Annotated in this window: 61 protein-coding genes and 5 pseudogenes (2 of these 66 cut by a window edge); 25 read left to right on the top strand and 41 right to left on the bottom strand. The window is 59.4% G+C overall.

The annotated features are described in order from the left end of the window. The 16 genes from VQ067_RS32375 to VQ067_RS32450 all read right to left on the bottom strand — a co-directional run. Positions 1-1111, bottom strand: the beginning of a protein-coding gene (locus tag VQ067_RS32375; RefSeq protein ID WP_340080994.1) for a VirB4 family type IV secretion system protein. 1838 nt of this gene lie to the left of the window's left edge; only the first 1111 of its 2949 coding nucleotides appear in the window; its start codon is at positions 1109-1111; the stop codon falls past the left edge of the window. After that, positions 1111-1584, bottom strand: a complete 474-nt coding sequence (locus VQ067_RS32380) for a hypothetical protein (RefSeq protein ID WP_010792900.1) — start codon at positions 1582-1584, stop codon at positions 1111-1113. Before VQ067_RS32380 ends, VQ067_RS32375 begins: the two co-directional genes overlap by 1 nt. Continuing rightward, the gene (locus tag VQ067_RS32385; RefSeq protein WP_010792901.1) at positions 1572-1895 is read right to left on the bottom strand and encodes a TraV family lipoprotein; all 324 of its coding nucleotides are present in this window, start codon (positions 1893-1895) and stop codon (positions 1572-1574) included. Before VQ067_RS32385 ends, VQ067_RS32380 begins: the two co-directional genes overlap by 13 nt. Positions 1896-1904: 9 nt before the next feature. Then, on the bottom strand, positions 1905-3428 hold the full coding sequence (locus VQ067_RS32390; protein WP_010792902.1) for a hypothetical protein: 1524 nt from the start codon (positions 3426-3428) through the stop codon (positions 1905-1907). Next, the gene (locus tag VQ067_RS32395; protein WP_010792903.1) at positions 3425-4219 is read right to left on the bottom strand and encodes a hypothetical protein; all 795 of its coding nucleotides are present in this window, start codon (positions 4217-4219) and stop codon (positions 3425-3427) included. The genes VQ067_RS32390 and VQ067_RS32395 overlap by 4 nt, the downstream gene beginning before the upstream one ends. Before the next feature lie 2 nt (positions 4220-4221). Next, a complete protein-coding gene (locus VQ067_RS32400; protein WP_010792904.1) occupies positions 4222-4848 on the bottom strand; it encodes a hypothetical protein in 627 nt (208 codons plus the stop codon). Position 4849: 1 nt separating this feature from the next. Continuing rightward, a complete protein-coding gene (locus tag VQ067_RS32405) occupies positions 4850-5227 on the bottom strand; it encodes a hypothetical protein (RefSeq protein ID WP_010792905.1) in 378 nt (125 codons plus the stop codon). A gap of 2 nt (positions 5228-5229) precedes the next feature. Continuing rightward, the gene (locus VQ067_RS32410; RefSeq protein WP_010792906.1) at positions 5230-5625 is read right to left on the bottom strand and encodes a hypothetical protein; all 396 of its coding nucleotides are present in this window, start codon (positions 5623-5625) and stop codon (positions 5230-5232) included. A gap of 3 nt (positions 5626-5628) precedes the next feature. Next, entirely contained in the window at positions 5629-5979 is a 351-nt protein-coding gene (locus VQ067_RS32415; RefSeq protein WP_010792907.1) for a hypothetical protein, read from the bottom strand. A gap of 104 nt (positions 5980-6083) precedes the next feature. Then, positions 6084-6425 carry a hypothetical protein gene (locus tag VQ067_RS32420; RefSeq protein WP_010792908.1) on the bottom strand — a complete coding sequence of 114 codons (342 nt, stop codon included), beginning with the start codon at positions 6423-6425 and terminating at the stop codon, positions 6084-6086. A gap of 36 nt (positions 6426-6461) precedes the next feature. Next, on the bottom strand, positions 6462-8273 hold the full coding sequence (locus tag VQ067_RS32425; protein ID WP_010792909.1) for a type IV secretory system conjugative DNA transfer family protein: 1812 nt from the start codon (positions 8271-8273) through the stop codon (positions 6462-6464). Next, positions 8248-10458, bottom strand: a complete 2211-nt coding sequence (locus tag VQ067_RS32430) for a helix-hairpin-helix domain-containing protein (RefSeq protein ID WP_230690411.1) — start codon at positions 10456-10458, stop codon at positions 8248-8250. Before VQ067_RS32430 ends, VQ067_RS32425 begins: the two co-directional genes overlap by 26 nt. 2 nt (positions 10459-10460) lie before the next feature. Next, positions 10461-10946, bottom strand: a complete 486-nt coding sequence (locus tag VQ067_RS32435) for a hypothetical protein (protein ID WP_010792911.1) — start codon at positions 10944-10946, stop codon at positions 10461-10463. A 106-nt stretch (positions 10947-11052) separates the two neighbouring features. Beyond that, entirely contained in the window at positions 11053-11343 is a 291-nt protein-coding gene (locus VQ067_RS32440; protein WP_255251287.1) for an HU family DNA-binding protein, read from the bottom strand. Between the two features lie 132 nt (positions 11344-11475). Next, complete coding sequence (locus tag VQ067_RS32445) at positions 11476-11796, bottom strand: hypothetical protein (protein WP_010792913.1); 321 nt, start codon at positions 11794-11796, stop codon at positions 11476-11478. A 49-nt stretch (positions 11797-11845) separates the two neighbouring features. After that, positions 11846-12193: a hypothetical protein gene (locus tag VQ067_RS32450; protein ID WP_010792914.1), complete on the bottom strand. Its 348-nt coding sequence runs from the start codon at positions 12191-12193 to the stop codon at positions 11846-11848. Positions 12194-12345: 152 nt separating this feature from the next. Here VQ067_RS32450 and VQ067_RS32455 point away from each other — a divergent pair, with 152 nt between their 5' ends. The 3 genes from VQ067_RS32455 to VQ067_RS32465 all read left to right on the top strand — a co-directional run bounded on the left by VQ067_RS32455 (position 12346) and on the right by VQ067_RS32465 (position 14559). Next, positions 12346-12768: a TraR/DksA family transcriptional regulator gene (locus VQ067_RS32455; protein ID WP_010792915.1), complete on the top strand. Its 423-nt coding sequence runs from the start codon at positions 12346-12348 to the stop codon at positions 12766-12768. A gap of 118 nt (positions 12769-12886) precedes the next feature. Beyond that, positions 12887-13465 carry a hypothetical protein gene (locus VQ067_RS32460; protein ID WP_058178736.1) on the top strand — a complete coding sequence of 193 codons (579 nt, stop codon included), beginning with the start codon at positions 12887-12889 and terminating at the stop codon, positions 13463-13465. Between the two features lie 17 nt (positions 13466-13482). Then, the gene (locus VQ067_RS32465; protein ID WP_023111078.1) at positions 13483-14559 is read left to right on the top strand and encodes a hypothetical protein; all 1077 of its coding nucleotides are present in this window, start codon (positions 13483-13485) and stop codon (positions 14557-14559) included. Positions 14560-14578: 19 nt separating this feature from the next. On the opposite strand, the gene VQ067_RS32470 is transcribed toward VQ067_RS32465, so the two are convergent. Both VQ067_RS32470 and VQ067_RS32475 read right to left on the bottom strand, forming a co-directional pair. Then, positions 14579-15178, bottom strand: a complete 600-nt coding sequence (locus tag VQ067_RS32470) for a hypothetical protein (protein WP_230690409.1) — start codon at positions 15176-15178, stop codon at positions 14579-14581. Positions 15179-15455: 277 nt separating this feature from the next. Further along, positions 15456-15890 carry a hypothetical protein gene (locus VQ067_RS32475; RefSeq protein ID WP_033999821.1) on the bottom strand — a complete coding sequence of 145 codons (435 nt, stop codon included), beginning with the start codon at positions 15888-15890 and terminating at the stop codon, positions 15456-15458. Between the two features lie 250 nt (positions 15891-16140). On the opposite strand from VQ067_RS32475, the gene VQ067_RS32480 reads away from it, so the two are divergent. The 4 genes and pseudogenes from VQ067_RS32480 to VQ067_RS32495 form a co-directional block, all read left to right on the top strand. Then, complete coding sequence (locus VQ067_RS32480; protein ID WP_019486141.1) at positions 16141-17331, top strand: hypothetical protein; 1191 nt, start codon at positions 16141-16143, stop codon at positions 17329-17331. A 30-nt stretch (positions 17332-17361) separates the two neighbouring features. After that, the gene (locus VQ067_RS32485) at positions 17362-18435 is read left to right on the top strand and encodes a hypothetical protein (protein WP_023111079.1); all 1074 of its coding nucleotides are present in this window, start codon (positions 17362-17364) and stop codon (positions 18433-18435) included. A 1138-nt stretch (positions 18436-19573) separates the two neighbouring features. Beyond that, on the top strand, positions 19574-20470 hold the full coding sequence (locus VQ067_RS32490; protein ID WP_019436919.1) for a hypothetical protein: 897 nt from the start codon (positions 19574-19576) through the stop codon (positions 20468-20470). Positions 20471-20526: 56 nt separating this feature from the next. Next, positions 20527-20698: pseudogene (locus tag VQ067_RS32495) on the top strand (VapC toxin family PIN domain ribonuclease); the annotation flags it as partial. A 248-nt stretch (positions 20699-20946) separates the two neighbouring features. Here the strand turns inward: VQ067_RS32495 and VQ067_RS32500 are convergent. Continuing rightward, positions 20947-21180 carry a hypothetical protein gene (locus VQ067_RS32500; protein ID WP_064585184.1) on the bottom strand — a complete coding sequence of 78 codons (234 nt, stop codon included), beginning with the start codon at positions 21178-21180 and terminating at the stop codon, positions 20947-20949. Between the two features lie 562 nt (positions 21181-21742). Between VQ067_RS32500 and VQ067_RS32505 the strand changes: the two genes are divergently transcribed. Beyond that, positions 21743-22114, top strand: coding sequence for a hypothetical protein (locus tag VQ067_RS32505; RefSeq protein WP_128622530.1), 372 nt, complete (start codon positions 21743-21745; stop codon positions 22112-22114). Positions 22115-22232: 118 nt separating this feature from the next. On the opposite strand, the gene VQ067_RS32510 is transcribed toward VQ067_RS32505, so the two are convergent. From VQ067_RS32510 to VQ067_RS32525, 4 genes are all read right to left on the bottom strand, one after another. Further along, positions 22233-22745 (bottom strand): hypothetical protein, encoded by a 513-nt coding sequence (locus VQ067_RS32510; protein WP_019437235.1) that lies wholly within the window; start codon positions 22743-22745, stop codon positions 22233-22235. Between the two features lie 115 nt (positions 22746-22860). Then, positions 22861-23724: a 3'-5' exonuclease gene (locus VQ067_RS32515; RefSeq protein WP_058199472.1), complete on the bottom strand. Its 864-nt coding sequence runs from the start codon at positions 23722-23724 to the stop codon at positions 22861-22863. Positions 23725-23747: 23 nt separating this feature from the next. After that, positions 23748-24146 (bottom strand): hypothetical protein, encoded by a 399-nt coding sequence (locus tag VQ067_RS32520; protein WP_100219701.1) that lies wholly within the window; start codon positions 24144-24146, stop codon positions 23748-23750. A 741-nt stretch (positions 24147-24887) separates the two neighbouring features. Then, positions 24888-25817, bottom strand: coding sequence for a recombinase family protein (locus tag VQ067_RS32525; protein WP_003150544.1), 930 nt, complete (start codon positions 25815-25817; stop codon positions 24888-24890). A 201-nt stretch (positions 25818-26018) separates the two neighbouring features. Between VQ067_RS32525 and VQ067_RS32530 the strand changes: the two genes are divergently transcribed. From VQ067_RS32530 to VQ067_RS32540, 3 genes are read left to right on the top strand one after another with little or no spacing between them, the layout of a single operon-like run. Further along, a complete protein-coding gene (locus tag VQ067_RS32530) occupies positions 26019-26258 on the top strand; it encodes a ribbon-helix-helix domain-containing protein (protein WP_003089107.1) in 240 nt (79 codons plus the stop codon). Beyond that, a complete protein-coding gene (locus VQ067_RS32535; RefSeq protein ID WP_003150546.1) occupies positions 26258-26668 on the top strand; it encodes a putative toxin-antitoxin system toxin component, PIN family in 411 nt (136 codons plus the stop codon). The genes VQ067_RS32530 and VQ067_RS32535 overlap by 1 nt, the downstream gene beginning before the upstream one ends. Before the next feature lie 3 nt (positions 26669-26671). Continuing rightward, a complete protein-coding gene (locus tag VQ067_RS32540) occupies positions 26672-29665 on the top strand; it encodes a Tn3 family transposase (RefSeq protein WP_003299771.1) in 2994 nt (997 codons plus the stop codon). 12 nt (positions 29666-29677) lie between these two features. Here the strand turns inward: VQ067_RS32540 and VQ067_RS32545 are convergent, their stop codons facing one another. From VQ067_RS32545 to VQ067_RS32555, 3 genes are read right to left on the bottom strand one after another with little or no spacing between them, the layout of a single operon-like run. Then, the gene (locus VQ067_RS32545; protein WP_003089113.1) at positions 29678-29890 is read right to left on the bottom strand and encodes a GDCCVxC domain-containing (seleno)protein; all 213 of its coding nucleotides are present in this window, start codon (positions 29888-29890) and stop codon (positions 29678-29680) included. Positions 29891-29897: 7 nt separating this feature from the next. After that, a complete protein-coding gene (merP, locus tag VQ067_RS32550; protein ID WP_045889478.1) occupies positions 29898-30173 on the bottom strand; it encodes a mercury resistance system periplasmic binding protein MerP in 276 nt (91 codons plus the stop codon). Between the two features lie 12 nt (positions 30174-30185). Further along, the gene (locus VQ067_RS32555; protein ID WP_003089115.1) at positions 30186-30536 is read right to left on the bottom strand and encodes a mercuric transporter MerT family protein; all 351 of its coding nucleotides are present in this window, start codon (positions 30534-30536) and stop codon (positions 30186-30188) included. A 74-nt stretch (positions 30537-30610) separates the two neighbouring features. Here VQ067_RS32555 and merR point away from each other — a divergent pair, with 74 nt between their 5' ends. Together merR and VQ067_RS32565 are read left to right on the top strand one after the other, a co-directional pair. Then, the gene (merR, locus tag VQ067_RS32560; protein WP_340081017.1) at positions 30611-31018 is read left to right on the top strand and encodes an Hg(II)-responsive transcriptional regulator; all 408 of its coding nucleotides are present in this window, start codon (positions 30611-30613) and stop codon (positions 31016-31018) included. 25 nt (positions 31019-31043) lie between these two features. After that, a protein-coding gene (locus VQ067_RS32565) for an IS3 family transposase (RefSeq protein ID WP_105446839.1) occupies positions 31044-32200 on the top strand; the annotation gives its coding sequence in 2 pieces (ribosomal slippage) (positions 31044-31302 and positions 31302-32200; 1158 coding nt in all). 27 nt (positions 32201-32227) lie between these two features. Here the strand turns inward: VQ067_RS32565 and VQ067_RS32570 are convergent. After that, entirely contained in the window at positions 32228-32782 is a 555-nt protein-coding gene (locus VQ067_RS32570) for a sigma-70 family RNA polymerase sigma factor (protein ID WP_054890520.1), read from the bottom strand. Between the two features lie 215 nt (positions 32783-32997). Between VQ067_RS32570 and VQ067_RS32575 the strand changes: the two genes are divergently transcribed. Genes VQ067_RS32575 through VQ067_RS32590 form a run of 4 tightly spaced genes read left to right on the top strand, consistent with a single transcriptional unit; the run spans position 32998 to position 35359 of the window. Then, complete coding sequence (locus VQ067_RS32575) at positions 32998-33270, top strand: BufA1 family periplasmic bufferin-type metallophore (RefSeq protein WP_021703082.1); 273 nt, start codon at positions 32998-33000, stop codon at positions 33268-33270. An 18-nt stretch (positions 33271-33288) separates the two neighbouring features. After that, entirely contained in the window at positions 33289-34122 is an 834-nt protein-coding gene (gene bufB, locus VQ067_RS32580) for an MNIO family bufferin maturase (protein ID WP_021703077.1), read from the top strand. Next, positions 34119-34874: an HvfC/BufC N-terminal domain-containing protein gene (locus tag VQ067_RS32585; protein ID WP_021703076.1), complete on the top strand. Its 756-nt coding sequence runs from the start codon at positions 34119-34121 to the stop codon at positions 34872-34874. The genes bufB and VQ067_RS32585 overlap by 4 nt, the downstream gene beginning before the upstream one ends. An 11-nt stretch (positions 34875-34885) precedes the next feature. Then, positions 34886-35359: a DoxX family protein gene (locus VQ067_RS32590; protein ID WP_021703075.1), complete on the top strand. Its 474-nt coding sequence runs from the start codon at positions 34886-34888 to the stop codon at positions 35357-35359. Positions 35360-35501: 142 nt separating this feature from the next. On the opposite strand, the gene VQ067_RS32595 is transcribed toward VQ067_RS32590, so the two are convergent. Further along, on the bottom strand, positions 35502-36209 hold the full coding sequence (locus VQ067_RS32595) for a glutathione binding-like protein (protein WP_021703074.1): 708 nt from the start codon (positions 36207-36209) through the stop codon (positions 35502-35504). Next, the gene (locus VQ067_RS32600; protein ID WP_236081186.1) at positions 36206-36787 is read right to left on the bottom strand and encodes a TetR/AcrR family transcriptional regulator; all 582 of its coding nucleotides are present in this window, start codon (positions 36785-36787) and stop codon (positions 36206-36208) included. The genes VQ067_RS32595 and VQ067_RS32600 overlap by 4 nt, the downstream gene beginning before the upstream one ends. 134 nt (positions 36788-36921) lie before the next feature. Between VQ067_RS32600 and VQ067_RS32605 the strand changes: the two genes are divergently transcribed. Together VQ067_RS32605 and VQ067_RS32610 are read left to right on the top strand one after the other, a co-directional pair. After that, entirely contained in the window at positions 36922-37620 is a 699-nt protein-coding gene (locus VQ067_RS32605) for a glutathione S-transferase family protein (RefSeq protein ID WP_021703072.1), read from the top strand. 65 nt (positions 37621-37685) lie between these two features. Beyond that, on the top strand, positions 37686-38360 hold the full coding sequence (locus VQ067_RS32610; protein WP_021703071.1) for a haloacid dehalogenase type II: 675 nt from the start codon (positions 37686-37688) through the stop codon (positions 38358-38360). 213 nt (positions 38361-38573) lie between these two features. Here the strand turns inward: VQ067_RS32610 and VQ067_RS32615 are convergent, their stop codons facing one another. Further along, entirely contained in the window at positions 38574-38810 is a 237-nt protein-coding gene (locus VQ067_RS32615; protein WP_021703070.1) for a DUF2798 domain-containing protein, read from the bottom strand. A gap of 962 nt (positions 38811-39772) precedes the next feature. Between VQ067_RS32615 and VQ067_RS32620 the strand changes: the two genes are divergently transcribed. Continuing rightward, entirely contained in the window at positions 39773-40159 is a 387-nt protein-coding gene (locus VQ067_RS32620) for an antitoxin Xre/MbcA/ParS toxin-binding domain-containing protein (RefSeq protein WP_034000041.1), read from the top strand. A gap of 38 nt (positions 40160-40197) precedes the next feature. On the opposite strand, the pseudogene VQ067_RS32625 reads toward VQ067_RS32620, so the two are convergent. Next, positions 40198-40557: pseudogene (locus VQ067_RS32625) on the bottom strand (cointegrate resolution protein T); the annotation flags it as partial. Positions 40558-40856: 299 nt separating this feature from the next. Further along, complete coding sequence (locus VQ067_RS32630; protein ID WP_340081022.1) at positions 40857-41828, bottom strand: hypothetical protein; 972 nt, start codon at positions 41826-41828, stop codon at positions 40857-40859. A 78-nt stretch (positions 41829-41906) separates the two neighbouring features. Here VQ067_RS32630 and VQ067_RS32635 point away from each other — a divergent pair. The 3 genes from VQ067_RS32635 to istB all read left to right on the top strand — a co-directional run bounded on the left by VQ067_RS32635 (position 41907) and on the right by istB (position 45954). After that, positions 41907-43063 (top strand): IS3 family transposase gene (locus tag VQ067_RS32635; protein WP_105446839.1). Its coding sequence is split into 2 segments (ribosomal slippage): positions 41907-42165 and positions 42165-43063, totalling 1158 coding nucleotides; the frame shifts between segments, so codons are not numbered across the junction. 595 nt (positions 43064-43658) lie between these two features. Beyond that, a complete protein-coding gene (istA, locus tag VQ067_RS32640) occupies positions 43659-45158 on the top strand; it encodes an IS21-like element ISPst3 family transposase (RefSeq protein ID WP_024012635.1) in 1500 nt (499 codons plus the stop codon). Beyond that, entirely contained in the window at positions 45151-45954 is an 804-nt protein-coding gene (gene istB, locus VQ067_RS32645; protein ID WP_010454871.1) for an IS21-like element ISPst3 family helper ATPase IstB, read from the top strand. The genes istA and istB overlap by 8 nt, the downstream gene beginning before the upstream one ends. Positions 45955-46149: 195 nt before the next feature. On the opposite strand, the pseudogene VQ067_RS32650 reads toward istB, so the two are convergent. After that, positions 46150-46560: pseudogene (locus VQ067_RS32650) on the bottom strand (N-acetyl-gamma-glutamyl-phosphate reductase); the annotation flags it as partial. A 114-nt stretch (positions 46561-46674) separates the two neighbouring features. On the opposite strand from VQ067_RS32650, the gene VQ067_RS32655 reads away from it, so the two are divergent. Next, positions 46675-47559 (top strand): LysR family transcriptional regulator, encoded by an 885-nt coding sequence (locus VQ067_RS32655; RefSeq protein ID WP_003465017.1) that lies wholly within the window; start codon positions 46675-46677, stop codon positions 47557-47559. Positions 47560-47742: 183 nt separating this feature from the next. Here the strand turns inward: VQ067_RS32655 and VQ067_RS32660 are convergent, their stop codons facing one another. The 4 genes and pseudogenes from VQ067_RS32660 to VQ067_RS32675 all read right to left on the bottom strand — a co-directional run bounded on the left by VQ067_RS32660 (position 47743) and on the right by VQ067_RS32675 (position 49526). Next, positions 47743-48006 (bottom strand): uracil-DNA glycosylase family protein, encoded by a 264-nt coding sequence (locus VQ067_RS32660; protein ID WP_003830781.1) that lies wholly within the window; start codon positions 48004-48006, stop codon positions 47743-47745. 61 nt (positions 48007-48067) lie between these two features. After that, positions 48068-48388: pseudogene (locus VQ067_RS33565) on the bottom strand (uracil-DNA glycosylase family protein); the annotation flags it as partial. A gap of 28 nt (positions 48389-48416) precedes the next feature. After that, a pseudogene (locus tag VQ067_RS32670) lies at positions 48417-48965 on the bottom strand (cytochrome P460 family protein). Positions 48966-48992: 27 nt separating this feature from the next. Continuing rightward, entirely contained in the window at positions 48993-49526 is a 534-nt protein-coding gene (locus VQ067_RS32675) for a carboxymuconolactone decarboxylase family protein (protein WP_020309197.1), read from the bottom strand. Between the two features lie 117 nt (positions 49527-49643). On the opposite strand from VQ067_RS32675, the gene VQ067_RS32680 reads away from it, so the two are divergent. Continuing rightward, positions 49644-50486, top strand: coding sequence for a helix-turn-helix transcriptional regulator (locus VQ067_RS32680; RefSeq protein WP_049275859.1), 843 nt, complete (start codon positions 49644-49646; stop codon positions 50484-50486). Between the two features lie 753 nt (positions 50487-51239). Here the strand turns inward: VQ067_RS32680 and VQ067_RS32685 are convergent. The 4 genes in view from VQ067_RS32685 to merA are tightly spaced (at most 17 nt apart) and all read right to left on the bottom strand, a layout consistent with a single transcriptional unit that may run on beyond the window. Then, positions 51240-52229 (bottom strand): DUF3330 domain-containing protein, encoded by a 990-nt coding sequence (locus tag VQ067_RS32685; RefSeq protein ID WP_003132006.1) that lies wholly within the window; start codon positions 52227-52229, stop codon positions 51240-51242. After that, entirely contained in the window at positions 52226-52462 is a 237-nt protein-coding gene (gene merE, locus VQ067_RS32690; protein WP_003132004.1) for a broad-spectrum mercury transporter MerE, read from the bottom strand. The genes VQ067_RS32685 and merE overlap by 4 nt, the downstream gene beginning before the upstream one ends. Next, the gene (merD, locus tag VQ067_RS32695; RefSeq protein ID WP_000995360.1) at positions 52459-52824 is read right to left on the bottom strand and encodes a mercury resistance co-regulator MerD; all 366 of its coding nucleotides are present in this window, start codon (positions 52822-52824) and stop codon (positions 52459-52461) included. The genes merE and merD overlap by 4 nt, the downstream gene beginning before the upstream one ends. Before the next feature lie 17 nt (positions 52825-52841). Then, a protein-coding gene (gene merA / locus VQ067_RS32700; RefSeq protein WP_003156770.1) for a mercury(II) reductase crosses the window boundary here: on the bottom strand, positions 52842-52911 show its 3' end. 1616 nt of this gene lie beyond the right edge of the window; only the last 70 of its 1686 coding nucleotides appear in the window; its start codon lies beyond the right edge, outside the window — the gene reads right to left on this strand; its stop codon occupies positions 52842-52844.

Here is a 52911-nt window from a genome sequence, read left to right on the forward strand (position 1 = left end):
TGCCCGGGAAGCTCGAGGTTGGTTTACCTAGTACCGAGACTGGGCGGATGAAGTAGGGGACGCCAGAATCGTGAATCGTCCAGCCTTTCTCCTCGGTTTCGACAGAGGCGAACATCGGGGCATTGTTGAGAGTTTCCCGGTACGCGACTTGGCTCGGGTTCTTCAAGCAATCCAGGATGGGCAAGTCAGGCCGGTACTTGGGCGGGTCGACCTTGAAGCAGCGAACGGGGTTGAAAAGCTGGTACTGAAGGTTGATGAGGCCTTGGCCGTTAAGCGAGCCCGGCTGGAACCCGAACGTGGCCAGAGCCTGGCCGATCTCATGACAGAGTTGGCCAAAGCGTCTTGCGTGCTTCGTGTATTCCTTATGAGCCAGCTTGTTGGCGTCGATAAGCCCCATCGAAGCCAGTGCGTTCTTCGCTGTGTTGTCGATGAATTTGCCGAAGAGATAATCCGGACTCCAGAGCAAGACCAGGTAGAAGTCCGTTACAAAGGGATAGCGACCTTGGCTTACTTCGCGCTCAATCTGCTCGGTGACATTGGCCCGGACGTCATCCTCTCCCTCTTCCGCCCAGGGGTCACCGCCCATGAGAAGAGTCCGAACATTATTTCGAAGCTTCTCATCCTCGATCTCGGCCAGAGAGTCCTCACGCATGCGCTCAAGGACCTCGGTGGAGAGCTTTGTGAAGAAACCTTCAGGCGAGCTTGCCGCAACGATCTGTCGTTCGACGATCGAGTTCGCGATTTCGAGAGCGAACTCATCTTCTCCGCCTTCAATACCTGCACGGTAGATCCCAAGAACTTCGCGAATATCTCGATGGGTGTGACGAATGAATTGACCGGCCGATCCAGATGGATACTTGTTCAGTACATCACCAAGACCTTTACTGAGGGACCACAGGTCATCGTTGTTCAGGAGCGAGGCATCCATACCTCGTAGCTTCCAGATTTTGGCGAAGCGACCATCGATGGTGTGGAAATAGCTGCCATGCTTCTCGTACAGGAATGCATCGGAAAGCAACTGGATGGGCATGCCGCCCTGATACCCGCGGCGAGCCAGGCCAGCCAACTCAGTGTCGTAGAGATGCAGGTCGTCAATTTTTACCTTGGCCATCAACCCTGCCCCTTGAGTGTTGCTGTAACCACGCGCCCTTCCGGGTAAACGGTCACACGAGCGCCACTGACTCGGGTGAGGTATTCCGCAAGGTCGCGCAGCGAGTTGGGATGCGAGTTGAGCTTGATCACTTGGTCTTGGTTGACTTGCGGATCGAAGCGAGAGTCGTAGCCGGACGCTGCGGCCGAGAGTCGGACGATTTCACCAAGGGTGAGGTCTTGGTTCTTGAAGAGTTGTGCCCACGGGATTTCGTCTGCCTGAATCAGCTCGCGGTGATCGGTTGTGTTTTCCTTTTGGAAAATTTTCCGATAGAGAACGACGTCAGGTTGAAGAACAGTCAGGTCTTGGCCTGATCCCAGGATCATCTTTGTGTGGTGTTCGCGAATGGCATCCTTGTACATCTGGGGAACACCCTCAGCCAAAGCCGTGGATGCCGCTGCCAGGAGACAGAAGCCGATGGTCAGTTTGCCCAATCTGCTTCCTCCACGATGATGTAATCCCAGCGGCCGCCATGCTTCACGCCGGTTTTAGCGTCGGCGTATGGCACCACCCATACCGGCGCTACAACGTCCGGGTTTCGGATCGGAAAGTACGGTTCCGATGAGCCAAGCTCTGGCCGCGCGCGCAGGCCTTGGCGCAGGAGCGAGACCGTGTCTCTGCTGGCGCTGCCATGGACCGCATCGTAGATCTGGTCCATCGAAGCACTGTTTTTGAAAGGCTCCTCACTGGCACAACCGCTGAGAAGCAATGCGGTGGACAAGGCCAAGAATGGGCGGATGTTCATGGCTGGTTCCTAGATCAGGGTGTCGTACATGCCGGGGTCAATGTCGAACGCCTCAGCTGGTTTCAAAACACGGAAGGTTTGGTCTGTTACGAAGCGCAGCTTGATGCCCGGCTCGACGATGACGGTGTCTACCGCAGCGTTTGCTTCTCGCTCGAATCGCTCCGAGATCTTCTTGAACATCCCGGCGATGCCCTCGTTGACCGCCGCCTTCGTGGCGTTCCCGGTTAACTGGCTGGTGGTTGAGCTGGTTCCGTTTTCCATCGCGCTATTCGTAGTGAACTCGGCCTGGCTCAGGGTGGAGGCATATGCCGCTGCGGCTGCTGCAGCTGACTGGAGTGCGAGGGTGCGGCCTGAGGCCTTGTCCAGGCGGCCGTAGACGTCTTGCTCGTTGTCTCGCGTATCGACGATGTACCCGGTTGCAGGGACCGTCTGGGCACCACCGGTCTCGTCCCAGTAGGAGAGTTGCTCGATGCGAATGGTCGCGCGGCCCGTATTCGAGCTGGAGTTGCGGTTGCCAGAGCAGAGGCCCATCAGGTGGATAGTGCCGAGATCTCGTTCGGCGCCGTTGGGACCCTTGAAGATGCCGCGCACCGGAAGGACTACCGGTCGAGCGGGAATTTTCCCTTCTTCGGATGCCCCAGGAGCGTTGGCGCCGATCGGGCACGCAACCCCGTGAAGCGTGGTGACTTCCACAAAAGAGAAGGCGGGAACTTCATACGTTTCGCGCGGACTCTGGGTTGGCAGGGAGGCGTTGAGAGACTGGGCTGCCGGCATCGGGTCCGGGTTCGGCTGGCGGCCGTTCAGCTTTGCCAGGGTCGCGTCGGTCTCGTTGTAGGTATTCACGCCAGCGCGCTGAATGCCATTCGACTCAGGAGCTGACATGTTGGCAAACAGCTGTTGCTCGGTCTCAGCAGTTGAGCCCGCGCCGCCTCCGCTTTTTCCGTTGAATTGCTGACCGCCCGCGTCCCCGCCATTGAGCAGGAAATAGTTCGGACCGTAACGGTTGGAGTTCGATGGGTTTGCAGAAACTGCCGGCATTGGCGGCTCGAGTGAAAAGTCCTCGAGGTTTAGTCCTTCAGAAGATGAGGGTGGCAATGGCATGCTGGAGCCTTTGTCCAGCTTGTTGATACCACCGTAAACACCGTCAACCTGATCTTTTCGTAGTTGTGCAACTTCTTCACTGAGAGCTCGAATCTCAGTGTTCGATTTCTGCTCTGCTTTGCGTTGGTCCTCAAGCATCTTCGCCTTGAGAGCCTCGCGATCCTCCTCGCCTCGCTTGATTTTGTCCTCAAGGGTTTCGATCTTCTTGGCGAACTGAGTCAGTGCAGCATCTTTATCCTGGATGGTGATCGAGTTGACTTTGTCACTGCCAACCTCAACTGCCTTGGGTGCGTCAACCGAAGTCGCACCTGTGGTTTCGCTGTTGCCGCCCATGAAGTTCATGGCAACACCAAGCGCACCAACTGCAGCGACGATATATAGGCCGCGTTGCTTCGTTATTACGTTCTTCTTCTGATCGTTATCGGCGCTCACTGTACTTTCTCCGATACGATGAATAGCAACCCGCGATGTGACTCTCCGTAGACCTCGGTAATGTATTCGGGGGAGGGGCCTAGTATCCGAGAGGAAGGGAGCATGGAAACTTGTCTGGCAATTCCAAGGGACTCGCGTACGGCCTTGTTGCCATAGTCGATTTGATCAATGGCGACTTTTGTTGACGTGCGACCGTTGTTGATGACTTCGTAAGTAGTGCCGATGTACTTCGGACCCACAACTTGGGAGCGAAGTTTGAATTCCAGCGAGCCCTGCCGAAACACAACACGATCAGTCTCTGAAAGTCGGGAAAAATCCTGTTCGCGATATCCCGAAGGCAGTTTCCCATCGTAGAGATAGTTCATCAGACCTTTAATTCTTCCGCGGGAGTCTCGCGCCATGGCGGACCTATCAGCGATCGGCTGGCCCGAAATAGTGACTTGGCTGTCTGCGCAACCAGGCCGGGTTATAAGTTTGAGAATGTACGTTTGCTTGGACGGCGCATCGACATAAACAAGGCCCGTATACAGCGGATCTGTCGCTTGAAATGCGAGCTTGTTTTTGATAGGGGACGGGTAGAAGTCCATGCCCTGAGTTACCTCTACATAAATACCGTCGAGGTAGGGCTCGGGGAACAAAACCTCTGCACGCTGGGTGTCGTTTGAAATGTAAATGTCAACTGGCGAGTTGTTGTAAACAACAGTGCGCGGATTCCGGTTGCACTCGTCGCTCGCAAATATCGTGGTTGACATGGCTGCGCAAAGGCCGGCAGCTATCAGTCGCTTCTTCAACCCTAAATCTCCTGGATGTCGAAGTCATCAGCCACAACCGCCCACTCGTAGAACTTCGAAGGCTTGACTGGCTTGATTAGAATTTTCACATTGTACTTAGCCTTGTTGAAAACCCTATTCAAAGTGGCCCTGTGGCGTTCAGCAGTGAAGGACACCACATAACCCTGTGGGGTAACTTCGACTTGATATGGAGAAGATTTTGTGAATACCTGTGTGATCTGCTGCTCAACCGACTGGTTTGCAACGATCTTCAAACTATCTTCCTTCAGCGCGCGGAGACGTGGCGACATCATTCTCAATGCTTCTTCGGCATTGGTTCGAGCAGACAGAGGAGTGAAGTTGTAGTAGTTGTCAAGGAAGACAGCCACGAATGCAATGATGTGTCTCTGTGGAATCTGCCGCTCGCTGATAAAGATCCCCTCAGAGTTTGGGAATCCATACATGATTCGCTCGCTTTGCAATCTCCGGTTTGTTTCCTGCAGTTCCCTATTCATGCCAACCAGCACGGCGATAACGACTGCAAAAACCGCTGAGATGGCGATCAGCGTAATGATGGCTCTGCCCGCACGAAGATCACTTGCGCCGAGCAAATTGAAATACTTCAACGGTGCGCCGTATTGCTCACTCATGTCAGGGCTCGTATCGGTTGCAGTAAGACGGTGAGGGAATCAGCCCGATCTCGAGCCAGATCCGCGCAGTGAAGCGACCGAACTTCCCGACTGCCTTTTGAAGGGCAGGGAACTCGCTCGTCATTACGTAGAGGTCGCCTACGAAAGTTGAGGCCATCAGGGCTAGGAAGCCCTGAGGCTTATTTCTCGTGGAACGCTTGAAGAGCCACAGGCAGAAAAATGCAACGGCAAAGGCCCAAAGGTTTTCGCCTGTGGTTTTGCTGACGATCACCAAGGGAACGATGAAGAACAGAAGGTCCTCTTGGGTGAGGCCTCCGAAGTTCACCGGGCTCGTCGCGAAGGCATAAGTCGGTGCTTCAGTTGTGACTCTCAAGCGCATGGTTACTTGGTCCCCGAAGAACTGGAACCAGTACCACCGGCCATGTTGAAGCCGGCCAGGTTACCGGCCTTGACCACTACGGTTTCACCGAAGAGGGAAATCAGAACCACGAGCACGAATACCCACCAGCCGCGTGCGCCTGCGAAAAGCACCGACAGCAGCAGAAGTGCCAACCCGGCCCAGAGACCGTAACTGGCAATCAGACGCCACCAGTAGAGGAAGCTGTTGTTGGAGTTCTTCGCGATCGTCTCGTCCGGCGCGAAATCGCCGTCGAACGCAGCCATTGCGATATCGGGCATGGCGACGATGAAGATGGTCACCGCCAGTGCGAGAATCCCCAACGCAAAGCGTTTGAGGTCCTCCGTTTTCAGTTGCGGCGCGAGGCCAGTCATTTGCATGGGTCAATCTCCGACTCGAGTTGGGGTGAAAAACAGGCCATCGGGGGTAACGGTCTGGTAACGGAGCCGTTTTTGCTCCGGTTGCAGAACTACGTTGATGGTCTCTTCCACGGGCCGGACCTGTGCGAGCATCCTTACGAGATCCAGCCCTGGAAGTGGGGCGCTGGCTTCGGCCTTCTTGAGTTCGTCCTGAGCCATGCGAAGGTTTTGAGCAGCGAGAGACAGGTGCTCAATGGCACGCTGATACCGGGGATCGCGCTGATCGATTACGTACGGGTCGGATTCAGCAAATGCTGGCTGAACGGCAATGGCCGCCAGATATCCGATCCCTAAAGCCCATGCGTGAAAGTTCATAAAGGGCCCTCCTTTCCCAAATAGTGGAAAGTGAGTGCCCCTTTTTTGAGGGTCGGTAGTGACAGGCCGGCTTTGGGCCGGCCCGAGGGGAGGGGAGCAGAGAGTTAAGAGGTTTTTTTCTCGTCGAACAGCTGGCCAACCCAGCGCCTGGTTCGATGGAATTGTGCAAGCAGCACCTTGCCCAGGAATCCAAACAACTGCACGGTTACCAACGACAGCACGATCTGCACGTAGGTGAAAATCATGCGGACGAAGGCGTTAATCAGCAGAGAGGTCAGGCCGCGAGTAGGCTGGAAAGCAAGCCCGAGGCAGATGATCACGGCAGCGATGGCCAAGTAAGCGGGCCAACCGATTCGCTGCACATGGAACTGGGTAATATCGAGAAACCAGTCCCATACAACCCCGAAGTCCCAATCCCACTGCCGCAGTTTGTCTTGCCAATTCATGGTGTCTCCTCAATGCTCGAGTTTCGCATGCTAAATTCAGCCCTGAGTCAGCTTTTCCAGCATTGCCTTGTTCTTCTCGTGGAATCGTTGCCAGGCGTTGACGCCCGAGCGCGCTCGACGTGGCCTGCGGACCAGTCGCATGTCCTTGAAGTGGACGTTCGGGAAGCTGTTCCTCACCAACGGCATGCGGACACGATAGGTTCCCGACTTCGCGACAATGATCCCGTCGCCTTGGTCGAGCGACGCAAAGTCTTCGGGTTGCAGGATGTCCTCCCGCGTCGCCTTGTATCCGGTACTTGAGCTGGCGCCTTCCGAGTCGTTTGTGTAGAGACCTGATTGCTCGGATGCGTAACTCTGTCCCGTGCTGCTGCCAGAGGACTCTTGGACGAACCTTTTGATCATCGTCCCCGCAAGCTTGACGGCGAACTCCCGCGTCTGGGCATCCCGGATGTCGCAGTACAGGTGTGTCCAGCAGTTGCCCAGCACCATCTCGACGAAGGCAGGGGAAATGTTCTGGAGGAAGCCAACGCCCTGGAAAGCAATGATGATGGGCACATTCGCCGATCGCGCCAGCTGGAACAGGGATACCTGGCTCTCGTCCATGAATGATGGGTACTCGTCGAAAATGGCCGGGCACATCATCAGCGGTTTGGCTTTCGAGAGCTGGATTTCGCCGATCGCTCGAGCAAGATCAGAGATGAACAATTTGCCGAATAGCTCCACACCGTCTTTGTCGGCAAGCGACGACATGGACAACACAACAACCTTGTTCTGGAGGATCGCCTCTTTGAGGTCGACATCCGGGCTGTAGGTATTGACGATGCTGGAGTATTCGGAGTGGGCGAACGCCGAAAGTTTTGACACAAGTCCTTGGAGCAACTGCTTGTACCCGCGCAGGTTCCACACCTGTTTTTCTTCGTCGAACCAGAAGCGAAGGTATGAGTGCAGCCACTCGACACCATCGCTGTGATAGATGGAGTCGGATACCCGTATGTTGCGGATAAAGCTCAGCAGCAGGTCGAAGTCGGACAACACTGCAATGATGTCCTTGATGTGGAACACTGGCTCCCCGGGCTGCAGCTTCAGCGACAGCACCGCGGCAGTCAGGGAGTAGCGAGCAATGTCCGTCCAGAACTCCTCTTTGGAGTTGGCTTGGAGCTTCATTGCAGTGGAAATGGTTGCGCGGACCCCGCCCGAGAAGAACGGATTGTAGGTATGCGACATTTCCGGGAACTCGAAGTTGATGATCAGCAGCTCATCGAGCCGGCCGGCCGCTTCCATCATTCCGTAAATCGAGCCGGAGAAATCAGAGTCTGACTTCGCTTCGATTAGCAGAAGGCCGGCCCCTTTTTTTATCTGTTGTTGGATGATTGCCAGAAGCAGTTCGGTCTTGCCGGTCCCGGTTGCAGCGAGCAGCGCTACATGGCGAGTCATGATGTCGTCGGACAGCATGAATGGGATCATTGATGGATAGGTGTCGATCAACTCCCGGCGGATATCGTCAGCGGTGGCGATGCCCTTCGTACTCGTGATCGCGTCAACGCGATCCTTCCACTCTGTCCAAGGAATGGCCTTGCCCAGAAAAGTGGAGCGGCGGAAGTCGCAATCCGGAATCGGGGCTTCGATGTAACCGGCGTCCCAGATATCCGTGGTAGACGCTTCAGCTTCTTTCCGATCAAGCAGCAGGGACCAGATAGCACAGCCTGCAGCGATGGCCACCGTCAAGGGGAGCGGCACAAATGGAATTGCTGCCCCTACCAACGGAAGGCTGATTGCGATATTTCGCTGTCGCTGAATTTCCGCATGCTCGGCGGCAAGCGCCTCAAGGCGCGCTGATTTGATCGACATCTGGATTTATCCGTTTAGGGAGAAGAGACCGGGCAACAGTCGGTTCGCGCAGGGAATATCCCGTCAGCAATCCGTCGAGTGCGCCAACCACCAGCAAGGTGGTCTTCGCACTGTTCAGGAGAGTCGAGATGAGGGTGGTGTTGATGAGGTCCTGCTGGCCCTCGCCGACCACCAAGACGACAACGTCGTAGACTCGCCCCCGGATGAGCTTCGGCGTCATGACAGCGCCCTGGAACACATCGAGGCGCTCTGCCAGGCTGAGCAAGTAATGGTTACCAGCTCGGTCTACAGCGTTCAGGCGCTCTGGATTGATTTCAGCGGCGGTGAACACGGAAAAGGGTGGATGGTTTGTGCTGGCGACGGATTGCCTAACTACGAAAGGCAATCCTTTGAACAGCCCTTTTCCATGGAACTCAACCAGGTGCTCCTCGCCAGTGAACTCCCGAGCGATCGCTGCAGACAGCGGGCCCACCATGTCCTCACCTCGAGGCCCCTTGGCGGCTGGGACTACAACCCTAATATCGAGCAGCGGGTCTACCTGTAGCTGCCGGGCGAACTCCCTAACCACAACAGGTAAGGTCTCGATGAGCAGCTCGGATGGCACCGACAGCCAAGATATCGCTTGGGTTGGGTCGAAGGTTTCGTCGTTCGCTTTGAGCGTCCCGCTCCAGATACGCCGCGATGCTTCGCGTTGCGGTGATCTGGGTGGCAACCAAAAGCTCGCCTGGAAAACTCGCGCCGGCCCGCCTTGGGTGAGCTCCGCGAACGGTTGGCCAATGGAGTGAGCTGGTAGGTCCTTTGCTGCCCCAAGCAGGAAAACCCTGCTCGAATCTGGTACGGCGCGCAGGACGTTCACCATTTCCTCTATCCCAAGCGAGTCCGCCCCGGCAAGAATCAACACATCCGCGTTGATCGGTCTTTTGCCATGCTGTGAAGGCACCCCTGTCTTTGGATCAATGCCTATCAATGCCGAGTACGTGACGACGACACTGTCGTCATCGAGCAGTCGGTTGACCTCGTCAGCCATCTCGTTTGTATAAGCGGAATAGATGGCGTCTGCGCCGAAGGCTTTCAGGAAGAGTTGAAGGCCCTTGATAACCAGCATTTGGTCTGAGAGGGTTTCGCACTGGATCAGCGCAAAACGTTCTCCCAAGAGCGAGCGGAGTCCTGCTGAGAACGTCTTCGCAGTCCCGTTTTCAAGGCCCAGTGGCTTCAAGAGCTTGGTGGCCATCTTTTCGGTGGGCACCAGGTCCTCGGCGTCTTTGCAGTCCAGTGCTGCCCATTTCCGCACGAGGCCGGCCAGTTTGTTTTCTGCTTCGTGCAGGCTCAGGAGTTGTAGCTGTCCGCCGCTGGCATGGACAACCTTGGCCATGGCGAGGTCGGTTACGGCCTGAGCAATGAGGGGCTTGATCTCATCTTTGGTGAGTCGAAGCATCTTCATGACCGACTCGATGAGCGGCCTCCCTTCAACGTAGCTGTGCCCGAGCCAAGCCTCCCGGCGGAGCACGCCGACCACCGCGCCTTTAACTGCAGAGACTGTGTTGTTGGTCACTCCAAACCTTTTCGCGAGGTTCAGCGCGGAAGTGAAGAGAATGTCCTCGAAATGGACGTAGAGCAGATAAGGGTCTTCTTTCAGAACCTCACTGAGGTTCGCGGCATAGCCTAAGCGACGTTGCAGGGTTGCCAGCTTCGCCGGCGGAATACCCTCGACGTCGATCTGTGCGAGTGCGAGTTGCTCACTTCGTTGATCAGCCCAAACCTGGCCTAAGACCTGGGCTTCTTGCGGGGAGATTCCAGCTTCCACGAGTCTATCTGGTGATTGGTCCAGAATTGGAATCAGACTTTCGCCGAAGTGCTGGACAGCCTTGCTCGTAACACTGCGTGGGACGCCAGTGAGGACGCTGAGATATCCAACCAGTGACTCAACCTTCGCTGGTGGCATCGAGGTGAACTGGCTGACATCGAAATCAGCGCCGTCGATATCCGGTACGCGCTTGCCGTACAGGATGTAGTCCTCATAGAGGATTGCGTTGCCGAAATTGCCGGTACCGGTGAAGGAGGTGTTGTCTTCCCGCCGGAAGGTACAAACCGACCAAGGACCGGCGGGATCACGGAAAACAATATCGACTAGGGTACCGCGTTCGCGGGTGAGGGCTTCAGCCCCGTCAGGAATTCGATCAGTCATGCTCATCCGCTTGGGTGCGCGCGGCCGCTATTCACGTTCCGTACGCTCTTGTGGACGCCGTTGTAGCTACGGGCAATCTGGTTGGCGAGTTCGGCTCTCACGGCCGCAGCATCGTTTACCAAGGCCGGATACAGACGGGTCAGCCCAACGAAAATGTCGAAGTCCTCAAGCAGATCAACAGCCACCAGGACCTGGTCTGCGACGATCAGCGACTTATCGTATGCAGCAACCGGCTCCATGCCGTTGAACAGCCCTGTCGGGTCGACAAACAGGAATGGGCGGAGCTGGCGTAGTACCAGACTGCGCGCATGCTCAATTTTGGGTAGAACTTGACCTTCAGCCAGGCGGATCTCCTGGCTGCTCTTGCCGCCAAAGAGCATGCCGGATGCCTTGGCGAGGAAATGGGGGAGCGAAGTGTTTATGGTGGCCGGCCAAGTGCTGCCGTCGACCAGGAATGCCTTCGCTTCAGGAGTGTGGATGTATTTCATGTCTTGAAATCCTTGTTCAATCCAATAATGGAAAGGGAGTGCCCCTTTTTTGGGGGATATCAAAAAAAACCCCGCCGAAGGGCGGGGTTGTCTTGCGATGGAGCGATCAGTTGATCGCGTCCTTGAGCGCCTTGCCCGGCTTGAAGCCAGGAATCTTCGCAGCAGCAATCTGGACAGGATTCCCGGTTTGAGGATTGCGACCCTCGCGCGCAGCGCGCTCCTTTACCAAAAATGAGCCAAAGCCCACCAGCGTCACAGTGTCACCGGCCTTCAGCGCGGAAGTCACGGACTCGATCACCGCATCCAGTGCTTTCCCAGCGACAGCCTTGGTGATGTCCGCGGACTCGGCGATTTGGTTGATAAGTTCTTGTTTATTCACGCATTTCTCCATGTAAATCAGGGGGTGAAGTAAGCAGTATAACGGCGGCCTGGTGGCCTCCAAGTGAATCTGGTCTTCTGCAGCGATTGGATTCCATGGACGCGCCGCACAAAAAGAAAACGGCTCGGCAATGCCGAGCCTAAGGGGAAATCAGATCAAGCTTGCGCCCAGCGCGCCGGCCAAGAAGCCTGCTCCAATAAGGGGGAGCATTCCGGCAAGGGCCTTAGAGCCGGCTCTGTGGCACAGGAAACCGCCCACACTGGTGATTGGTACGATCAGGTAGGCAGCGATCATCTGCACTGACAGCATGCGTGTGCCCAAGGTGGCATCGCTCGTGGGGTGACTCCCGAGCATCGATGCCAACGCCAGCGCTCCGATGGCCAGGCAAAGCAAGGTAGCTAGGAAGGCTCGTTCGGTATAGCGGAATGGGCCGACTTCGATTTCTGCAGCGCTTTTGACGGTGGTTTGCATAGCGCGTTCCTCTTGACTCTCACGACAAGGGTAGCAGCCTCTTTCAGCGCTAAACAGCGGAAATCAACTCCTGAATTTGCCCCTCTGCCGCTGTTAGCAAACAGAGCACCTCATCGGAGCAACCATGCGCGCTCAGAGCTTCCATCGCTCTGGAGAAAGCTCTGGCATGCGCGGCACAGAGATCCACTTTGTCGAATGCCTCCTGGATAGCCGTGTCAGTAGCCACTGGCGCCATTGCTACCAGGCCGTTCTCATAGATACGGCTTTCCCAATGGCTCGGCTCGATGCCGGTTGAGCGAAAGTAAATGAAACCGAGCTGATCGCCCAGGGAATAGGCTGCCGCCCCGTAGTGCTCATCGAATGTGGAACGGCCAGTGCCCAACGCTTTGAATTCCATGAATGTCCTCCTGCTGGTGTGGACGGTGACCATAACGGTGCAGTCCTGTGGTTCAAGACTGCGTAGCCGGGGATTTAGCGGAGGCATTTGAGTTGAAGAGGGGAGAGGCCTCGTTAAGCTCGGGCCATCCACCTCTTCACAAGGAATCGCCTATGTCCACCTTACTCACTCAGCAGCAACTGCTTTCCGCGCCGGAGTCGGATTACATGTCCGACCAGCAACTGGCTTTCTTCAAGGAACTTCTTCTCAATCGAAAACTGCACCTACAGGGCCTGCTCGCTCAACGAGCAGAGGCGTTCCGCGATGACTCCGAGGCGCGTCTCCCGGATGCGGCGGATACTGCCTCCGCGGAAGAGCAGCGCGCAATGGAAATGCGGATGCTGAAGCGGGACCAGGCAGAGTTGCTGGACGTGGAGGCTGCACTGAAAAGGATCGAAGAAGGAGATTATGGCTACTGCGCTGAGTTTGGGCAGCCGATTGGGCTCAAGCGCCTTTTGGTCGCGCCGACTGCAAGCCTTTGCATCGATGCTCAAGAGATTCAGGAACGTCGTGCGCAGCGCCAGCGTGTAGCATGACCTCCAGCGAGGGGGCATGCCCCCTCGACTCTCCTTTCGATCTTCCTACTTCCTCACTCCTCAGGTTCTATGATCAGTCAAAATGCAGGCTGAACATCTCTTACCTAGGAGCTGCATCATGGAAGTCGGTCCCCGCATGTACTTTCTCGTTTCAGGGTTGCTTTACCCGGCAGCGCTGGGAGCCGCTCTTGTCTGGACGGTTAGTGCCTTGCATGCCAGGGTATTTCTCGAGAGCGCGTCCCCAAACGGCTGGTCTCTGTGTATGGCTGCCTGGTTCATTGGCTACCACTGCCTGCAATTCAGCAGGCTGATGGTCAGGCACTATGATCTTGGCAAGGGCTACACCAGGCGCGCCTTCGTCTCTGACCTGGTGGACTGCTTGACGCTGCTACTGGGTTTCGCTGGTCTTCGCTTCTTAAACGAGCCGATCCCTTCGGAGCAGGTCTGGGTTGTCTATTTGGCACTGCTTGGAGTTCCCCTCTCTGCTGTTATTGCCCATCCACTTCGCATGATGAAGGGGCCCAGGGGGCTATTGGTCCTTGGCATGGTCTTGGTATGCCTTCTTGGAATCGACTACTTCAAACTGGGTTTCCTCTTGCCATTGTTCAAGCCAGAGGTAACCCACTGGGTATTGCTGGTCGCGATGTTTTCCATGCTTTGGGCCTTCTACCACCGCGTATACCGCTTCGAACCTTGACAGCAGGGGTGCCGACCATGCGAGGTCTATCGATCGTGCTGGGATTGAGTTTGCTGGTCGGCTGTACTCATGAGCCGCTTTCAGAAGGGTTATCGATTCAGAATCACCATTGGGGCGATGAGCCGAAGATTCAGTTTCTTGGCGTAGGTGGCTGGCTCATACATTGGCGTGGGGAGGGGCTATTGCTGGCGCCTTCGTTCACCAACCCGGCCAGCCTCGGCATTCCTGGGATACCCCCTGCTCGAGTGGTAGCCGACAACGAGAAGGTCGACAGGCACATGCCGCCTGCAGCAGACGTGACGATGCTTCTGGTGGGTCATGCGCACTACGATCATCTTCTCGATGTGCCCCGGGTCGTAGAAAAGCACTCTCCGAAAGCGATCGTATACGGGTCTGAAACGGTTAAGCACATTCTTCATGCAGCAAAGAACAGCTCAGGACAGCGGATCTTTGGCGCTGGCGCGGTGGTGGTGCCAAGCGAGCAGCAGATAACCGACCATCGTGATCCCTCCCGACCTGGGACATGGTTTTACTCCGACGGGAAGGTCATCACGGATGGGGGCGTAAACGTAGCAAATTCCGTGGGTTCGATCCGTGTGATGCCTATTAGAAGCATGCATGCCGGGCACCTCTTCGGCCATAACTTCATCCCAGGTGAGTACGACTGGGATCTCGACGATTTGCCGACTGGTCTGCTGGACTGGAGACTTGGTGAAGTAACTCTGGCCTGGATGATTGACCTCCTCGGGGAGGATGGCCGGCCGGTTTACCGTATTCACTACCAAGACAGCGCCGCTGAGCCTCCATGGGGCTTTCCACCCATCATTTCCGACTCAAAGCGCGTCGACGTCGAGATCCTTTGCGGAGGAGGGTGGAATCAAGTTAGTTACTACCCCACAGCTCTCCTCAGGGTGACCAAACCCCGTGTTGTGCTTTTGGGGCACTGGGAGAATTTTTTTGGCAACGACCTTGATGAACCTGCTCGAACCATCCCGTTGCTCAGCTACAAAGGGCTCCTCGAACAGCTTAAACCCTACAATCTAGTGGTGCCTGAGCCCTTCTCTGACATCCTGCTTCCCCCTCCGATGGAGTAGTAGCCGTAGCAATTCCACCCTATTTTCCGCGCTCCGCAAGGCGTTGCATCAGTGCACGTGCTTCGCTGTATCCATACGCCCGCAGGAACCCGTCGTAAGTATCAGGAAATGCCATGACGCGACCGGCGTAATACTCTAAGGGCACAGCAATGTCGGCTTCGTGCAGGTAGTCCTGCTTCAGGAAGTGTTCGAGCACCAGCATGTGATCGAAGTAGGCCTCAAAGCAGTCACGAATGAACTCCTGCTGCTTGCTGAACCCCACCCCCTTCTCATGTACCACTAGGGCTGGCTTGAGGTCTCTCCAGTGAACGACGTAGGTCTGGCCTTCATGGGTGAAGGATCGGCCTGACCAATCCATCATTCGCATTGCAGAGCGGGCGAGTGGGTCTGTGAAAATCTCCTTCATCATGTCCCGTGCAGCGGCAAGCTGCTTCTGACGGTGTTCTTTTCGCTTCTCTTGGATCGCATTTCGGGCTGACCTCAAGCCGCTCCAGATACCCCATATCGCCAGGGCCATGGTGATGAGGGTGCTGATGACCGATACCCAATCCTTGAGTGTAGTGGGTGAGAATGGGTCGCCCTGGGCAGGGTTCTCCGCCGCCATTGCGGCGGTAGTCATCAGCATCGATGACGTAGAGATCAACCAGGCAGCGTTGTGCCTCTTCCTTGCGGCTGTCATCTGGCGGTCCTCTGAGGGATGGTTCCCCTCAAAGTAGCTTGGTCCATTTCTTCACGCACGCCACAGTCCGGGAATTTTCTATGGACGAGAGATCAATCGAAGGGCCTCATGAGCATGGCGCTGGGTTTTACGCACATAGTCTCAGTAGCGCGGCATAGAGCGCTCTGAGGGAAAATGAGGATGTTCGGGTTTTGGGCGGGCCTGGCCCGCCTCGCGTTCAGATTTTCTTACCGCCTTCTTCCACTATGAAAAGCACTGAGTCGTCGGCGCCCACTGCGCTTAGCCCGGGGGTAAATTCCCGGTCAAACAATGCCCCTTTCAGTTCTATCTGAGCTTTGGCACCTGGACCAGACTCACATGTCAGGACGGCCTTCGGGTCTGACAACTGAATCCGCATCTGCCCTTGTACATGCATTGTCATCTTGCACCCACGAGCATGAAGGGCGTCCACCATGCGTTGATTCACTTTTGTGAACTGCCCCGTGTCAGAGCCTGTTTTTCCCCAGCTATCCACCCTAGCGGTGATGACAGGGCCTACGTCCTCCACTACCAGTGGCAGGACGCCAAGGTAGAGAATGTTCATGGGCTCTTCAGCCGCGCTAGCAGCCGCGGCAAACAGCGAAAGTGAAAGGGCGGTGACAAGCTTTTTCATACGATTCCTTCGTTGTTCAGGGAAATCTAGGTAGAGAAACTGTCGTCCTCGGTGTGAGTATTTCGTGAGTAACCAAGAAGTAAAAGTTAATCGTGGGCGAAAAATGTACGAAAGGGGGAATCTGTCGGACTCACCCATTCGGCGGATGCTCTGATCAGAGATGTGAGGGTTTCAGCGTCCCTCCATTTGAATTCTTCCGGCGGTCGTTAGACTGCCTATTCCCAAATAGCCGCGACACGAGAGGTAGCTTTTGACCGGTAAGCTTTCCAGTGACCTGTTGCAGCGGATCTACAAACTGCTGACGGAGCAGCGCCCCCGGCTTGATGATCGGACGGGATTGGCTCCGGCTGAGCGTGAACTGTTGGAGTGTGGCGGTATTTCGAGATCCGACCTCGATGATTTGATTATCGCGACTGAGTACCGCGGGTTTGGTGTGGCCGGCCGATACGCAGAGGCATTGGCTGCCTACTTCAGAATCCCCAAAGTCAGCTTGTGCCGGAAGCCCAGGCGTCTCGACGACGATGTGTTGTGGCTGGATGGCTATGCCGTTGCCGATGCCGTTGCTCTGCTGATCATCATGGAACGCCTGGGCTTCGCTGTTTCACCTGGTCAGCTGGTGCAGGCGATAAAGGGCAACCTGGCAGGCAAGCCCATGCTGACGGAGTCGGAGTACCTCATTCTCACCTATGAGGTTTCCCGCGGCTGTACCACGACAGTCCTCAGGTCAGATGTGGAGCGCCGGCCGGCATTCCCAACGACCAAGCGCCACAGGGACGAGCTAGGAAACCGCCTCACATTGGTGCTCCAAGGGGAGGATGTGTTGTCGCTGGAGGTAGCCGGGCCCCGATATCGTGACGTCAACTCGGCACTAAAAACATGTGCCTACTGCGGTACGGTCTACCTGCCCAGCAGTCGTAATGATCGTGAGGCACATCGTCAGGTTCATAGAGAAACACAGCGGTTACTGGACCCGGGCCCGAACAAGCGGTTTGCGGCCAGACTCAAGTGTGGCGCTGGCGCCGATCGGGTAGACGCATCGGTGCCCATGTGGATGCATCAGGAGGTATTGAAGCGCGCCCAGCGTTTCCGCGCGGATTTTGGCTACGACTTTGTCCAGTGGCCCGGAACGATGTCGACTAAGGCAACGGCTGACTGGCACGGCTACCTGATTCCAGCTGGTGCTGACGGCACGATTGCAGGCGCTTGTGCATTCCTTTACGAGACGGAAACGAACCCATCAGGCAGCCCCTGGACTTTATCCTGGATCTGGCTGGCGCCTAAATACAGGCGCGGCGGGCTGTTGCGAGAACGGTGGGGGAGATTCCTTGAGGCCTATGGAGACTTCAGGATCGAGAGTCCGCTGTCTCCTGAAATGGAGGCCTTTGTTCGAATTCACGGCACGGACTGGCAGAAGAGCTGCTTGTCGAATCATGGTGAGTGAGCAGAGTGCTCACCGCCTCTAGGAGTTTTTGTGATCAAGACCAATACATCTGCCCCCCAGCTGGAAAAGCCGATGATCTTCCCTGCGGAGGACTATGCTCGTGCGTGGGTCGGGTGCCTGGCCGGATTCCTTCCAGGTCTGAAAGATCGAAGTCGTGAAGTGTTCCTGAGGCTGTCAGGGTGGCATCACTGGAATGCAATGGTCGAGGCCTGCAACCCGGAACAGAACTGCGTGTTCATGACTGAGGATTTGAGTCCTGAACTTCGGCTTTCGACTCTTGCAGAACATCGCTCAATCCTGATCCACGAGTTTGGTGTGAAGCCGGCCACCGCCAATTTTTTCCTATGGGCAAACCCCCTGGGCTCTTTTGAACTCGTGCCGCTTCGCGCGGCCGTCAAAGAGTCCCTTTATCAGGAGGGTGAGTCGCCTTCCTCGAGGTTGGACAAAATCCTCATCGCTCTGGATCAAGAAAATCGAGCGCTTGTTCCTGGTACTGAAGAAAACCACCGCCGCGGCTGCCACTTCACCAATGAGCGGGTGTACATGGCGATGTTTCAGCATCTCGGATGGAACCTGGAACTCAGCGACGGGCGTGACTACGACGTACCGTTTGGACTACCTGTCGCACGGTTGGGCTATCTCAGGGATTCCGAACTCGGCTCGGTCCCTGTATTCATGACTGGCTTGGCGCCTGACCCTGAGCTGAACCCTGATCAGACCAGCTATGCGATTTATGAATGGATCACTTCACCGCAGGGAGCGAAGGCACAAACCGCAGTGGTTTTTTTCAGGGAGCCACAGCTTCGAGTGCTCGATGACGTCGAAACCTCGATCTTCGGCAGCTTCCTTGAAGGGCAGAGCGCATGGCATCTCACTTTGTCGTCTAACTCAAAATCGTTGGGGAGTGTGGTGGTCGACATTGTCTCGGGCCAGACTCTTCCTGTGCCCGAGCAGCGCGATAATGGCTTCGAGTTGGCCATGCGATTTGCCCGGGCAATGGAGCGCTACTGCGACTTTCCTGAATTGCACCTTCCCAATATTGACCGGCCAGTGGTCCTCGCCGGCGGCAGTGGGTGGGGAGTAGTGAAGCTGCCCCAGGTCTGAGGCTCTGCAGAACGAGTGTCTCCCATGAGGTCAGCATGGGAGACATGCACCATAAACGTCACATGACAGCTGGTGCTAAGGGGAAGCTCTGCTCGACCTGCAACCATTCGCCTTTCGGCTGAAATGCCTCAAAGATGGTGCAGAGGGTGTCCATTGGCGGTTGAATGAACCCCGGCCATTCCTGGTGCGGATCGAAGACTGCGATTTCGAACTCGGGGTGTCGAAACGCCACCGCCCAGTGCCATCGCTCCCTTTCTCCGGACCGTATGTCTCGCAATTTGACTATCGCCAGGCCGTGAAGATCGGCCCATCCCCGCCACCGGCGAGTCACTGTCAGAAGTCCTGCCGTAGCCACCGCCATCCTCATCTCGCCCGAGCTCGTAGAGAAGGGCGGTCTGCCATGTCTCCTTTGGCCAAGCCCCTGGCTTACGAAATGCTCCCGAGCTCGTTGGTATGTCCAGCCGGCAACCATCGCTAAACACGCTACCCCGCAACCATAACGGTCGGTTTGCACGATCTTCTGTACACCGCATCGGGCTTGCCAGTCGTCTTCAGTCGCTGCCGGCGGATGATGTATGTCGAGGTGATCCATGGCTTCAGTCCTCATCCAGTTCAGGACTGATCGTACTGTGAAAGGGCGCTGGCTCAGGCTGGTTTCGCGGTCCGCTTTCCAGCCTCTCCTTCACCAAGGTGGGAAGGATTATCAATAGGTTACGTTGCTAACCCTACCTGGGGCGCAGGGGGCCGCAGCCATGAAGCTCTACCTTGCCTCTAGCTCGCTGTAGAAGCTCTCTGACCTGGTCTTCCGTCGCTGAGCGGTCATCGTCTAGCCACCAGCCATCTTCATCCCTTGTAATCCAAACATCCCCGGCCGACCAGGTCACAGGCCCCCAGTAATCAGAAAGCCTGCACCACACGAAGTCTGCATGCAGTTCGGAAAGTGGATCATCCATAGGCGCCTCGCTGGAAATGCACTGGAGTTGGGTTAGTATCGCAGTGGAGCGCTGGCCAGCGCTCGCACGCCCACCTTGGGCGAAGGCCGGTTTAGGCCATGGCTTCAATACTTCTCTTCCTCCAAGCATTGCCCTCGGCAATGTGTCTAGTGGGCGTGGCACAAGATTGCCGCCAAGGAGCATGCTTGACCATTTCTAACCGTTTCCCCTCCGGCGCATCCCTCGACCAGGTGAAGAAGGATGCCAAAAAGCTGGCCAAGTCAAATGGGCTCAGCCTCCATGAAGCTCTGGACCAAGCTGCCGCCGCGCATGGTGCTCAGGTCCCCTGGCATCGCATCCAGGAGTTCCTCGCCGGCGATGATGACGAGACTTTGCTGGCCAGGTTTGCTCTCCCGCTGTACGCCGGCGGCGTCTTCACTGTTTCTCTCACAGAGACACGCCCCATGATTTCAGTAACGGGGCGAACTGGAGCAGGAAAGTCGACCACAGCATTGCTGATTGCTGAGCGATACCTGGCTTCCTGCCGCGGCCGGGTTCACCTGGTGAGCCCTCTTCACGTTCAACCGACATCAACTGTCGAAGAGCTCTCGGAGGGGTGTTGGATGGATGTCTGGGACCGGATTTCGTTGAAGTATCCTGGGCGTTGCGTCCGTGTCGTTTGCCCTGAGCGTACGGCGGAAATGTATATGGTAGGGCCTCTTGATTTGAGTCATTCGCAACCTGAAAGGGGAGACCTAGTCGTGCTCGATGAGCGCTACCACTGCGCTAAAGGGCAAAGTCTGATCGACGTGGCAGAGATTGCCCGCATGTGGCGAGTTGGCCTGATCCTATGCAAACAGCCGAGGCCATGGGAACACGAAACCATTACCGATGAATCAGTTGGCGATCCATTCTCCCTGCACATCAAATGCAGCCGCGATCTGCGTTTGGATCAGTGCCGACTTCAGCTGGAAGAAATGGTGAATGGACGTTGGGGCGAATGCCTGATCGTGCCAGGCGCTCCCTACGGATCTTCGAAACGGAAGTTCAGGTTCCAACGAAGTGCGCTGGGAGCCCTCAAGAGCCATTTCGCTCGAGAGTGAGGGCGTAAACACGCAAACCCGACATCCACCCTCGCTTGGTTGTCGGGTTTGTTCTGGAGGCTGCCGGCCACACTGGTCAGCTCCGCGCTGAGCTGGCCAGCCTGGGCAAGCAAATCGGCCCTCATGACCAGATGATCGCCGGGCACGCCAGCTCAAGGGCAGATCGTTGTCACCAACAACCGCCGAGAGTTCGACCACGGACCCGGCTTGAGGATTGGGTCGTCCTAATTGCGTAACAGAGGCACACACGATGGCTACTGAATACACACCGCTTTCTCCTCAAAGCCTAGCGGCCCTCCCCGGCGTCCAGGAGGTCGACGTTGTTGGAGGTATCTTGGTGGTGCTCCTCACTGATGACTCTTCTATGGCTGTCACCAGTGCAGCACTAGCCGAAGAGCTTGGGCTGGAAAAATGGAGCGCACTTTTCGGCGAGGATCAGGTTTTTTCTCTGTCCACTACCGAGATGCTTGACCTCATCACGCGGACTGCTTCAGCAGCATCCTCAAACTGTAAAAGGAAACCACGAAGGAACCCGCCGCTATGAATACCGAGCAGCCCGCGCCGAGCACATGCGTCGGGTGCGCATTGCCGAGATTGGCCGCTAGCTGGAGGGCGACGAACTGGACGTCGAGCAACTGGCCGTCCTTGGCGTCGAGTTGCAGTAGTTGAGTGGCGTTTGCCAGGCCTGTGCCGGCGAAGGCGGAGAGCATGACGAACCCGAATGGAGCCGCTGCCCAACCTGCGGTGGAACCGGCCAGGGCAACCCCGTCGACTGGGCATAACGAACTTAAAGGAAATCACCATGAGCAAAAATGAACTTGAGTGGGGACAGACTCCATTCGATGAATGCACGCGCGAAGAACTGATTCAGCATTGTGCCCGCCTTTACAGTGCCACGTCCGCCTTGTCATCGGCAGCTCCAGATGGTTCAAGACAAGAGCCTTTTCTGGACTCAAGGAAGCGGAGCTGAGGCATTGGAGAAAGGCCGCCAAGCCCTAGAGGTCGCACGAAATGGTTTCGACGCTGATAACATTTACCGCGCATATTTCCGTTATGCCGGGGATCTTCTGTTCGCAGACGCTTCAGGTCTTCAACTCCGGACAGGATGGGCAGTTTGTCCTGTCTGCGAGCAGATGGCGTCCACCATAGGTGGGAGCAGTTATGCTGGAAAGACGTGTAGTGAAATCCTCCTTGGCAAGTGTTCCGGGATTCTGAGAGATCTGTCCTGGGATGACCTCAAGCCCGTTACTGCAAAGTCTTAGGGAAAATGTCATGACCAGACAGAAGCTTGGTGGGCTTGAGAACGTGGTGTCCATCCGTCCTAGTATGGATGAACGCACAACCCTGCGAGATTTTGAAGAGCACCTGAGTTCGATGGAGCAAATTCTCAAGGTGTTCGATGGCAGCGAACCGGAGGCCAATATTCACACTGGACGCTATTTGCTCCGGGAGGCGTTGAAGAACACGCCCATTGTCGCCGTCGAAATTCCCGCACTCCTGAAAGGTCGACTGGCGAAGCTGTATCAGGACTTGGGCGCCCTTGACCAGCAGTTTCAAGGTAAGTCTGTAGCCCAGGTTCTGGAAGAAGACCCGGCACTCGCGACCTACCTCCGTGAGCATGGCTTCGGCCCTGAGAACATCTAGGAAATTTCCCGGTAAATCCCTAGTCGCCGCATCAGAGTATGCTGAGGCCGCAGAGGACACCGCGTTGGCGTCCACTTCACCGAAATTAGGGACAGATAAAATGACTCCACAGGGAGGGTCATTCGTAGGTAACTTTGGTTCTCTTCCTCAGACCTTCCCTTATGATCTCCTCGTTGCCGTTGTCCTTGTAGTAAATCACTCCATATGGAGGACCGTACTGGGCGAGCACCGGGGCAACACTGACGACTGTCGCCTCACCTTTGCCCAAGACTTCATCAATGAAGTCTTGGGCAGGAACAGCAGGTAAGTCACCCGCGATCGACTGACAGACTCCTTTGGTGATCTTGTTCTTCGACCGGAACATGTCTTCTGGTTTGACGAACCCCACAGAAGCCGGGCAATACACCATCCGGCCACCTGAATAGCCCACCCCGTCAACAAACAGGTAGCCCGTAGCGCCGAATGATTGTCCAGCGACCAGAGGCTCCTTATCGGAGTGTGCTGCAGCCGCAGCACTCGCAATAGCCGCGGCCGCGGCAGTGCCGCCGGCATGGGCAAATAACGGAGTGGTGAGAAACACGAATGTGAGGGCCAGTTTGAAGGGGGCACGGAACGGTATGACGCGGAGCATGCTGCTCGATCCTTCTATCGATGTATGCAGTGGGATTCTAACTGGAGGGGAGGGCAGATCCAGCGGAACGGCTACTCCTGCGCTCGTTCCCCATGTTCGGAGTGGAAGGCTTAGTCTATTCAGCGCCGGCCAAGAGAAAATCCAACTCCTGATCGAGATTACGCCGTACCTCTGCGATGGCATGCAGCAGGTCTACGGTACCGAGCACATCTCCTGCAGCCGAGTGGGCGGGGCCCCGCCAGGTTACGCCGGCCAACGACATTGCTGCCGCAAGTGAGATGGTCCCATATCGGTTGGTTGCCCCATACATGGCCACCGCCAGGCCCATAGCGCAATGCTCCTGACACGTCGCAAGCCAGCCATGGTCATCCTGGAATGCGTTCGCAGTTTGAATCAGCAGGCGTCGATCGAACTCGGAATTGAAGGTCACGATGGGGCGACCGGCAAGGAGAGGTTTGACTTTGCCGGCAACCTCGAGCCAGGTCGGAGCATGCTGGAGCTCTTCAGCTCGGATTCGGTGCACATCTGCAGCCCCTGGTTCTATTGGAACAGTGGGCCGAAGCCTGGAGTTGAACAGAAGGTTCCCATCGACGTCGGCGATCGCCAGTTCAATGATTTGGGCCTCGGTACCAAGACCGGTGGTCTCGACATCAAGCACGAGAGGTGCTGTGGCCAGCCATTGAACAGCGACATGAGAGGCCTTGGCCACCTTGCTTTGCATCCGGCCCTTCAGTGCAAGTATGGCCGCCGCCCGAACTTGCTTGGGGGAGGGGGCAACAGCCTTGCGGTCCCGCATTGGGAGGCAGTCCACGATTCGGTACACACCGAAGGTCCCGCCATAACCATTCTTGTAATGCGCCACCGGCGTCGCATCAGGTTTCGGCTTCATCCGGAACTCGTCCCGAAGCCGACCTTTGGAAAAGGACCTGTCGGCCGCTATTGCTTCTGCTCTGAGTACCTCAAGCTGGACTTGATCCATGGCCTCACCTCGTCGGATCTGGGTTACCGACCAAGCACATAGGGCTCGAGGAAATCTCTCAGGCCAGTGCGCTCAAGCGTCGAATCATTCACCAGGTCCTCATGGTAACCGGCGAGGACAGCGGTTTCTCGTACCTGGTAGAGGTCGACTATGGAATAGGGTTGCTGGGCGCTTACTTTCTCGTAGCCGTAAAGCGCCGATAGCGCCTCAGCTATTCCGCAGGTGCTCACCTGCACTGCGCTACCGAACCACATTTCTGCCTTGAGCTGGCAATACAGCGCGGCTCGACTTGCCAAACTCTCTCCAGTGATGTTCAGCAGGTACTGCTGCTGCTCACCGACGTCGTACCTGTGACAGATACAAACGATCACTTGCTCGCCGCCCACGAGCGGGTGAGCCAGTGACTCCCTGGAAATTGCCATTTCAAAACCCTCAAGGTCGATTGCTCGGATCAGGGGTCATGCCGAGATAAGGGGAAAATTCACTCAATTCCCCTCTATCCATATGATTAATATCACAATTTTAAAAAACCACATGGGTATCGCGATGCGGCGATTCTGACGTGTGTCACCCAGGTCGATCGCTGCTACACGGCGAGGAAAACATGGTTGGTGCCGACGTGGGTTACAGGTGTAGGAACAAACAGTTCCCTGATGCTTAGGAATGAGGTCGATTAACAACCTCAGAAGATCCTTCAGTTGAACCGGTCGCGGCAAATCAGGCAGCCGGAATGAATGATTCTATAATCACTCTATAATTGACTATAAAGACCGTCCTAGAGCGGCAGCTAGGCTGCTCCCTGTGACTTGAGGCTTCCCCTCCCTGTCAGACTTGTTTCGCACGTCTGGGTATTGCGCCCCCGCTAGCCGTTAGCAGCCTGGCATCCTCGTCTGGGCACTGGTTTGGACCGGCTGTGAGAGAATGAGGCTGGCCAGTACGACAACAATGCTGGGAGCAATGATTGGCCCATATGCCCAAAACCTATGGCACGCATTGTTCAGGGGGATGTTATGGACAAGCTCTACGACAGGCTGGTTTTGCCGAGAGGCCACTAGGGGTCGCCTCAGAAAACGGAAAATAAAGCACGCTAAGCCGGTTGCAGCGGTCGTAGCGGCCTGAACTTGGGGTTTGGGGAGCAATGGAACCAAAAACCAACGTAAGCCCTACCAACGCTTTTCGGTGTCTTCTTCCCAGGCGCCCATCTCGACAAAACAGTTGCGCATGTCGGCCTCCTGGCTGATCTCGGTCAGCAGGTCATGCACGCTCTTGTCCAGCTCATCGTCGCTCCGATACGGAATGGTCAACTCATAGTGGCCGGCATCCAGCCGCTTCATGCCATAGGGCTCCAGGCAGTAGCGCTCAATGTTCTCCGTGGCCCGCTTCCGGCCGCGCACGAACTTGCTGTTATTCACCACCGCGAGGCGCAGGGTGACGGTGGCCACCCGCTCGGCGGCGGGCGGCTCTGCCGGCGACGCGGCCGAAGGCTGCTGGTCGCGTGACCTGGCGCTCTTCTGGTACGCGCCGATCTCGACACCACGGTGGCGCAGGTAGCTGTACAGCGTGCTCTTGGAGATGTGCAGCTTCTCGCCGATCGCGCTGACGCTCAGGCGACCTTCGCGGTAGAGGGTTTCGGCCGCCATGGCGGTGGCCTCAGCCTTGGCTGGCAGGCCCTTGGGACGGCCACCGATCCGGCCACGCGCCCGTGCGGCCGACAGACCCGCCTGAGTCCGCTCGCGGATCAGCTCGCGCTCGAACTCCGCCAGCGAGGCGAACAGGTTGAACACCAGGCGGCCTTGGGCGTGGGTGGTGTCGATGGGGTCATTCAGGCTCTGTAAGCCGACCTTGCGCTCTGCCAGCTCGCCGACCAACTCGACCAGGTGCTTGAGGGAACGCCCAAGGCGATCCAGCTTCCAGATCACCACGGCATCACCCGGCCGCACGTTGGCCAGCAGTTTGTCCAACTCCGGCCGGGCGCTTTTCGCGCCGCTGGCGATGTCTTGGTAGATGCGTTCGCACCCGGCCTGTTTCAGGGCATCGACTTGTAGGTCGGCTTTCTGATCCCGAGTGCTCACTCGCGCATAACCGATCTTCATCAAAAGTACTGTTTACTCGACTACGTTAGTAATAGTTGAACTTTGATTAAGCGTACCAGTTATTTGAACCGTAGCGCGGGGAGCTTAACGAACCGAGCCATTCCTCGATAGAGTTCGGCAAAACCTTCGTTTTGTCGAACCATTGCATCGCCCTTTGTGATTGGCGTATAAACACACAAACACCTATTAGCGGAGAACGCTATGAATACCATTCGCTGGAATGTCGCCGTCTCGGCCGACACCGACCAGTCGCTTCGGATGTTTCTGGCCAGCCAGGGCGGCGGCCGTAAGGGCGACCTGTCGCGCTTCATCGAAGAAGCGGTACGGGCACACATCCTGGAGCTGAGCGCTGAGCAGGCCAAGGCCGCTAACGCCCATCTGAGTGAGGCAGAATTGACCAACGCGGTTGACGAAGCGCTCGACTGGGCACGTAAGCGCTGATGCGGGTCGTGTTGGATACCAACATCCTGTTCAGCGCCCTGATCTCGCCACATGGCGCGCCCGATGCGATCTACCGTGCCTGGCGGGCGGCGCGTTTCGAGGTGGTGACCTCGCGGATGCAACTCGATGAAATTCGTCGAGCCAGCCGCTATCCCAAGCTTCAGGCCATCCTACAGCCCGCCAAGGTGGGCGCCATGATCAATAACCTGCAACGGGCTGTGGTACTGGAGCGCCTGACCATCGAGGTCGAAGCCGATGATCCGGATGACTCGTTTTTGCTGGCCATGGCCTTGGCGGGCGATGCGGACTACCTGGTAACCGGTGATCGCCGCGCCGGCCTGCTGCAACGCGGGCACATCGAACGCACGCGGATCGTCACGCCCGCCGTGTTCTGCGTCGAGGTGCTGTGATCAATGCCGGTCGGTTTTCTGACTCAAGAGCAACGCGACGGTTTTGGCCGCTATGTTGATTCGCCCAGCCGTGAAGAGCTGGAACGTTACTTCCACCTGAGCGATGAAGACCGTGAAGCCATCCAGGTGCTGCGGGGTAACCATAACCGTCTGGGTTATGCCGTTCTGCTGACCACCGTCCGCTTCGTTGGCGTTCTGCCGGACAAGCCCGCCGCCGTGCCGGTGGAAGTCCTGCAGGTGCTTTGCCGACAACTGGCGATTCCAGACCCCGACTGCCTCCAGCGCTATAGCGATCATCGCCGCTGGATACATGCCACCGATATTCAGAACCGCTTTGGCTATCGTCATTTCACCGATCCGGGCATCGGCTTTCGCTTGAGCCGCTGGCTGTATGCCCTCTGCTGGACGGGCACCGACCGGCCGGGAGTGCTGTTTGAGCGAGCCACCTCGTGGCTGTTCACACAGAAAGTCCTCCTGCCTGGTGTGTCTCAACTAGAGCGCTTTATCGCCCAGTTGCGCAGTCGGGTCGAAGAACGCCTCTGGTTTACGCTGGGCCGCAGCGTGACTGAGGAACAGCGATTGCAACTGCAAGACTTGCTGACGGTGGCCGAAGGCAACCGCAGCTCCCGGCTGGATCAATTGCGCTCCGGCCCGGTCATGGTCAGTGGCCCCGCGTTGATTCGGGCACTGCGCCGGCTCGATGACGTGCGCGGCATCGGCATCACCTTGCCGGCGGCGGCGCACATCCCTCCCAGCCGTATCGCCGCCCTGGCCCGCTTCGCCAACACGGCCAAGGTCACCGCGATTAATCGGCTGCCGGCGTCGCGGCGGATGGCGACACTGGTGGCCTTCGCACTCTGCCTGGAGGCGACTGCGCACGACGACGCACTGGAAGTCCTGGAGGCCTTGCTGCGCGACCTGTTCAGCAACGCGGAGAAGGCCGACAAGAAAGCCCGCATGCGCAGCCTGAAAGACCTGGATCGGTCGGCCGCGACGCTCGCCGCCGCGTGCAAGGTCGTGCTGGACAGCTCGATCAGCGATGACAACGTGCGCGCCCGGCTGTTCAACGACCTGCCGAGGACCACCCTGGAAAAGGCCCTGGAAGAGGTCAACGCGCTGATCCGCCCGGTAGATGACGTCTATTTTCTTGCATTGGAAGCGCGCTACCGCAGCGTGCGCCGCTTCCTGCCCGACCTGCTCAAGCACATCCGCTTCGGCTTCAGCCCGGCCGGCAAGGGCGTGGCGGCTAGTCTGGAGTGGCTGCAACTGAACCTGCCGCGCCGGAAGCCAGAGGATGACGCGCCGCAGGAGATCGTGGCCAAGGCTTGGCAGAAGCACATCACCCGCGAAGATGGCTCCCTCGACATGGGTGCCTATGTGTTCTGCACGCTCGATGCGCTGCGCACGGCCCTGCGCCGCCGCGATGTCTTCGTCTCGCCCAGTTGGCGCTATGCCGACCCGCGCCTTGGCCTGCTCGACGGTGCCGAATGGCTGGCGGCGCGACCGATCATCTGCCGGTCACTGGGCCTGACCATCGACGCCAAAACCACCCTGGACGCCTTGTCCGTCGAGCTGGATGCAACCTGGCTGGCAGTAGCCGCGCGCCTGCCCGACAACCCGGCGATTCAACTGAGCGAGAACACCGAGGGCAAGACCGAACTGTCGCTCGGGGCGCTGGACAAGCTGGACGAGCCCTGCTCGTTGCTGCAACTGCGGGCGGCCGTGTCTGACCTGATGCCGCGTGTCGATCTGCCGGAAATCCTCTTGGAAATCGCCGCCCGCACTGGCTTTTCCGAGGCCTTCACCCATGTCTCCGAACGCAATGCACGCGCCGACAACCTGGTCACCAGCCTCTGCGCGGTGCTGTTGGGCGGGGCCTGCAACACCGGCCTGGAGCCCTTGATCCGCACCGACAACCCGGCGCTGCGCCGTGACCGGCTGTCCTGGGTCAGCCAGAATTATATCCGCGACGACACCCTGTCAGCGGCTAACGCCATCCTGGTCGGAGCGCAAAGCCAACTGGAACTGGCCCAAGTCTGGGGTGGCGGCGAGGTCGCCTCCGCCGATGGCATGCGCTTCGTCGTACCGGTGCGCACCGTGCATGCCGGCCCCAATCCGAAGTATTTCGGCACCGGCCGGGGTGTCACCTGGTACAACCTGATTTCCGACCAATTCTCCGGCCTCAACGCCATCACCGTGCCCGGCACGCTGCGCGACAGCCTGGTGTTGCTGGCGGTCGTGCTGGAACAGCAGACCGAGTTGCAGCCGACGCAAATCATGACCGACACCGGGGCCTACAGCGATGTGGTGTTCGGGCTCTTCCGCCTACTTGGCTACCACTTCAGTCCGCGGCTGGCCGATGTCGGCGGTACCCGCTTCTGGCGCACGCGCCCGGACGCGGACTACGGCAAGCTCAACGGGCTGGCCCGCCAGTCGGTCAAACTCGACCTGATCGCCGAGCACTGGGACGACCTGCTGCGCCTGGCCGGCTCGCTCAAACTCGGCCGGGTGCCGGCGACTGGCATCATGCGCACGCTGCAAACGGGAGATAGACCCACCCGGCTGGCCCAGGCGCTGGCCGAATTCGGGCGGATCGAAAAGACTCTGCACACGTTGACCTATATCGACGACGAGTCCAAGCGCCGCGCCACCCTGACCCAGTTGAACCGAGGCGAAGGCCGGCACAGCCTGGCCCGCGCCGTGTTCCACGGCAAACGCGGCGAGCTCCGCCAGCGCTACCGCGAAGGCCAGGAAGACCAGCTCGGTGCTCTGGGCCTGGTGGTGAACATCATCGTGCTGTGGAACACCCTCTACATGACGGCGGCCGTGGAACGGCTCAAGCAGCACGGCTATCCAGTGCTGGAAGAGGATTTGGCCCGGCTATCGCCGCTGATCTACGAGCACATCAACATGCTCGGGCGGTATTCCTTTGCGGTACCGGAAGAAGTTGCGCGCGGCGAGCTGCGGCCACTGCGTAATCCAGACGACGACCTGTGATCCCCCTAAACGCTATGAGCAACACCCAAGCTGCTGCTGGATCGGCGGGCACTTCACCGAGCCGAACGAACAGAAAACGCAGCAATCCCCTGGGTTGGGGCGCAGCAGCGCCTTGCAGTTGCTGCACTCGTAATAGAACTGGCAGGCGTCCGTGGGCATGGTTTCCGGCTTGGCGAAGCCGCAGCGCGGGCAAGTCAGCACGGACTCAAGGACAATGGCGCTCATCGTGACCTCACTTCTGCACTGTGGAGGGGTATCCCGCGTTCGCGGTCGCCTCAGTCAGTGCCTCGGGCTGGGCCTTATCGGGATCGTAGGTGACGGTCGCCGTCTTCTGGTCGAAATTGACCTGGACGTCACTCACGCCGGACACCTTCTCCAGCGACTTCTTGACCGTGATCGGACAGAGTCCGCACGTCGGTTTCTGCACGTCGAGCGTGACGGTTTTCGGGGGAGCCGCCAGCGCCACGAAGGGCAAGGCGAAAAGCACGGCGATCAGCAGTTTGCGCATGGTTAATCTCCTTCAGTAGAACAGCGGGGCGAGCCACGGCACGGCCAATAGGCCGAGCAGCAGCACGCTGACGATCCAGAACACGAGTCGCTGTCGCACGAGCGTGCGCGGATCGGCGCAGGGTGTACCTGGCGTACAAACCTGTGGCACCAGGTAGAGCTTGCGGAATGCCAATCCCAGGAACAGTAGAGTCAACCCGATGAAGAGGGGGCGTAGTGGCTCCATCATGGTCAGAGCGCCCACCCACGTACCGCCGACACCGAGTGCCAACAGCACCAGTGGCCCGACACAGCACACCGACGCACCGATGGCGGTCAGCGAACTCGCGACCAGCGAGCCTTTCCCGGTGAGTTGCATCCCCATTCCCATCTCCTGAGCCTGATTGCCTAGGTGCTATTCTAAACTCCGTACCAAAGTACGGAATCAAGGAGAAAGTGATGGCCACAGAGCTGACCATTGGCAAGCTGGCAGACGCCGCCGGGGTGAACGTCGAGACGATCCGCTACTACCAGCGACGCGGGCTGCTGGATGAACCAGCCAAACCCTTGGGTGGCCATCGGCGCTATCCGGTGGACATGGTGAAGCGACTGCGTTTCATCAAGCGGGCTCAGGCGCTGGGTTTCACGCTCTCGGAAGTCGGTGGACTGCTGACGCTGGATGAGTCGTGCGCCTGTGCCGAAACGCGAGCACGGGCTGCACGCAAGCTCGCGTTGATCGAGCAGAAGATGGCCGACTTGGTCGTCATGCAGCAACTGTTAGGCGAACTGGTGCAGCAATGTGATGCGGGAGACGGCGGAACGATCTGCCCGATTGATCTTGCCCAGTCCCAGTGGACACCCCGTTAAGCGATAAACTGCAACGAGGTGAATCATGGCAAGACAAGCAACCCCAATGAAACAGACCCGCACCCGCCATTCCCAAGCCTACAAGGACGAAGCGCTGGCTTTGGCCGAGCGCATTGGCGTCAGCAAGGCTGCCGAACAGCTCGGCCTGCATGCTTCCCAGCTCTACGGCTGGCGGAGCAAGAAGCACCAGACTCAGTCCGGCAGCGAGCGCGAGCAGTCGCTGGCCGACGAGAATGCCCGACTCAAGCGGCTGTTGGCCGAGCACGCCGAGGAGCTGGCCATCGTAAAAAAGGCCGCCGCGTACTTTGCCAAGAGCCTCAAGTGAAGTACGCCTTCATGAGGACTCATACCGCGCATTTCTCGATCCAGGCCATGTGTCGCGTGTTGGGCGTTGCCCGCAGCGGTTACTACGCTTGGTGCTCTCGCAGGCCGTCAATGCGCCAGCGGCGAAGAGCCGAACTGGATCGGCAGGTCGCTCAGGCATACAGCGCACGCAAGGGCCGCAGCGGGGCTCCACGGCTTTGCCACGACCTGCGGGAAGCCGGCCTACCCTGCAATCGCAAGACGGTAGCCGCCTCGATGCAACGGCAAGGACTGCGTGCCAAGGCCGCCAAGAAGTTCAAGGCCACGACCAATTCTCAGCACTCCCTGCCAGTGGCAGAGAACTTGCTCAAGCAGGATTTCAAGGCATCTGCGCCAAATCAGAAATGGGTGGGTGACATCACCTACCTGTATACGGAGGAAGGCTGGCTGTATCTGGCAGTGGTCATCGATCTGTATTCACGGATGGTGATCGGCTGGGCCATGAACGAACGCATGACGGCCGACTTGGTTTGCGATGCCTTGCACATGGCGCTGTGGCGACGTAGGCAGCCTAATGACGTGATCGTGCATAGCGACCGCGGCAGCCAGTACTGCTCAGCGGCTTACCAGGAGCTGATCCGCGCCCATCACTTGCGATGCAGCATGAGCGCCAAAGGCAACTGCTACGACAATGCCTGTGCAGAGAGCTTCTTCCACAGCCTGAAGGTCGAGTGCATCCACGGCGAGCGCTTCACGAGCCGCGCCCAGATGCGTGAAACCGTGTTTGAATACGTCGAAACCGATTACAACCGCCAGCGGCGACACAGCACGCTGGGGCACATCAGCCCAGAGGCCTTCGAGGCCAGGATGTGTGCTTAAACCCGTGTCCACGGCTGCTGGGCAAGATCAGATCACCATCGCCAGCGCTTTCAGGCCGCGATGGATACCTACCTTGACCGCAGAACTGGAAAGACCGGTCAGTTGAGCCGTTTCCTCTACCGAACGGCCTTCCAGTTTCACATGAATGATGGGCAGACGCTGACGCTCGGGCAGGTGCTGTAACAGCTTGCCCAGATCACGCCGGGCCTCCGCCGGGCGGCTATCCTCCACCTCGAACATGTCTTCGTCCAGCGAATCGGACAGCGCATCGCGGCGGGCGAACGCACGGAAGTGATCGGCCAGCTTGTAGCGGGCGATCGCCTGCACCCACACGGTCAGCGGCTGTTCGGCGCGATAGGTGTGCCTTGCGTTGTGCACGGCCAGCAGTACCTCTTGCAACAGGTCCTCGACCTCTCCCGGGCGCTGCGCCAGGCGTCGGCGAAGGAAACCGCGCAGGTGCGAACTGAGCGCGGTGAGGAATTCGCGGTATGCGGCCTCGTCGCCAGCCAACCCACCCAGAAGCAATGACTGCAGGCGCTCTTCGCGCGTGGCCATGACCTCATAGCTTGTAGTTCGCTCCATTGGCCGCCTTAGTTACACCGCAGGTGGATATTTTTCATTGAGCCCAGACTGCATCATATCGGCCGCAACGCCAAAGGTTTCAATCGGCGCAGGTGCACCGAAAGAAATCTCAACATTTTTCTGCCGCGCTGTAACCGTATCGACTGCTACGACGAATTACCTGTCGGACCGTCACACCGAGCTGACGGCCATCCAGTCCATTACGGAGATATGCCATGAAAAGCATCGCCCTCGCTACCGCCGCACTCGCCCTCGCCTCCATTGCATCCACCGCCATGGCCGACAACCAGGCCACGCCAAGCGTGGAAAAATGCTACGGCGTCTCCCTGGCCGGCAAGAACGACTGCGCCGCCGGTGCCGGCACCAGCTGCGCCGGCACCTCCAAGGTCGACTACCAGGGCAATGCCTGGAAGAACGTCCCGGCAGGCACCTGCACCTCGATCAAGACCCCCAAGGGCATGGGCTCGCTCACGCCGATCAAGTCCTGAGCGCAGGCGCCGCCGATCATGCACGCTCCTATGCCACTGGGTGCCGGCCTTGGTTTGAAGGCCGAGCACTACGACGCCGCCCGGGACTGCAGCGCAGCCGGGCTGTGGTTTGAGGTCCACCCAGAGAACTACATGGTTGGCGGTGCTCGCCTGGCCCACCTGGAAGCGGTGGGCGAACGGCATCCGCTGTCGCTGCACGGGGTCTCCCTGTCCCTGGCGGCGGACGCCGCCCCCGACCCGACGCACCTCCAGCGCCTGCGCAGGCTGGCAGACCACGTGCGACCGGCGCTGGTATCCGAACACCTCGCCTGGTCCACCTGGCGCAATCACTATTACCCGGACCTGTTGCCATTCCCGCGCAGCCACGAGGCCCTGGTACGCATCGCAGACAACATACAGCGTACCCAGGATGCCCTGGGGCGCAGCATTGCCATCGAAAATCCCAGCCATTACCTGCACCTGGACGGCCACGACTGGGATGAAATCGACTTTCTCACCGAGCTGACGCAGCGCACTGGTTGCGCCCTGCTGCTCGACATCAACAACGTGCACGTCAGCGCGCACAACATCGATTTTGATCCGGCCGCCTACATCGATCGCTTCCCGGGCCAGGCCGTCGCGGAGATTCATCTGGCGGGGCACAGCCATGACGCCGGCGGTGCGTTGCTCATCGACTCCCACGACGCCCCGGTCGCTGACCCGGTCTGGGCCCTGTATCAGCGCTTGATCCAGCGCATCGGCCCGCGCCCGACGCTGATCGAGCGCGATGACAACGTACCCGCGTTCACGGCATTGCTCGGCGAACGCGCGCACGCCCAGGCCATGCTCGACCGACTGGGAGCGACGCAATGATCAGACGTCTCGAACACTTCCAGGACGCCTTCATCGAGGCCTTGCAGGTACGTGCCGCCCCGGAACTGTCCGCCCTCACCGCGCAACCCGGCTTTCAGGTGTACCGCAATACCGTACTCAAGGGCTGCGTCGAGGCGCTGTGTGACAACTTCCCCAGCGTCGAACGCCTGGTCGGCCGTGACTGGCTGCGCGCGGCGGCGGTCGTTCATGCCAACGCCTGCGCACCAAGCGATGCCCGCCTGATCTTCTACGGGGCGGACTTTCCCGCGTTTCTCGCGGCCTTCGAGCCGGCCCGGGAGCTGCCCTACCTGGGCCCGGTGGCCCAACTCGACTACCTGTGGATAGAGGCCTTCTGTGCCGTGCAGGAGCCCGCGCTGGAACTTGCCAGCCTGGCCGGCGTGTCGCCCGAGGCACTGGCAACCTGTCACCTGCGCCCGCGCGCCAGCGCACGCTGGCGGTGGTTCGACGAGCAACCGATCTACAGCCTCTGGCGCTGCAACCGCGAAGGGGTGGACCTGCCTGACAACCTGCCCTGGCAGGGCGAAGGCGCTTTGCTGGTGGGCCATTGCGATGGCGTCACCTGGCACGCGCTCGAACCCGCTGGCTGCGTGTTTCTGGACGCCTGCGCTGCCGGACACGATCTGGAGCGGGCCTCGGCCCTGGCCTTGCAGCGGCAAGGCGACCTGGACTTTACCGACCTGCTCAGCCGCTTGCTGGGTGCCCGCGTGTTCTCTCCCCTTGTTCTTGCATGAAGGAAATAGCCATGGATATCACCCAGCCGTCGTCCAACAACAGCCGCGCCACAGTGCGTCAACGCTGGGACCAGGTGTGCGACCTGCTTCAGCGCCTGATCAGCGACTCGACGCTCAGCCTGGTGGCGCGCATCAGCGTTGCGGCGATCTTCTTTCTCTCGGGGCGCACCAAGGTCGAGGGGCTGTTGACCATCACCCCCGGTACCTATGAGCTGTTTCGTAGCGAATACGCCCTGCCGCTGCTGTCACCGCACCTGGCCGCCCACCTGGCGACCTATGCCGAGCATGTGTTTCCGCTGCTGCTGATCGTCGGCCTGTTCTCGCGCCTGTCTGCCCTGGCGCTGCTGGGCATGACTGCGGTCATCCAGGTATTCGTCTACCCCGATGCCTGGCCAACGCACCTGTCCTGGGCCGGATTGCTGCTGGTCATCATCGGCCGGGGCGCCGGGGCGTGGTCGCTGGACAGGCTGCTGCGCATTCGCTGAATGCGACTGGCGCAGGCAATGCTGTGCGCTTCAGGTCGTGGGCGCTCCGTGCCCCTCTACCGTTTATGAGAGAGGGGCAGGAACCGAGGCCCACGGCTGAATGCATCAAGGCTATTACGGCAGGTACGGCAGGCTCAGGGGCTCATTGCCCGGCCGGTACATTGCCCGCCGTCTGCCCGAAGAGGATCTTCTTGCCCGCCTCGGTCACCGTCGGGCGGCTGGAGAACGGCTCACCCCTGGCGTAGGCCCTGACCGTGGCCGGGCGCTGGGCGATGGCCTCGAACCAGCGGCGCACATGGGGGAAGTCGTCGAGGTTCTGCTGCTGGTTCTTCCACGGCACGATCCAGGGGTAGCACGCCATGTCGGCAATGCTGTACTGCTCGCCGGCAACGAAGGTGCTGTCCGCCAGGCGACGATCCAGCACGCCATAGAGGCGGTTGGTTTCGTTGACGTAGCGGTTGATCGCGTAGGGGATCTTTTCCGGTGCATAGATCCCGAAATGATGGTTCTGCCCGGCCATCGGCCCAAGCCCGCCCATTTGCCAGAACAGCCATTCCGTCACCGTCTTGCGGCCACGCAGGTCGGTGGGCAGGAACAACCCGGTTTTTTCCGCCAGGTACAGCAGGATGGCGCCGGATTCGAACACCGTCACTGCTTCCCCGCCATCGGCCGGCGCAGTGTCGATGATGGCGGGCATGCGGTTGTTCGGCGAGAACGCGAGGAAATCGGGCTTGAACTGGTCGCCCGCGCTGATATCCACCGGGTGGATGCGGTAGTCCAGGCCGGCCTCTTCCAGAAACAGGGTGATCTTGTGGCCGTTGGGTGTTGGCCAGTAGTAGAGCTCGATCATCGTTGGTGGTCCCCGTGAAGGTTCAAGTGACTGTCAAGCAGGGTCAGCGCTGGCCGTACCATGCCTTCGAGCAGTTCACGCTCCGGCCGCGTTCGGGCCAGGACGCGAACGCCCAGGAGAATGCCCAGCAGCAGGCGCGCCAGATCGTCCGCCGGCTGCGCGCAGGTAATGGCGCCGCTGTGCTGGCCGGCCAGCACGCAGCGCCGGAAAAAGGCCTCGATCTGTATCAGGACAGCAGCCACGGCGCGCTGGAAGTCGGGGTCGTCCGGTGAGGCCTCAAGGGCGGAATTCACCAGCATGCAACCCTTGTGCTGGGGGTCGTTGAGCGAGCGTTCGAGTATCTCGTCGAAGAACGCCTCGATGGCCTGGCGCGGCGGCAGGACGCCTTCGAATCGCCGCACCCGGTCGGCAAAACCCTCTTCGACGTAATGGTCCAGCGCACGGCGATACAGCGAGCGCTTGTCGCCAAAAGCGTTGTACAGGCTGGCACTGGTCAGCCCCATGCCCTGGGCCAGGTCACGCACCGAAGTGGCCTCATAGCCACGGGCCCAGAAACATTGAACGGCTGCATCGAGCACCGCCCTCTCATCGAACTCTCTTGGCCGAGCCATCCGTACTCCCATTGCCAGGCCAACACAGGTGTTGCCCTTTTTCTGTAGACGGCCCTATTCTAGATCGAACGATCTAAAACACAAGACAGGACCCCACCCGCATGATTCATTTCTACTACCACCCCACGCCCAACCCGGCCAAGGTCGCCCTGTTTCTGGAAGAAACCGGGCTGCCCTACCAGCTGGTTCCTCTCGATACCGGCAAGGGCGAACAGCACACCGCGCAGTTCCGGGCCATCAACCCCAATGGCAAGGTCCCGGCCATCGTCGACAGCGAAGGCCCCGGTGGCCGCGAGGCACGGGTGTTCGATTCGACCGCCATCCTGCTCTACCTCGGCGAAAAGACCGGGCAGCTCATGGGCGCGCCGACCGACAAACCCGAACTGCTGTCGTGGCTGATGTTCATCGCCACGGGTATCGGGCCGTTCTCCGGCCAGGCCGTGCACTTCCAGTATGCCGCGCCGGAGAGCATCCCCTATGCAATCAACCGTTACCGGCGCGAAGCCGAACGGCACTACCAGGTGCTGGATGAGCACCTCGCCGGGCGCGACTACATCGTGGGCGACAGCTACACCCTGGCGGACATCTCAGCCTGGGGCTGGATCGACCGTGCCTCGCGCGTGCTCAAGGGCGAAAGCGACCCGCTGGCCGCCTACCCCAACATCCAGCGCTGGTTCCAGGCCATCGATGCGCGCCCGGCGGCGGCCCGTGCCCGTGAAGTGGGCAAGGACCACGCCTTCAAGAAAGACCTCGACGAGCAGATGCGCCGCGCGCTGTTCCCCTCCAACTACCCGGCGTAAGCCTCACCGGGTCAGCGTGCCCAGCGCACGCTGACCCCCGGACACGATCCCCAGAGAGGTGTGGCATGCAACCCATTGAAGGCATCGTTTTTGATCTCTACGGCACGTTGTACGACGTGCACTCCGTCGTCCAGGCCTGCGAAAGCGCCTACCCGGGCCAGGGTGAGGCCATCTCCCGCCTGTGGCGACAGAAGCAGCTCGAATACACCTGGCTGAGCAGCCTCATGGGCCGCTATGCCAGCTTCGAGCAACGAACCGAAGAAGCCCTGCGCTACACCTGCAAGCACCTGGGGCTCGCCACGGATGAAACCACTCTGCGGCAGCTCGGCCAGGCCTACCTGCACCTGGCTCCCCACCCGGACACGACCGCGGCCTTGCGGCGGCTGAAAGCAAGCGGCCTGCCCATGGCCATCGCCTCCAACGGCTCGCACCACTCCATCGAGCAGGTCGTCAGCCACTCGGACATGGGCTGGGCATTCGACCACCTGATCAGTGTCGAAACGGTCAAGGTGTTCAAGCCGGACAACCGCGTCTACAGCCTGGCCGAACAAACCATGGCCATCCCCAGGGACAGGCTGCTGTTCGTCTCGTCCAACAGTTGGGATGCGACCGGCGCCCGGCACTTCGGCTTTCCGGTGTGCTGGGTCAATCGTCAGGGGGCCGTGTTCGATGAATTGGGCGCCACCCCGACCCGTGAAGTACGTGACCTGGGCGAGATGAGCGACTGGCTGCTCGATTGAAGCTGTCCGCGCGAACGGCGCCCATGGATGATGGCCGGGGCGCCGTTCGGGCCAGGGCTGCTAGTGAACAAGGCGAATGCCGTCGATGCGTACCTGTTCCCCAGGCGAGAAGGCTTGCCCCGGCGTACGGAAACGCTCGCGAGTGCCGTCATCGTTTTTCACCCTGTAGGCGTTTTCACTCAGGCCCGCCGATGCCATCGCTGCGCGGTGGGCTCAGAGGTTGTCGCTGTCGGTCAGGTAATTGACCAGGCGCCGAAGCCAGGGCGCGATCAACAGCACCACCGGAATCATCATCAGCCAGGACAACACCCAGGCCTTCGACCAGTGCCCCATGAACCGTTCCACGGGAAACAGCGGACGGCTGGCAATTGCCGAGGCAATCGCACAGGTAATGGCCGACTGCAACAACGCAAAAAGATGGTGCCCGTGGCGTTTCGATAGCTTGATCACTGTACATGCCCCCTGGTTACGGGAAGCGCGCCATGCGCCTCCGCCTCGATGCCCTCAACGCGTGAACGCCACAAAGGCGCCTGGCATGGCTGTTATCCTGCCGCGAATGCGCACAGTGGTTTTATCCGTCCGTGCAGAACATTTTACCGATTGTCCCCACTGCGCATTCTATGCGGAACGAGCCTGGAGGCAATGCGCTCGCCTGGCCGGGTCATCGCGACCACCGATGAGTCACCGCGACCACAAAAACTCCAGGTCATAACGACAACAAAAATCACAACCTACTGTTTTTAAACAACTTATATACTGGCATGGTTTGTGTTCAGCACAGTGCTCACCCACTGAATGCAAGGACAAACCATGCAGCACAACGAATTCGACAATCGCCTGGCTGTGGTCACCGGTGCCAGCTCGGGCATCGGTTAGGGGGCATGCCGAGATAAGGCAAAAATTAGGACATTCGTTCTGTAACCTGCTGTATCTAAAGGATTAACTTTGAGAGGCGCTGCTCAGTAGTGGCGGCTAAATATTGATCAATTATCTATGCCGAGATAATTGCAGATAATTCCCGCCGTCCGTACCCAGCGCGAGTTCATAAGATTGGAGAAATGCCGAGTTAGAGGGCCTGCGAACAGCTTTGGTCGAGGCTTTGCGCTTCGACGCATAACGGCTGCTTAGTACTGGGGGCTCTCCCAGAAGCGACAAAGGCGGCCTCAACGAGACCGCCTCAAACCAAGTTTCATCACCGGTACACGCACCCGGGAGAGGAAGCTCTTGGGCAGGTTTCAATAATAACACCGATCAAAGCGTCACTGCCAAAGCCCTCTCGCACTGCCGAGTAGCCTTCAGATAGTGTTCATTCGCTCTCTCTCGAAGCTACGGTGCGGATGGTTCGAGACCATCATGCGCAAACTCGGGGCCAAGATGACATTATCAAATGGCCAATTATCCTGGAGGCAGTTATGGAAAGGCTCCGCGAAAAACTGGATTTGCCGAGAGGCCACTACTATCTGCACGTCGCCGTACTGGCGGGCCTGCCGGTGTCGTTGATCTCCGATTTGGCAAGCGAGTTGGAGCGATCGCCAGCGCAGATCGCGCAGTGGATCACTGCGTCCCCCGGCAGTGCCGTGATGTCTATACAGGCTGGTGAGGTGTTCTGTCGTCTTATCGAGATCCTCGATGCGCTATTGGAGCTGTACGATGGGGATCTAGGAGGTGCGCTCCACTGGCTAACGGCACCGAATGTCGTGCTGTCCAATGAGAGGCCGGTCGAGCTACTGGTAACCGGATTTGGTACGCGCGCGGTGCGGCAGGCTATTCGTGCGATTGAATATGGACTGCCAGTTTGATCCCTGCCGGGGGCGGCCTTCGCGCTAGAAACGCTGGGTCATGTACCTATTTCATTACCGCTGTTAGTGAGCGGCGTATGCCCGAGTAGCTTCAGGTGTGTGATGGCTTCGGCCAAGCGCTCCTGTAGGCTCTGCACTTGCTGCGCCTGGATCGCTGAGGTTTCGCTCAGTCGGAACACCTCCTCCTGCAATGTGCCGCAGCGCTGTTCCAGGGCTTCATTCGCGCGCTCAGCGCCGATTAACGCACTCTGGGCGTCCTCCAAGGACTGAGCCTTCTGCGCCAGTAACTGTTGCTGCGCATGCTGCTCTTTTTGCAACTGGCGCGCCTCGGCGAGCAGGCGCGCATTGTCGCGGTTCAGCTGGGTCAACTCGTCCTGTTTGACGATCAGGGTCTGTTGGGGCCATGCCGAGATAAGGGGAAAATTCACTCATTTGGTCTGTAAGCTGCTGTTTTTTTATCATGAAGCCCACATAGCAGCTCCGATCACATCAAGCCTATCTTGCCTCCTCCCTCGCTACGCCAATTCCTCAGATATTGGGTGCTTCCCAGCACGACTAGCTGCCATTTCGCATCGCGCGGTCTGCCGTCCGAGAATGGGTTTCCACGCAGTTTGGTATCTGAGTTGCTGCTCACCCTGGCCTGTTTGCTAATGAACACAAAGACCAACCAGGGAGTAGCGATGAAACACCGGTGGAATCAGGAGGCGATGCGAATGCCGCCCGCCGAATACTTCTGCTTAAGCGCCAGTTCAATTTCGGCAACATATTTCTCGGGGGCCGTGCTGCAGGGCTCACCCATCAGTTGATGCACAGCCTTCACCGTTTCAGCCCGGATCTTGTGGTTGCTGACGACTTGGATCGCCAGCTGTAGGTTCGCCGGCTTACGGAAATCGCCCAACAGCTCGAGTTGATCCTGCAACTCGCGCTCGATGATATCCAGGGTAGTCACCTGCTTGAGAGTGGCCTCCGCCAACTCCAGCTCCACTTGGCTCAATCGCGCTTTGGTGGGAATCGCGTCCAGTTGTCGGCGTAGGGACAACAGGGTTTCCTGATACAACTGCTGATCCAGTTGCAGCCATAGACCCAAGCCTTTGAGCTTGCCGAAGGAATGCGGATACCAGCTCCGCTCCTCATACGGCTTCCCCTTTTCGTCTTTCCCCTTCTTGATGAGCAGGTACTCCCAGGAAACCTCCAAAGCATTCCGCTTCCAACGATTGAGCAGGACACCACCCACTTCAGTGGGCAGGGTGGAGAGAATCAGACCGGCTTTATTCTGCAAATCCCTGAACTTGATGCTCGCAGCCCGAACCCGGCCTATGAGGCTCTCCCGCTGTTTGAGCATTGTTTCGACCTTATGCCGACGGATGTTCTGCCGCTCGGTGGCACTCAGCTTCTTGAGTTCCCCCCTGACCTGCTCGTCATCCAGGCCCAGGTGGTTCAGGGCGCAGCAATTCCCTATCAGCACCTTCGAGTCGTCGTGCCGCTCGACGACGAAGCCGTGCTGATGCATTTGAGAACAGCGCTTCCCGTTCTTCTGGTACTGACAGCTAGCCTCGGGCTGAATCAGCCGGTAGGGCCGAAGCGGGTTTCGGTACTGATCCTTCGCCAGGGTGCTGTCCGAGGCGATCTCGTAAAGGGACAACAGCTCGGCGAGCGTTCTAATTTCCACAATGCCATTCGAAGGGGTCTGATCTTGCCCAGTCCCAGTGGACACCCCGTTAAGCGATAAACTGCAACGAGGTGAATCATGGCAAGACAAGCAACCCCAATGAAACAGACCCGCACCCGCCATTCCCAAGCCTACAAGGACGAAGCGCTGGCTTTGGCCGAGCGCATTGGCGTCAGCAAGGCTGCCGAACAGCTCGGCCTGCATGCTTCCCAGCTCTACGGCTGGCGGAGCAAGAAGCACCAGACTCAGTCCGGCAGCGAGCGCGAGCAGTCGCTGGCCGACGAGAATGCCCGACTCAAGCGGCTGTTGGCCGAGCACGCCGAGGAGCTGGCCATCGTAAAAAAGGCCGCCGCGTACTTTGCCAAGAGCCTCAAGTGAAGTACGCCTTCATGAGGACTCATACCGCGCATTTCTCGATCCAGGCCATGTGTCGCGTGTTGGGCGTTGCCCGCAGCGGTTACTACGCTTGGTGCTCTCGCAGGCCGTCAATGCGCCAGCGGCGAAGAGCCGAACTGGATCGGCAGGTCGCTCAGGCATACAGCGCACGCAAGGGCCGCAGCGGGGCTCCACGGCTTTGCCACGACCTGCGGGAAGCCGGCCTACCCTGCAATCGCAAGACGGTAGCCGCCTCGATGCAACGGCAAGGACTGCGTGCCAAGGCCGCCAAGAAGTTCAAGGCCACGACCAATTCTCAGCACTCCCTGCCAGTGGCAGAGAACTTGCTCAAGCAGGATTTCAAGGCATCTGCGCCAAATCAGAAATGGGTGGGTGACATCACCTACCTGTATACGGAGGAAGGCTGGCTGTATCTGGCAGTGGTCATCGATCTGTATTCACGGATGGTGATCGGCTGGGCCATGAACGAACGCATGACGGCCGACTTGGTTTGCGATGCCTTGCACATGGCGCTGTGGCGACGTAGGCAGCCTAATGACGTGATCGTGCATAGCGACCGCGGCAGCCAGTACTGCTCAGCGGCTTACCAGGAGCTGATCCGCGCCCATCACTTGCGATGCAGCATGAGCGCCAAAGGCAACTGCTACGACAATGCCTGTGCAGAGAGCTTCTTCCACAGCCTGAAGGTCGAGTGCATCCACGGCGAGCGCTTCACGAGCCGCGCCCAGATGCGTGAAACCGTGTTTGAATACGTCGAAACCGATTACAACCGCCAGCGGCGACACAGCACGCTGGGGCACATCAGCCCAGAGGCCTTCGAGGCCAGGATGTGTGCTTAAACCCGTGTCCACGGCTGCTGGGCAAGATCAGTCATCAAGTCCTCCTGGTAGGTCAGTCGTGCACAGAGCTGTATATTAACCCAGTAATTGCACAGTGGAATCATTGTGCAGAACCTACCAGTCGCCCCTGCCTTTTCACCCCATCTGATGCGAAGAGGTCAGGATGTGCCAGTGTGAGTTCCTCGCCTGCTCAATCCACAAGGACGTGGCCCCGCGCCGGAGCTGCGTAAGCCTGGCTGGAGCTCGCGGATCAGCTCGCGCACTACACTCGGCCAGCGAGGCGAATAGATTGAACGCCAGGTTCTCTCTTAGGTATGGGTAGGTATGGGGGCGACGGAGTCGTTGAGGCTTCGCAAGCCGACTTTTCGAACCATTGCTCGGGACATGCAGAGATAAAGGAAAATTAGGACATGCGCGCTACAACTGATTGTATTTAAAGGGTTATATAACCAGCGCAGCTGCTTCAGGATGGGCTTTATATGTTGCCGCTGACCGAAAACTGACCCAGTAGAGGCTGTTCTGCCGACTGAAAACTGACCCAGGTGTTCAACTGCTTCTGCTCAATTTTTGAGCAGGAGAACACAGGGTGATCAGTATGGAAATGATGGGCAAAATTCGCCGGATGTATTTCCGCGACAAGCTGTCGCTGCATGAGATAGCCAAGCGCACCGGGTTGGCGCGCAACACGATTCGCAAGTGGGTCAGAGCACCTGAGGCCAAGCCGCCGGTCTACCAACGCCGCGCGATCTTCAACAAACTCAGCCCTTTTCACGCCACGCTGGAGCAGGCGCTAAAAGCCGATTCGCTGCGGCCCAAGCAACAGCGGCGCAGTGCCAAGGCGCTGTTGGCGCAAATCAAAGCCGAAGGTTATGACGGTGGCTACAGCCAGCTCACCGCGTTTATCCGTGCCTGGCGAGGGGGACAGGGCAAGGCGTCGCAGGCCTTTGTGCCGCTGACCTTTGCTCTTGGCGAGGCGTTTCAGTTTGACTGGAGCGAGGAAGGCTTGCTGGTCGGCGGCATTTACCGGCGTATGCAGGTGGCACATCTGAAGCTGTGTGCCAGCCGTGCGTTCTGGCTTGTGGCGTATCCGAGCCAGGGCCATGAGATGTTATTTGACGCCCATACACGCTCGTTCGGCTCCTTGGGCGGCGTGCCGCGCCGGGGCATCTACGACAACATGAAGACCGCCGTCGACAAGGTCAATAAGGGCAAAGGCCGGGCGGTGAATGCGCGCTTTGCGGTGATGTGCGCGCATTACCTGTTCGATCCGGACTTCTGCAACGTCGCCGCTGGTTGGGAAAAGGGCATCGTTGAAAAGAACGTGCAAGACAGCCGCAGGCGTATCTGGCTAGACGCCCAGGACTGCCAGTTTCACTCCTTCGAGGAACTCAATGCCTGGCTGGGCCAGCGCTGCCGCGCGCTTTGGAACGAGCTGACGCACCCTCAATACAGCGGGCTGAGTGTGGCCGAAGTGCTGGAGTTGGAGCGCGCTGAACTGATGCCTGTGCCAGCGCCATTCGACGGTTACGTCGAGCGGCCTGCGCGGGTCTCCAGCACCTGCCTGGTCAGCGTCGGGCGCAACCGCTACTCGGTGCCGTGTGAGTACGCGGGTAAGTGGGTCAGCAGCCGTTTGTATCCGACGCGAATCGAGGTGGTGGCTGACGACGCGCTGATCGCCAGCCATGTCCGCTTGCTGGATCGCGACCAGGTCAGCTATGACTGGCAGCACTACCTCCCGCTGATCGAACGCAAGCCCGGTGCGCTGCGCAACGGCGCGCCCTTTGCTGATCTGCCGGCGCCGCTGCGTCAGCTTAAGCACGGTCTGGGGCGTCATGCCGGCGGTGACCGGATCATGGCGCAAGTTCTGGCTGCCGTACCGGTCGCCGGGCTCGATGCGGTGCTGGTGGCTGTTGAGCTGGTACTGGAAAGCGGCAGCCTGAGCGCCGAACACATCCTCAATGTCGTGGCGCGCCTGGCCGCGACCGAACCACCACCCAGCGTCGAAACCCACTTGTCGCTCAAGGAAGCCCCCGTCGCTAACACGGCGCGCTACGACCGCCTGCGTGGCCAGACCGAGGAGATCGGTCATGCGTGATTTGATGGCGGAACTCAAGGAGCTGCGCCTGCACGGCATGGCCACGGCCTGGGCGGAGTTGACTGCGCAGGGTGAGTCGAACACAGCCTCGTCCAAGTGGCTGCTCGAACACCTGCTGGAACAAGAGCACACAGATCGCGCCATGCGCTCGGTGAGCCACCAGATGAACATGGCCAAGCTGCCGATGCACCGCGACCTGGCCGGCTTCGACTTCAGCGCCTCCAGCGCAGACGCTCGTTTGATCAGCGAACTGGCCAGTCTGGCCTTTACCGACACCGCGCAGAACGTGGTGCTGATCGGTGGGCCTGGCACCGGTAAAACCCACCTGGCCACTGCGCTGGCCGTGTCCGGCATCACCCGGCACGGCAAGCGCGTGCGCTTCTACTCCACGGTCGATCTGGTCAATCTGCTGGAGCGCGAAAAGCACGACGGCAAAGCCGGGCGGATCGCCCAAGCTCTGCTGCGCATGGATCTGGTCATCCTCGACGAACTGGGTTATCTGCCCTTCAGCCAGGCCGGCGGTGCGTTGCTGTTTCACCTGCTATCCAAGCTGTACGAACACACCAGCGTGGTGATCACCACCAACCTGAGCTTCGCCGAATGGTCGAGCGTGTTCGGCGACGCCAAGATGACCACCGCCCTGCTGGATCGGCTGACCCACCACTGCCACATCGTCGAAACCGGTAACGAGTCCTATCGCCTGCAACACAGTAGCTTGGCGGCCCAGGCCAAGATCAAATCACGGGAGCGAAAGCGTAAGGGCGGCCAGGAACCGGAGGACGATGAGCCGTTCTGATTTCATGGCGACGACGGCCTGCTACATGGCTGCGTGTGGCAGGTCTTAAACAACTGAACTGGGCTAGCGAAGGAGTGGGGGCAACAGCAGCTGCGCTGGTAGACTTATCCACAGTTGCTGGTAACAAAATCAGCAATCCGCCCTGGGTCAAATTTCAATCGGCAGGGTGGGTCAATTTTCCATCAGCGCCAACACCCTGGGCAGCAACCCGGCCTCCAGCAATGGGCGCAGCAGCCCTATCGCCCCCGTGGGATAGCAACCGGGATTGCTGACCCGCCGTGCCGTGGCGATGCGTTGGGCCTGCTGCGAGTTCATCTCCGCGAAACCATAGGTCCAGTCTAGATGGGTGCGGTGCGCCGAACTCGCATCGATCACCCGAACGGCGGGGTTTTCGATGCTCGCTACAGCGTCGCGTGCGGCTTGGTCGGGCAAGCAGAGAATCGCGATGTCGCAGGCGTTGATGATTTCGGCGCGACGTTGCGGATCCTTGCGATGTTCGGGGCTGAGCGTGATAAGCCGCAGATCGGTCCGGTCGCGTAGACGTTGATGGATTTGCAACCCGGTGGTGCCTTGGTCGCCGTCGATGAATATAAGAGGACTTGCCATGGAATGCTCTCGGACATAGGAAATCAGGAGTTCCAATCTTCAGTGAGGGGCTAAGATAGGAAAAGTTGAATTTCTAAACGATGAAATTCAGCTTTTCTGAACAAGGAGTGACTCATGCGCGAAATCAGCCTGGACCGTCTGCGCACGTTGGTGGCCATTGCCGACCTGGGTTCGTTTGCCGAGGCGGCCCGTGTGCTGCACCTCGCGCCACCCACGGTCAGTTTGCATATTGCCGACCTGGAGTCGCGGGTTGGCGGAAAGCTGTTGTCGCGCACACGTGGGCGCATTCAGCCTTCGGCGATTGGAGAAACGCTGGTGGAGCGCGCGCGGCGCCTGTTGGCGGATGCGGAGCAGGCGCTTGAGGACGTGGAGCGTCAGGTGCAGGGCTTGGCCGGGCGTGTGCGGCTGGGTGCCTCCACAGGGGCCATCGCACAGTTGATGCCGCAAGCTTTGGAGACGTTGGGCCAACGCCACCCCGCTATCGATGTGCAGGTCGCGGTGCTCACGTCGCAGGAAACTTTGAAGAAGCTTGCCGAGGGCTCTTTGGAGATCGGTCTGGTCGCGCTGCCACAGACCCCGGTGAAGGAATTGCGGATCGAGCCATGGCGGCGGGACCCGGTCATGGCCTTCTTGCCGGCTCGCTGGGAATGCCCGGATGTTGTGACCCCCGGTTGGCTGGCCGCCCAGCCATTAATTCTGAATGACAAAACTACTCGGCTTTCGCGCTTGACCTCGGAGTGGTTCGCCAGTGATGGACGGCAGCCCACGCCGCGTATTCAACTGAACTACAACGATGCGATCAAAAGCCTAGTGGCGGCCGGTTATGGTGCGACGTTGTTGCCGCATGAAGCCTCCACGCCATTGCCCGATACCAGGATCGTCATGCGGCCATTACAGCCCTTATTGTGGCGTCAACTTGGTATTGCCCACCGTGGTGGGGACGTCGAGCGGCCTACGCAACATGTGCTGGATGTGTTGTGGGGGTTGAGTGCGGGCTAGGGCGATGTTGTCAGAGAAAGGACCGCTTTCGACCCGGTCATACGGTGATTGAGGTCCCAGGCGTCAGCTACCGCACCTGAAGCCGTCGTTCATCGCTCCAAAGCCGGTGCCTGTCTCCGTTCGCCCAGGCCAGGGTGTCGTAGTACTTGTGCAGCAGCTCGGTAATGGCGGCGGTGTCGTCGGTCATGGGGTTTCCTTGGGGTTGGCGGTGAGGACTGCCTGGACGCGTGCTTGCAGCGCGGGCAGCACGTCTTGTTGGAACCAGGGGTTGCGCACCAGCCAGCGATTGTTGCGCGGGCTAGGGTGAGGCAGGGGGAACGCTTGCGGCCAGTGCTCGCGCCAGGCTTCGACCACCCGGGTGAGCGGCGTCTTGCCAGTACCGAGGTGGTAGTCCATGGCGTAGCTGCCCAGCACGATGACCAGCGACAGGCGCTCGAAACGCTGCATGAAGGCTTCGCGCCAGGCGGGGGGCGCACTCCGGGCGTAGCGGCAGGTCACCGCTTTTGCCGGTGCCCGGATAACAGAAGCCCATGGGCAGAATGGCGATGCGGGTAGGGTCGTAGAAGGTGTCGCGGTCCACGCCCAGCCAGGCGCGCAGACGCGCGCCGCTGGCGTCGTCGAAGGGCACGCCTGAGGCATGGACCCGGGCCCCCGGTGCTTGGCCGGCGATGAGGATGGGCGCACTCGGGTGAAACTGGAAGACCGGCTGCACGCCGTGTGGCAGATGCGGTGCGCAGCGCGTGCAGGCGCGGACGTCGGTCAGAAAGGCGTCGAGTGTCGGCATGGCGCGCTTCCGGAAAGGGTGGCTCGCGCAGGACGGAGGTGCCATCCTGCGCGAAGCGTAACCCGGCAGCAAGTCAGTGCTGGGTCAGTGTCGGATAGCCCTGGATGAATACGCGGTCGGTCTTGGCCGCCGGCACATGGCAGCCCATGCAGTCGGCTTCGTAGCTGACGGCGACATTCTTGGCGGGGGCGTCGGCCTTGAACAGCGCCCAGCCCCAGCCGTCGCCCCACAAGGGGTTGCTGGCGAAACGGCCTTTGGCGTCCTAGACCATCACGAACCACACGGCCGCATCGGAACCCCAGACCACAGGGTTGCCAGTGGTCATGGCGCTGGTTTCGAGCTTGCGGATCTCTTTCACCAGCGTGGCGCCGTCCAAGAACTTGCCGGTCTTGCGGTAGTGCTCGGCCGAGGCCTTTTCGGTGTACACATCGTGCAAGCCGCGAGAGGCGGATTTTTCGTCCAACACCGCATATGAGCCCAGGTGGACGAAGTTTGTGCGGAAGTCTGTGGGGCGGCTGATGCCGCCCTGGCTGTCCACATAGGGCGAAAAGTCGCCGGCCGTGACGGCCAGTGGCAGGACGAGGGCGCTGGCGAGCAGAGCGCCGGTGAGTGCGATTTTCATCGTGTTCTCCTTATATGCCTATGGAGATCAGACGGCGACCACGGGGAAATCCACCGTGGTGTCGGCGATGTGGTTGGTGTAGTTGGTGAGCGTGTTCAGCGCGACGTTGGCGATCACTTCCAGTATCAGGCCGTCGTCGAGCCCCGCGCGGCGGTAGTTGGCCATGGCGTCGGCCGACACCACGCCGCGTTGCTCGACCAGCGCGCGGGCAAAGCCGGCGATTGCATCGTCAAGTGCGTTGGCCGCCTGGCCGGTGCGGGCCGCGGCGATGGCCTCTGCCGACAGTCCGGCACCTTTGCCGATCAGGGTGTGTGCGCTCAGGCAATACTGGCAGCGATTGGCTTGACCGGCAGCGAGCGCAACGATCTCGCGCTGGGAGGCATTCAGGCGGCCGGTGCCCAGCGTTTCGGACAAGCCGAGGTAGCCATTGAGCGCCGCCGGCGCGTGGGCCAGCGTGGCGAACAGGTTCGGCACCATGCCAAGCTTGGCTTTGACGGCCTTGAGTGTGGCAGCGGTAGCGGCGTCAGCGGTGTCGATGGTCAGGGGGGCGATTTGGGTCATGTCTATCTCCGTAGTGGGTGAGGTGCAAGAGCACGTGGGCATGATCGCCCTTTGTTTGGTACGATATGGCACGTAAAGTATCAAATACGTAACCTATCGTCTTATATGGAGAGTGGAATGGCGGATCGACTGGCCGGCTTGCTCCGGCACTACTCGCTTTCGGCGCGCGTTTTTCACAGCGGCGCCTTCTGTGGGCAGCATCATTACGCGGCGCCGCATGGCTATATCCATCTGGTGCGGCGCGGCCCGATTACGGTGCGTTCGCCCGTGCATGAAGATCTGCTGGTTACCGAGCCGAGCCTGCTGTTTTATCCGCGCGTGGCGTCGCATCGTTTTGTCGCCGCCCCCGGCGATACCGCTGAGCGGTTGTGTGCGGAGGTCGACCTGGGCGCTTCGACGGGCAATCCGTTGGCCATGGCCTTGCCGTCGATGCTGCTGATTCCGTTGGCGGACTTGCCCGGCCTCGGGCCGACGCTAGAGTTGCTGTTTGCCGAAGCCGAGCGCGACCAGTGCGGTCGGCAGGCCGCCATCGACCGCTTGTGCGAGTTGCTACTGATCCAGTTGCTGCGTTATCTGATGGATGGGCGGCTTGGCGCCACCGGACTGCTGGCGGGCCTGGCCGACCCGAAACTCGCGCGCGCCATAACCGCCATGCACGATGCGCCGCAGACCGCGTGGTCGCTCGAGGCGCTGGCGGCGAAGGCGGGCATGTCACGCGCGCGCTTCGCCGCCGCGTTCAAGGACGCGGTGGGCGTCACGCCGGGCGACTATCTGGCCGACTGGCGGATGAACGTCAGTTGCACCCTGCTCAAGCAGGGGCGGCCGGTGGCGGTGGTGGCCGACCGCGTCGGCTACGGCAGCCCGAACGCTCTGGCGCGCGCCTTCCGCGTGCGCATGGGCTGCGCCCCGCGCGACTGGCTGGCGCAGCAGCGCGGTGACGCGGCGCTCAGCGGTTCGTGAGTTTGAGTTCGATTCGCCGGTTCTTGGCGTAGGCGGCGCCGGTGTTGCGCTCGTCGAGCGGGTGAAATTCGCATCACGCCGGAACAACTGGCGGAACTCCAGGTGGCGATCCGTCAACGGCTGGTCAGTCTGTTCGTGCGGCGCGGCCGGCTGGACAAGGCTGAGTCAGTGGCGCAGGTAGCTGGATGACGCTGTCCCGCCCTGAGCCGACGCTCACAGGCGGGGATTTCCAGTGTCGTCATTGTCGGCTATTGGCCGGCAGCAGCCCGTCGTTGCCTGATGGATCCAACCCCTCCGCTGCTATAGTGCAGTCGGCTTCTGACGTTCAGTGCAGCCGTCTTCTGAAAACGACAGGTTGAACGCCAAAGAGGGGGCGGGAGCGCTGCAACCGGAGCAGCGTCAGAGCCTCCAGAATCGCCCACACAACGCGGAAGCTGTCAGTCAGGGGGCAAGCCTACCTTGGCACCAGAAACGCGCCCAGGAGGCCGCAGGGGGCGATTTTGGCCGCTGCAACTGTCCAACCTTGGCCGGGCCTCGCCGGGCCGAGTGGGGCGGCCTTCGACCAGGGCGGGCCGGCGACCGTCCGTCGGGCATGGAGGGGACGATAGAGAAAACGGACAAAATCGTACGCTAAGCGTGCGGCCTGTCAGGTTGAGGCCCTAGAGGTTGCAGGCGAGTCGTCAGAAAATGCTGGAATCGGCCCTATTCTGACACTGCCCAAGGTTCCGGCCTGACGCCCAGTTAGGGCATGCCTCAATCTGACGGTAGCGAGTCGCAGGCGTTCGGATCGGCATCGGTTTCGTTCCCTGTCTTGGCACGCGCTTCGAAGCGTTGATAACACTCCAACCCGCAGAAGTGCTCGACGTATTCCGCGCCTTCCGGGGTGAAGGCGGCATCGAGCGGGATTTCCTTGCAGCACACGCAGCAACTGGTGGTGGTCGAGTCACTTGCATTCATGGTGGCACCCCTCCATTGACTGACGAAGACGGCGAATGCCGCCGCCGGCATTGGCTTCGCGAACAGGAAGCCTTGTCCTGTGTCGCAGTCCGCTTGTCGCAATAGATCAAGACTCGCCGATGTTTCCACGCCTTCAGCCACCACATCCATGCCCAGCCCGTGCGCAAGCTGAATCACGGTGTGCACGATGGTTTGGTCGCGGCGGTCGTTGGCGAGCCCGGCGACAAACGATTGGTCGATCTTGAGCGTGCTGATTGGGCAGCACTTCAGATGTTGCAGACAGGAATACCCCGTCCCGAAGTCATCGGCGGCGAAGCGCACACCGATCTGCCGCAAGGCGTCCAGGGCGGGGAAGATCGCCGGATCACCAAACGCGACCGATTCGGTCAGCTCGATTTCGAGATACTCGGCGGGCAACTCGGCATCAGCCAGCACGCCCTTTACCCACCCGTCGAAGTCCGGTCCCACTTGGCTCGCCGAAACATTGACGGCCAGCCGGAACGGTCGCCATGCCAGCATTCGCCAGTCACGCATCTGGCGGCAGGCTTCGCCCAGCACCCAAGCGCCGATTTCAGGCATCAGGCCGGACGATTCGACCACGGGCAGGAACTGGCCCGGTGGCAATAGTCCAAGCGTCGGATGACGCCAGCGCAACAGGGCTTCCGCGCCGACAATCCCACCACTGCGCAGATCGACGACGGGCTGGTAGTGCAGTTCAAGCTGCCCGCGCTCGACCGCTTGGGCCAGTTCCGGCGTCGTCCATCCATCCGGCCGGAAAGCGCTCATTCTCTTTCCCTGAATGCCCGCAACGCCCGCGACAGGGACAGAAGGAACAGGCCGGTCAAACCGAGCGCCGCGATGACCCAATGCTCGCCGAGGAAAGCACCGGCGGTTGTGCCGGCCAGCACGACAGCGAGGATGGGCAGGTGGCAGGGGCAAGTCAGCACAGCCAGTCCGCCCCACAGGTAGCCGGTGATCGGTTTGTGCGTCTCGGACGGCAAGCGCTCGGGGTTGTTCATGGCAGACTCTCCGCGTGCTGTGCCGGCTCGGTCGGCAGGGTGGCCAACTGCACTTCCAGATCGGCCAACGCTTCGCGCCGACGCTCGACGAACTGACGCAGCAGGGCAAGCTGCGCGGCCGCTTCGTCGCCGTCCGCCGCATCCAGCGCCCGGCACAGCCGCGCCAGCGCGTCGAGGCCGATGCCCGCCTCGAAGGCCGCCCGCACGAAGCACAGCCGTTGCAAGGCGGCGTCATCGAACAAGCCGTAGCCGCCTGGTGTGCACGCCACCGGGCGCAGCAATCCGCGCAGCAGGTAGTCGCGCACGATATGCACGCTCACCCCGGCATCAAGAGCCAGCCGGGACACCGTGTAGGCGTTCATTGAACACCTCCTTTTTCTCACCCGGCGCAGCAGGAAAGCTGCTTCACATCCTTGTTGAAGGTCTGCGCCGCGAGCTTCAACCCCTCG

The organism is Pseudomonas sp. KBN12P06040 (assembly GCF_037574965.1).
GTDB classification, from domain to species: Bacteria; Pseudomonadota; Gammaproteobacteria; order Pseudomonadales; family Pseudomonadaceae; genus Pseudomonas; species Pseudomonas aeruginosa.

What these genes read in the sequence shown, in the direction of transcription:
- VQ067_RS32385 (WP_010792901.1), bottom strand. Translation starts at nt 1,895, where the DNA reads ATGAACATCCGCCCATTCTTGGCCTTGTCCACCGCATTGCTTCTCAGC.
- VQ067_RS32400 (WP_010792904.1), bottom strand. Translation starts at nt 4,848, where the DNA reads ATGAGTGAGCAATACGGCGCACCGTTGAAGTATTTCAATTTGCTCGGC.
- VQ067_RS32405 (WP_010792905.1), bottom strand. Translation starts at nt 5,227, where the DNA reads ATGCGCTTGAGAGTCACAACTGAAGCACCGACTTATGCCTTCGCGACG.
- VQ067_RS32410 (WP_010792906.1), bottom strand. Translation starts at nt 5,625, where the DNA reads ATGCAAATGACTGGCCTCGCGCCGCAACTGAAAACGGAGGACCTCAAA.
- VQ067_RS32415 (WP_010792907.1), bottom strand. Translation starts at nt 5,979, where the DNA reads ATGAACTTTCACGCATGGGCTTTAGGGATCGGATATCTGGCGGCCATT.
- VQ067_RS32420 (WP_010792908.1), bottom strand. Translation starts at nt 6,425, where the DNA reads ATGAATTGGCAAGACAAACTGCGGCAGTGGGATTGGGACTTCGGGGTT.
- VQ067_RS32425 (WP_010792909.1), bottom strand. Translation starts at nt 8,273, where the DNA reads ATGTCGATCAAATCAGCGCGCCTTGAGGCGCTTGCCGCCGAGCATGCG.
- VQ067_RS32430 (WP_230690411.1), bottom strand. Translation starts at nt 10,458, where the DNA reads ATGACTGATCGAATTCCTGACGGGGCTGAAGCCCTCACCCGCGAACGC.
- VQ067_RS32435 (WP_010792911.1), bottom strand. Translation starts at nt 10,946, where the DNA reads ATGAAATACATCCACACTCCTGAAGCGAAGGCATTCCTGGTCGACGGC.
- VQ067_RS32445 (WP_010792913.1), bottom strand. Translation starts at nt 11,796, where the DNA reads ATGCAAACCACCGTCAAAAGCGCTGCAGAAATCGAAGTCGGCCCATTC.
- VQ067_RS32450 (WP_010792914.1), bottom strand. Translation starts at nt 12,193, where the DNA reads ATGGAATTCAAAGCGTTGGGCACTGGCCGTTCCACATTCGATGAGCAC.
- VQ067_RS32455 (WP_010792915.1), top strand. Translation starts at nt 12,346, where the DNA reads ATGTCCACCTTACTCACTCAGCAGCAACTGCTTTCCGCGCCGGAGTCG.
- VQ067_RS32460 (WP_058178736.1), top strand. Translation starts at nt 12,887, where the DNA reads ATGGAAGTCGGTCCCCGCATGTACTTTCTCGTTTCAGGGTTGCTTTAC.
- VQ067_RS32465 (WP_023111078.1), top strand. Translation starts at nt 13,483, where the DNA reads ATGCGAGGTCTATCGATCGTGCTGGGATTGAGTTTGCTGGTCGGCTGT.
- VQ067_RS32470 (WP_230690409.1), bottom strand. Translation starts at nt 15,178, where the DNA reads ATGACTACCGCCGCAATGGCGGCGGAGAACCCTGCCCAGGGCGACCCA.
- VQ067_RS32475 (WP_033999821.1), bottom strand. Translation starts at nt 15,890, where the DNA reads ATGAAAAAGCTTGTCACCGCCCTTTCACTTTCGCTGTTTGCCGCGGCT.
- VQ067_RS32500 (WP_064585184.1), bottom strand. Translation starts at nt 21,180, where the DNA reads ATGCTCTCCGCCTTCGCCGGCACAGGCCTGGCAAACGCCACTCAACTA.
- VQ067_RS32505 (WP_128622530.1), top strand. Translation starts at nt 21,743, where the DNA reads ATGACCAGACAGAAGCTTGGTGGGCTTGAGAACGTGGTGTCCATCCGT.
- VQ067_RS32510 (WP_019437235.1), bottom strand. Translation starts at nt 22,745, where the DNA reads ATGCTCCGCGTCATACCGTTCCGTGCCCCCTTCAAACTGGCCCTCACA.
- VQ067_RS32515 (WP_058199472.1), bottom strand. Translation starts at nt 23,724, where the DNA reads ATGGATCAAGTCCAGCTTGAGGTACTCAGAGCAGAAGCAATAGCGGCC.
- VQ067_RS32520 (WP_100219701.1), bottom strand. Translation starts at nt 24,146, where the DNA reads ATGGCAATTTCCAGGGAGTCACTGGCTCACCCGCTCGTGGGCGGCGAG.
- VQ067_RS32525 (WP_003150544.1), bottom strand. Translation starts at nt 25,817, where the DNA reads ATGAAGATCGGTTATGCGCGAGTGAGCACTCGGGATCAGAAAGCCGAC.
- VQ067_RS32530 (WP_003089107.1), top strand. Translation starts at nt 26,019, where the DNA reads ATGAATACCATTCGCTGGAATGTCGCCGTCTCGGCCGACACCGACCAG.
- VQ067_RS32535 (WP_003150546.1), top strand. Translation starts at nt 26,258, where the DNA reads ATGCGGGTCGTGTTGGATACCAACATCCTGTTCAGCGCCCTGATCTCG.
- VQ067_RS32540 (WP_003299771.1), top strand. Translation starts at nt 26,672, where the DNA reads ATGCCGGTCGGTTTTCTGACTCAAGAGCAACGCGACGGTTTTGGCCGC.
- VQ067_RS32545 (WP_003089113.1), bottom strand. Translation starts at nt 29,890, where the DNA reads ATGAGCGCCATTGTCCTTGAGTCCGTGCTGACTTGCCCGCGCTGCGGC.
- merP (WP_045889478.1), bottom strand. Translation starts at nt 30,173, where the DNA reads ATGCGCAAACTGCTGATCGCCGTGCTTTTCGCCTTGCCCTTCGTGGCG.
- VQ067_RS32555 (WP_003089115.1), bottom strand. Translation starts at nt 30,536, where the DNA reads ATGGGGATGCAACTCACCGGGAAAGGCTCGCTGGTCGCGAGTTCGCTG.
- merR (WP_340081017.1), top strand. Translation starts at nt 30,611, where the DNA reads ATGGCCACAGAGCTGACCATTGGCAAGCTGGCAGACGCCGCCGGGGTG.
- VQ067_RS32570 (WP_054890520.1), bottom strand. Translation starts at nt 32,782, where the DNA reads ATGGAGCGAACTACAAGCTATGAGGTCATGGCCACGCGCGAAGAGCGC.
- VQ067_RS32575 (WP_021703082.1), top strand. Translation starts at nt 32,998, where the DNA reads ATGAAAAGCATCGCCCTCGCTACCGCCGCACTCGCCCTCGCCTCCATT.
- bufB (WP_021703077.1), top strand. Translation starts at nt 33,289, where the DNA reads ATGCACGCTCCTATGCCACTGGGTGCCGGCCTTGGTTTGAAGGCCGAG.
- VQ067_RS32585 (WP_021703076.1), top strand. Translation starts at nt 34,119, where the DNA reads ATGATCAGACGTCTCGAACACTTCCAGGACGCCTTCATCGAGGCCTTG.
- VQ067_RS32590 (WP_021703075.1), top strand. Translation starts at nt 34,886, where the DNA reads ATGGATATCACCCAGCCGTCGTCCAACAACAGCCGCGCCACAGTGCGT.
- VQ067_RS32595 (WP_021703074.1), bottom strand. Translation starts at nt 36,209, where the DNA reads ATGATCGAGCTCTACTACTGGCCAACACCCAACGGCCACAAGATCACC.
- VQ067_RS32605 (WP_021703072.1), top strand. Translation starts at nt 36,922, where the DNA reads ATGATTCATTTCTACTACCACCCCACGCCCAACCCGGCCAAGGTCGCC.
- VQ067_RS32610 (WP_021703071.1), top strand. Translation starts at nt 37,686, where the DNA reads ATGCAACCCATTGAAGGCATCGTTTTTGATCTCTACGGCACGTTGTAC.
- VQ067_RS32620 (WP_034000041.1), top strand. Translation starts at nt 39,773, where the DNA reads ATGGAAAGGCTCCGCGAAAAACTGGATTTGCCGAGAGGCCACTACTAT.
- istA (WP_024012635.1), top strand. Translation starts at nt 43,659, where the DNA reads ATGGAAATGATGGGCAAAATTCGCCGGATGTATTTCCGCGACAAGCTG.
- istB (WP_010454871.1), top strand. Translation starts at nt 45,151, where the DNA reads ATGCGTGATTTGATGGCGGAACTCAAGGAGCTGCGCCTGCACGGCATG.
- VQ067_RS32655 (WP_003465017.1), top strand. Translation starts at nt 46,675, where the DNA reads ATGCGCGAAATCAGCCTGGACCGTCTGCGCACGTTGGTGGCCATTGCC.
- VQ067_RS32660 (WP_003830781.1), bottom strand. Translation starts at nt 48,006, where the DNA reads ATGCAGCGTTTCGAGCGCCTGTCGCTGGTCATCGTGCTGGGCAGCTAC.
- VQ067_RS32675 (WP_020309197.1), bottom strand. Translation starts at nt 49,526, where the DNA reads ATGACCCAAATCGCCCCCCTGACCATCGACACCGCTGACGCCGCTACC.
- VQ067_RS32680 (WP_049275859.1), top strand. Translation starts at nt 49,644, where the DNA reads ATGGCGGATCGACTGGCCGGCTTGCTCCGGCACTACTCGCTTTCGGCG.
- VQ067_RS32685 (WP_003132006.1), bottom strand. Translation starts at nt 52,229, where the DNA reads ATGAGCGCTTTCCGGCCGGATGGATGGACGACGCCGGAACTGGCCCAA.
- merE (WP_003132004.1), bottom strand. Translation starts at nt 52,462, where the DNA reads ATGAACAACCCCGAGCGCTTGCCGTCCGAGACGCACAAACCGATCACC.
- merD (WP_000995360.1), bottom strand. Translation starts at nt 52,824, where the DNA reads ATGAACGCCTACACGGTGTCCCGGCTGGCTCTTGATGCCGGGGTGAGC.